Origin of the sequence: Alkalimonas sp. (assembly GCF_020831925.1) — a bacterium.
In the GTDB taxonomy this organism is placed as follows: domain Bacteria; phylum Pseudomonadota; class Gammaproteobacteria; order Enterobacterales; family Alteromonadaceae; genus Alkalimonas.
Genome location: NZ_JAFIFQ010000027.1, coordinates 1 through 52109, shown reverse-complemented (window position 1 = coordinate 52109; position 52109 = coordinate 1). Strand labels below are relative to the sequence as shown.

46 protein-coding genes are annotated in these 52109 nt (G+C 51.2%); 26 read left to right on the top strand and 20 right to left on the bottom strand.

Translation table 11 applies throughout. From position 1 onward, the window contains the following. Positions 1 to 220 precede the first annotated feature (220 nt). Both JJU14_RS10115 and JJU14_RS10110 read right to left on the bottom strand, forming a co-directional pair. A complete protein-coding gene (locus JJU14_RS10115) occupies positions 221 to 1177 on the bottom strand; it encodes a prolyl oligopeptidase family serine peptidase (protein ID WP_228613139.1) in 957 nt (318 codons plus the stop codon). Between the two features lie 169 nt (positions 1178 to 1346). After that, complete coding sequence (locus JJU14_RS10110; RefSeq protein WP_228613137.1) at positions 1347 to 2234, bottom strand: NAD(P)-dependent oxidoreductase; 888 nt, start codon at positions 2232 to 2234, stop codon at positions 1347 to 1349. A 91-nt stretch (positions 2235 to 2325) separates the two neighbouring features. Here JJU14_RS10110 and JJU14_RS10105 point away from each other — a divergent pair, with 91 nt between their 5' ends. Further along, entirely contained in the window at positions 2326 to 2811 is a 486-nt protein-coding gene (locus JJU14_RS10105; RefSeq protein WP_228613136.1) for a glutathione peroxidase, read from the top strand. A gap of 76 nt (positions 2812 to 2887) precedes the next feature. Continuing rightward, positions 2888 to 3874, top strand: coding sequence for a 2-hydroxyacid dehydrogenase (locus JJU14_RS10100; RefSeq protein WP_228613134.1), 987 nt, complete (start codon positions 2888 to 2890; stop codon positions 3872 to 3874). A 78-nt stretch (positions 3875 to 3952) separates the two neighbouring features. Here the strand turns inward: JJU14_RS10100 and fadR are convergent, their stop codons facing one another. Next, positions 3953 to 4669: a fatty acid metabolism transcriptional regulator FadR gene (fadR, locus tag JJU14_RS10095; RefSeq protein ID WP_091342110.1), complete on the bottom strand. Its 717-nt coding sequence runs from the start codon at positions 4667 to 4669 to the stop codon at positions 3953 to 3955. Between the two features lie 176 nt (positions 4670 to 4845). On the opposite strand from fadR, the gene dsbB reads away from it, so the two are divergent. After that, positions 4846 to 5382: a disulfide bond formation protein DsbB gene (gene dsbB / locus JJU14_RS10090; protein WP_228613132.1), complete on the top strand. Its 537-nt coding sequence runs from the start codon at positions 4846 to 4848 to the stop codon at positions 5380 to 5382. 48 nt (positions 5383 to 5430) lie between these two features. On the opposite strand, the gene JJU14_RS10085 is transcribed toward dsbB, so the two are convergent. From JJU14_RS10085 to JJU14_RS10075, 3 genes are all read right to left on the bottom strand, one after another. Continuing rightward, positions 5431 to 6051, bottom strand: coding sequence for an FKBP-type peptidyl-prolyl cis-trans isomerase (locus tag JJU14_RS10085; RefSeq protein WP_228613130.1), 621 nt, complete (start codon positions 6049 to 6051; stop codon positions 5431 to 5433). Between the two features lie 71 nt (positions 6052 to 6122). Then, complete coding sequence (locus JJU14_RS10080; protein ID WP_228613144.1) at positions 6123 to 6401, bottom strand: YfcL family protein; 279 nt, start codon at positions 6399 to 6401, stop codon at positions 6123 to 6125. Beyond that, positions 6401 to 7525, bottom strand: coding sequence for an ATP-NAD kinase family protein (locus JJU14_RS10075; protein ID WP_228613141.1), 1125 nt, complete (start codon positions 7523 to 7525; stop codon positions 6401 to 6403). Before JJU14_RS10075 ends, JJU14_RS10080 begins: the two co-directional genes overlap by 1 nt. Before the next feature lie 134 nt (positions 7526 to 7659). Here JJU14_RS10075 and JJU14_RS10070 point away from each other — a divergent pair, with 134 nt between their 5' ends. From JJU14_RS10070 to JJU14_RS10060, 3 genes are all read left to right on the top strand, one after another. Then, the gene (locus JJU14_RS10070) at positions 7660 to 9090 is read left to right on the top strand and encodes an aldehyde dehydrogenase family protein (RefSeq protein ID WP_228613128.1); all 1431 of its coding nucleotides are present in this window, start codon (positions 7660 to 7662) and stop codon (positions 9088 to 9090) included. Positions 9091 to 9193: 103 nt separating this feature from the next. Then, complete coding sequence (locus tag JJU14_RS10065) at positions 9194 to 11311, top strand: methyl-accepting chemotaxis protein (protein WP_228613126.1); 2118 nt, start codon at positions 9194 to 9196, stop codon at positions 11309 to 11311. 19 nt (positions 11312 to 11330) lie between these two features. Beyond that, positions 11331 to 12017 (top strand): TorF family putative porin, encoded by a 687-nt coding sequence (locus JJU14_RS10060; RefSeq protein WP_228613124.1) that lies wholly within the window; start codon positions 11331 to 11333, stop codon positions 12015 to 12017. Here the strand turns inward: JJU14_RS10060 and JJU14_RS10055 are convergent. The 3 genes from JJU14_RS10055 to prmB are packed head-to-tail and all read right to left on the bottom strand — an operon-like array spanning position 11997 to position 15268. After that, positions 11997 to 13184 (bottom strand): MFS transporter, encoded by a 1188-nt coding sequence (locus tag JJU14_RS10055; RefSeq protein ID WP_228613122.1) that lies wholly within the window; start codon positions 13182 to 13184, stop codon positions 11997 to 11999. The two genes, JJU14_RS10060 and JJU14_RS10055, sit on opposite strands and share 21 nt — an antisense overlap. Beyond that, positions 13181 to 14284: a chorismate synthase gene (aroC, locus tag JJU14_RS10050; protein ID WP_228613119.1), complete on the bottom strand. Its 1104-nt coding sequence runs from the start codon at positions 14282 to 14284 to the stop codon at positions 13181 to 13183. The genes JJU14_RS10055 and aroC overlap by 4 nt, the downstream gene beginning before the upstream one ends. Next, on the bottom strand, positions 14285 to 15268 hold the full coding sequence (prmB, locus tag JJU14_RS10045; protein WP_228613117.1) for a 50S ribosomal protein L3 N(5)-glutamine methyltransferase: 984 nt from the start codon (positions 15266 to 15268) through the stop codon (positions 14285 to 14287). A 41-nt stretch (positions 15269 to 15309) separates the two neighbouring features. Between prmB and smrB the strand changes: the two genes are divergently transcribed. Continuing rightward, entirely contained in the window at positions 15310 to 15906 is a 597-nt protein-coding gene (gene smrB / locus JJU14_RS10040; protein ID WP_228613115.1) for an endonuclease SmrB, read from the top strand. A gap of 11 nt (positions 15907 to 15917) precedes the next feature. Here smrB and sixA read toward each other — a convergent pair whose 3' ends face one another. Next, positions 15918 to 16406 (bottom strand): phosphohistidine phosphatase SixA, encoded by a 489-nt coding sequence (sixA, locus tag JJU14_RS10035; RefSeq protein ID WP_228613113.1) that lies wholly within the window; start codon positions 16404 to 16406, stop codon positions 15918 to 15920. 257 nt (positions 16407 to 16663) lie between these two features. On the opposite strand from sixA, the gene JJU14_RS10030 reads away from it, so the two are divergent. Then, positions 16664 to 19351 (top strand): insulinase family protein, encoded by a 2688-nt coding sequence (locus JJU14_RS10030; protein WP_228613111.1) that lies wholly within the window; start codon positions 16664 to 16666, stop codon positions 19349 to 19351. A 238-nt stretch (positions 19352 to 19589) separates the two neighbouring features. After that, positions 19590 to 21677 carry a GGDEF domain-containing phosphodiesterase gene (locus tag JJU14_RS10025; RefSeq protein ID WP_228613109.1) on the top strand — a complete coding sequence of 696 codons (2088 nt, stop codon included), beginning with the start codon at positions 19590 to 19592 and terminating at the stop codon, positions 21675 to 21677. 71 nt (positions 21678 to 21748) lie between these two features. Here the strand turns inward: JJU14_RS10025 and JJU14_RS10020 are convergent, their stop codons facing one another. Next, positions 21749 to 22096 carry a DUF413 domain-containing protein gene (locus JJU14_RS10020; RefSeq protein WP_091342130.1) on the bottom strand — a complete coding sequence of 116 codons (348 nt, stop codon included), beginning with the start codon at positions 22094 to 22096 and terminating at the stop codon, positions 21749 to 21751. Positions 22097 to 22279: 183 nt separating this feature from the next. Here JJU14_RS10020 and JJU14_RS10015 point away from each other — a divergent pair, with 183 nt between their 5' ends. Further along, on the top strand, positions 22280 to 23128 hold the full coding sequence (locus tag JJU14_RS10015) for a LysR family transcriptional regulator (RefSeq protein ID WP_228613107.1): 849 nt from the start codon (positions 22280 to 22282) through the stop codon (positions 23126 to 23128). Between the two features lie 282 nt (positions 23129 to 23410). Here the strand turns inward: JJU14_RS10015 and JJU14_RS10010 are convergent, their stop codons facing one another. The 5 genes from JJU14_RS10010 to fadI all read right to left on the bottom strand — a co-directional run bounded on the left by JJU14_RS10010 (position 23411) and on the right by fadI (position 31505). Further along, entirely contained in the window at positions 23411 to 23860 is a 450-nt protein-coding gene (locus JJU14_RS10010) for a gamma-glutamylcyclotransferase family protein (protein ID WP_228613105.1), read from the bottom strand. A gap of 78 nt (positions 23861 to 23938) precedes the next feature. Then, positions 23939 to 27061, bottom strand: a complete 3123-nt coding sequence (locus tag JJU14_RS10005) for a S8 family serine peptidase (RefSeq protein WP_228613103.1) — start codon at positions 27059 to 27061, stop codon at positions 23939 to 23941. 270 nt (positions 27062 to 27331) lie between these two features. Next, positions 27332 to 27823, bottom strand: coding sequence for a PEP-CTERM sorting domain-containing protein (locus JJU14_RS10000; protein WP_228613101.1), 492 nt, complete (start codon positions 27821 to 27823; stop codon positions 27332 to 27334). A 239-nt stretch (positions 27824 to 28062) separates the two neighbouring features. Continuing rightward, complete coding sequence (gene fadJ, locus JJU14_RS09995; RefSeq protein ID WP_228613099.1) at positions 28063 to 30195, bottom strand: fatty acid oxidation complex subunit alpha FadJ; 2133 nt, start codon at positions 30193 to 30195, stop codon at positions 28063 to 28065. Next, positions 30195 to 31505: an acetyl-CoA C-acyltransferase FadI gene (gene fadI, locus JJU14_RS09990; RefSeq protein WP_228613097.1), complete on the bottom strand. Its 1311-nt coding sequence runs from the start codon at positions 31503 to 31505 to the stop codon at positions 30195 to 30197. The genes fadJ and fadI overlap by 1 nt, the downstream gene beginning before the upstream one ends. Positions 31506 to 31700: 195 nt before the next feature. Here fadI and JJU14_RS09985 point away from each other — a divergent pair, with 195 nt between their 5' ends. The 8 genes from JJU14_RS09985 (at position 31701) to JJU14_RS09950 (ending at position 41557) form a co-directional block, all read left to right on the top strand. Further along, a complete protein-coding gene (locus JJU14_RS09985) occupies positions 31701 to 32654 on the top strand; it encodes a MoxR family ATPase (RefSeq protein ID WP_228613095.1) in 954 nt (317 codons plus the stop codon). Between the two features lie 2 nt (positions 32655 to 32656). After that, positions 32657 to 33598, top strand: coding sequence for a DUF58 domain-containing protein (locus tag JJU14_RS09980; RefSeq protein WP_228613093.1), 942 nt, complete (start codon positions 32657 to 32659; stop codon positions 33596 to 33598). Then, positions 33591 to 34085 (top strand): DUF4381 family protein, encoded by a 495-nt coding sequence (locus JJU14_RS09975; protein ID WP_228613091.1) that lies wholly within the window; start codon positions 33591 to 33593, stop codon positions 34083 to 34085. The genes JJU14_RS09980 and JJU14_RS09975 overlap by 8 nt, the downstream gene beginning before the upstream one ends. After that, entirely contained in the window at positions 34078 to 35067 is a 990-nt protein-coding gene (locus tag JJU14_RS09970) for a VWA domain-containing protein (RefSeq protein WP_228613090.1), read from the top strand. The genes JJU14_RS09975 and JJU14_RS09970 overlap by 8 nt, the downstream gene beginning before the upstream one ends. Next, positions 35054 to 36886: a VWA domain-containing protein gene (locus JJU14_RS09965; protein WP_228613088.1), complete on the top strand. Its 1833-nt coding sequence runs from the start codon at positions 35054 to 35056 to the stop codon at positions 36884 to 36886. The genes JJU14_RS09970 and JJU14_RS09965 overlap by 14 nt, the downstream gene beginning before the upstream one ends. After that, complete coding sequence (locus JJU14_RS09960) at positions 36880 to 38511, top strand: BatD family protein (protein WP_228613086.1); 1632 nt, start codon at positions 36880 to 36882, stop codon at positions 38509 to 38511. Before JJU14_RS09965 ends, JJU14_RS09960 begins: the two co-directional genes overlap by 7 nt. A 158-nt stretch (positions 38512 to 38669) precedes the next feature. Continuing rightward, positions 38670 to 40205, top strand: a complete 1536-nt coding sequence (gene putP / locus JJU14_RS09955) for a sodium/proline symporter PutP (RefSeq protein ID WP_228613084.1) — start codon at positions 38670 to 38672, stop codon at positions 40203 to 40205. A 131-nt stretch (positions 40206 to 40336) separates the two neighbouring features. Further along, the gene (locus JJU14_RS09950; protein WP_228613082.1) at positions 40337 to 41557 is read left to right on the top strand and encodes an HDOD domain-containing protein; all 1221 of its coding nucleotides are present in this window, start codon (positions 40337 to 40339) and stop codon (positions 41555 to 41557) included. A gap of 37 nt (positions 41558 to 41594) precedes the next feature. Here JJU14_RS09950 and JJU14_RS09945 read toward each other — a convergent pair whose 3' ends face one another. Further along, positions 41595 to 41912 (bottom strand): helix-hairpin-helix domain-containing protein, encoded by a 318-nt coding sequence (locus JJU14_RS09945; protein ID WP_228613080.1) that lies wholly within the window; start codon positions 41910 to 41912, stop codon positions 41595 to 41597. Positions 41913 to 42161: 249 nt separating this feature from the next. Here JJU14_RS09945 and JJU14_RS09940 point away from each other — a divergent pair, with 249 nt between their 5' ends. Genes JJU14_RS09940 through JJU14_RS09920 form a run of 5 tightly spaced genes read left to right on the top strand, consistent with a single transcriptional unit; the run spans position 42162 to position 45420 of the window. Next, positions 42162 to 42674, top strand: coding sequence for a glycine zipper 2TM domain-containing protein (locus JJU14_RS09940; protein ID WP_228613078.1), 513 nt, complete (start codon positions 42162 to 42164; stop codon positions 42672 to 42674). 59 nt (positions 42675 to 42733) lie between these two features. Next, complete coding sequence (locus JJU14_RS09935) at positions 42734 to 42988, top strand: PepSY domain-containing protein (protein ID WP_228613076.1); 255 nt, start codon at positions 42734 to 42736, stop codon at positions 42986 to 42988. After that, positions 42988 to 43665, top strand: a complete 678-nt coding sequence (locus tag JJU14_RS09930) for a response regulator transcription factor (RefSeq protein WP_091342158.1) — start codon at positions 42988 to 42990, stop codon at positions 43663 to 43665. The genes JJU14_RS09935 and JJU14_RS09930 overlap by 1 nt, the downstream gene beginning before the upstream one ends. Before the next feature lie 17 nt (positions 43666 to 43682). Further along, a complete protein-coding gene (locus JJU14_RS09925; RefSeq protein WP_228613074.1) occupies positions 43683 to 44996 on the top strand; it encodes an ATP-binding protein in 1314 nt (437 codons plus the stop codon). 25 nt (positions 44997 to 45021) lie between these two features. Beyond that, positions 45022 to 45420 carry a lysozyme inhibitor LprI family protein gene (locus JJU14_RS09920; RefSeq protein ID WP_228613072.1) on the top strand — a complete coding sequence of 133 codons (399 nt, stop codon included), beginning with the start codon at positions 45022 to 45024 and terminating at the stop codon, positions 45418 to 45420. Here the strand turns inward: JJU14_RS09920 and JJU14_RS09915 are convergent. Next, complete coding sequence (locus JJU14_RS09915) at positions 45417 to 46481, bottom strand: AI-2E family transporter (RefSeq protein ID WP_228613070.1); 1065 nt, start codon at positions 46479 to 46481, stop codon at positions 45417 to 45419. The two genes, JJU14_RS09920 and JJU14_RS09915, sit on opposite strands and share 4 nt — an antisense overlap. Before the next feature lie 74 nt (positions 46482 to 46555). Here JJU14_RS09915 and folX point away from each other — a divergent pair, with 74 nt between their 5' ends. Beyond that, positions 46556 to 46924: a dihydroneopterin triphosphate 2'-epimerase gene (gene folX, locus JJU14_RS09910; protein ID WP_228613068.1), complete on the top strand. Its 369-nt coding sequence runs from the start codon at positions 46556 to 46558 to the stop codon at positions 46922 to 46924. 58 nt (positions 46925 to 46982) lie between these two features. Then, positions 46983 to 47876, top strand: coding sequence for a TIGR01777 family oxidoreductase (locus JJU14_RS09905; RefSeq protein ID WP_228613066.1), 894 nt, complete (start codon positions 46983 to 46985; stop codon positions 47874 to 47876). 41 nt (positions 47877 to 47917) lie between these two features. Here JJU14_RS09905 and JJU14_RS09900 read toward each other — a convergent pair whose 3' ends face one another. Together JJU14_RS09900 and JJU14_RS09895 are read right to left on the bottom strand one after the other, a co-directional pair. Further along, positions 47918 to 50398 (bottom strand): FtsX-like permease family protein, encoded by a 2481-nt coding sequence (locus tag JJU14_RS09900; RefSeq protein WP_228613064.1) that lies wholly within the window; start codon positions 50396 to 50398, stop codon positions 47918 to 47920. Next, on the bottom strand, positions 50388 to 51107 hold the full coding sequence (locus JJU14_RS09895; RefSeq protein WP_228613062.1) for an ATP-binding cassette domain-containing protein: 720 nt from the start codon (positions 51105 to 51107) through the stop codon (positions 50388 to 50390). The genes JJU14_RS09900 and JJU14_RS09895 overlap by 11 nt, the downstream gene beginning before the upstream one ends. Here JJU14_RS09895 and JJU14_RS09890 point away from each other — a divergent pair. Continuing rightward, complete coding sequence (locus tag JJU14_RS09890; protein WP_228613060.1) at positions 51106 to 51723, top strand: arylesterase; 618 nt, start codon at positions 51106 to 51108, stop codon at positions 51721 to 51723. The two genes, JJU14_RS09895 and JJU14_RS09890, sit on opposite strands and share 2 nt — an antisense overlap. The last annotated feature ends 386 nt before the right edge of the window (positions 51724 to 52109 follow it).

The window sequence follows — 52109 nt, the reverse complement described above, 5'->3', positions numbered from 1 at the left end:
CCTACAAGCCTCACCCATGGAAGGTTATTGGGATGAAAGAAAGAGTTGTGAATGACTACGCTATTGCTCTGCAAAACTCCCGCTCACGAAGGGTTCTTAGGTGAACTCATTTCGGAAAGATCGTATTCAGCTTTCATCGTACACCACCTTGATAATGCTTACGCTCATTGCCTGTTGCGAAGCTCATTGTCTTACCCTAAAAAACAAGCTCCAAAATAGCTTACTGCAATTGTTGTTGCAGCCAGGTTTTCATATCCTCGAAAGATTCATTGAAAACATTGTGGCCGGCATCCGGATAGATGTGCAGCTGATGCGGCTGCTCCCGTTGCTGCAGCAACTTCGCAAAGCGTGTGGCATTGCTGACATGCACCCGCTCATCTTGCTCGCCATGCAAAATCAGGATCGGCAGCTCGGCAGGAATTTCATCCAACCAGTGCACGACTGAGCGCTCAGCCAATGCTTGCTCTTTACGGTTGGCATAATCAGGGATCCTGGCCTGATACACATTTTCCATTTCAGCACGAAACTCGAGCTCTTTCTCTAAATCGATCACACCTACCGAGAACACCAACGCCTTAACCTCTGGCATATTGCGCACCGCCATCAGGCTTTGCATACCTCCCCGACTGACGCCCCACATGGCAATCTTGCTTTGATCGGCCATTGGCATCTGCTGAATAATCGGCAATAAGGCTTCAACATCAGCCACATCGGCACCACCAAATTCATCCTGCTCACGGTAATTGCTGGCAATGACAATATAGCCCTGCTCTGCCCAGGTAATTAAATGCTGGTAGATAAATGGAAACCGTAGAGCACCAAAACCGGCATTGCCACCACGGTTATAAATCAAAACCGGCAAGGGCCGCTCTGCTTTATCCGGGTGAACCGGCGCCAGAACCACGCCACGAACTTCGACATCGTCTACCAAATACATAAAGTCACGGCAGTAAACAGTGTTCACCCGCTGCTCAAACTGCGGTTGCGTAAACACACGATTCACTCGCTCCTGCTGCTCGGCAGGCATTTGCTCTAAACGTTGTGCCAAAGTGACAGAGCTCTCAAATGGGCCGCGAAAACAATTGGCCGTCGTCTGAATAGACTCATGCCCGCTAAAAGGCTCTGCCTGTGCAACAGACACCGACAGCAACAAAGCCATTCCTAGCAACCATTTCATCGTATTTCCTTTCTCATTATTTTCAGCATCGAAAAAACTAACACAAGCAAGTATTTGCAACAACCCATAAATAGATTGTTATCATCACAGGCAGAAGGTGAGTGAACTGCGAAAGGAAATTGGCTTTAGGGACGCAATCAAGCGCCCTTCAAGCCTATCTACGGATTTACTAAGATTTGTGTAACCGAGCCAGTAGGCTGGAGGTATCCCAGCGGTTGCCGCCCATGCGCTGCACTTCGCTGTAGAATTGATCCACCAAAGCAGTCACTGGCAGGTGGCTGCCGTTCTTACGGGCTTCGTTCAGCGCTATGCTGAGATCTTTGCGCATCCAGTCGACGGCAAAGCCAAAGTCGTATTCGCCTTTGAGCATGGTTTGATAACGGTTTTGCATCTGCCAGGACTGAGCGGCGCCTTGGGAAATCACCTCCACCACAGCGGCCGCATCCAGGCCGGCGTTTTGAGCAAAATGCAGCCCTTCGGCAAGCCCCTGCACCACACCGGCAATGCAGATTTGATTGACCATCTTCGCCAATTGGCCGGCACCGGCCGGGCCCAGCAACTTGCAGCAACGGGCATAGGCCTGCATCACCGGTTCTGCTTTGGCGTAGGCATCGCTATCACCGCCGACCATGATGGTCAACACGCCGTTCTCGGCACCAGCCTGGCCACCGGATACCGGCGCATCCAAAAAACCAATACTCTGCTCAGCACAGGCCGCTGCCAGTTCACGAGCCAGCTCTGACGAAGCCGTGGTGTGATCAATCAGGACGGAGCCAGGCTGCATGCTGGCTAACACGCCATGTTCGCCATAGAAAACCGAGCGCACATCATCGTCGTTACCGACACACAGAAACACCAGCTCAGCATCTTTAGCCGCTTCAGCCGGAGTGCTGCCATGCTGACCACCGTATTGCTCAGCCCATTGCTGAGCTTTACTGGTGGTGCGGTTGTACACGCAGGTAGCATGGCCGTTTTTCTGTAAAAAGCCCGCCATCGGATAACCCATGACACCCAACCCAATAAAGGCGACTTTTTTGCTGTTTGCGGAATTTGTCATACCAGTGTCTTACTTCTGTCGTAAACTAGGGAATGGCGCTAAGCGTACAAAGATGGCCGACAAAAAGCAAAAACCTTTTGGGGGAGAACGGATGAACAACCTGCATCACTTTTCGGTGAACGATGCACAGGGCAATAGTGTCGATTTATCGCAGTACAAAGGCAAAACGGTGCTGGTGGTGAACACCGCCAGTCAATGCGGCTTTACGCCGCAATACCAGGAGCTGGAAGCGCTCTATCAAACCTATAAAGATCGCAACTTTGTGATTCTGGCCTTTCCCTGCAATCAGTTTGGGGGTCAGGAACCTGGCTCGGATCAGGATATCCAGCAGTTTTGTCAGCTGAACTATGGGGTTAGTTTTCCGGTAATGGCAAAAGTCCAGGTTAACGGTCCTGAAGCCGAACCCCTGTTTGAATTCTTAAAGAATCAAGCCCGTGGCTTGCTGAAAACCCGTGCCATTAAATGGAACTTCACTAAGTTTTTGGTGAATGCCAAAGGCGAAGTCGTAAAGCGCTATGCACCGCGTACCAAGCCGTTGGCGCTTCGGCAAAGCATCGACGAATTGCTCAACCAATAAAGCTTGGCTTGATCGAACGCAACAATAATTGCACTGCTTTTGCTACACTGTGTACAAACTTAACAAGGGACATCCGATGAAAGTTACCGTATACAGTGCCAAAAAGTACGATCAACAGGCCTTTAGCCGTTGGGCCGATGCCAGCCTGGAGTTTCATTATCTGGAGCTGAAATTGAGTGCGGACACCGTGGCACTAGCCGCTGGTAGCACCGCCATCTGCGCCTTTGTCAACGACGACTTGTCGGCGCCTGTCCTAACAGCCTTGCATGCTGAGGGTGTGCGGATGATTGCCTTGCGCTGTGCTGGTTTTAACAACGTTGATTTGGATAGCGCCAAGCAGCTGGGTATTCAGGTAGCGCGGGTGCCTGCCTACTCACCGGAGGCCGTAGCAGAGCATACTGTCGGCATGATGCTGACACTGAATCGTAAGCTGCATAAAGCCTACAACCGGGTACGGGATGATAATTTCTCCCTGGATGGCTTGCTCGGTTTTAATATGCATGGCAAAACGGTGGGCCTGATAGGTACCGGCCGTATTGGCAAAGCCACTGCTAAAATTTTGCTTGGTTTTGGCTGTACGCTGGTCTGCCACGATCTGTACGAAGATGCCGAACTGAAGCAGCTGGGTGCGCACTATGTACCGCTACCCGAGTTATACAGAGCAGCCGATATCATCAGTTTACACTGCCCGCTTACGCCAGAAACCCGTTACCTCGTCAATAAAGATAGCCTGGAGCTGATGAAGCACAATGTGATGCTGATCAACACCAGTCGTGGTGGCTTGATCGATACCAAAGCGGTCATTCAGGCGCTTAAAAGCCGCAAAATTGGTTATCTGGGGCTGGATGTGTACGAGCAGGAAGCGGATCTGTTTTTTGAGAATCTGTCAGAAATGGTGATTGATGACGATGTCTTTAAGCGTCTGCTGACCTTCCCGAATGTGCTGATTACCGGCCACCAGGCTTTTTTTACTGAAGAAGCAATGCAACAAATCAGCCAGATCACCAGTGAGAACCTGGTTGCTTTCTCCAAAGGAGCAGCCAGTGGTAACGAGCTTTGCTAATACAGGGACAAGCGCTCCAAATAGCCCATAAAAAAACCGCTCAAGCGGTTTTTTTATGCTGGAAAATATAGCAGGCAGTTACTCAATCAAGTCTTTTGGGATACTGGCACGCAGCCCTGACCAAATTTTACCACTTTCCCAACCATATTTACGGACCACAGCTATCACTTCATCGTGACGGCCTGCCTCAGCATAAGCACGCAATTCTTTGTAATAGCTGCGGGCCAGCTCTCGGGCTTCTGGTTGGGAAAAGTAAAAACGGGCAATTTTATTGTACAGACCACGAAAGCCATTGAGGATCAGCACGTAAATCCGGTTGGATGAGTGCAATGCCAGTTCATGATTTAAATTGTAATCAAAATCTGCAAAAGCTTCCGCCGTATCCGGTAACTCATCGGCACCTGCAAAAGAGGCCATGGCTTCTTCACGATGGGTTTTGATGGCACCACGAATGTAGATCGCGCTGATATTGGTACGGGCTGATAACAGCTCGTTCACCAGATCCGGCATCTGATCCTGATCTAATCGCGCCAGCGTTTCCAGAATATTCAAGCCTGAAGTTTCCCAGAAATTATTCACTTTGGTTGGCTTACCATGCTGGATGGTCAACCAGCCATCACGTGCTAGTCGCTGCAGTACTTCACGGAGGGTGGTTCGGGTGACGCCAATCAGCTCAGACAACTCACGCTCAGCGGGCAAGATAGAGCCTGGGGCAAACTTGCCATTCCAGATTGAGTCAACGATGTATTCTTCTGCAAAACCGGCCGGGCTTTGTGCTTTGATAAGATTGGTCATCCAGGAAGGTCCACTTTTGCTGTGATTATTTTAAATATCGACTGATTGTACCAGAGAACCGCCAGTGCACAAGGGGTGCCACCATTTTGGCTGGCTTTTGGTGCCATAGTTGTAACCTGGTTCACAATGACATAGAGTAAGTGCCTCAAAACTAGACTTTTCCCGGAGCCTGACTGATGTTTGAGTGGCTGAAGAAATTCTCGAAGCAGCGGCTAAGCTGGCTGTTGTTATTTTTGACCGCATTAGGGCTGGAACTGGCTGCTCTGTACTTTCAATACGGGATGGGCCTGGAGCCTTGCATTCAGTGCGTTTACATCCGGGCAGCCGTAGCCGGTATTCTATTGGCAGCCTTACTTGGCCTGATGGCTCCTGGCAGTGGGCCGATACGGGTACTGGCCTGTATGGGCTGGCTGGCAGCGGCTATCTATGGTTGGATGGAAGCGCGTAAGCTCAGTGAGATTGAGCAGTTGATTGCCGATGGAGGATTTTACAGCTGTGCTTTATTTGCGGATTTCCCGGATTGGCTGCCGCTGCATCAGTGGCTACCCGCTATCTTCGATCCAACCGGGCCTTGTGGCGCCATTGACTGGCAATTTGCCGGTGCTTCGATGGCAGACTGGATGCAGTGGATCTTTGTAGCTTATGCGCTGATGGCTGTGCTGGTACTATTATGTCAAGGCGTACGGCTGACTACGAACCCTTATAAGGGTTAATTGGTTCCGCAGAATCAGACGCATAAGCACCTGATTCTGCAAAACAAATTACTCAACGATTGCCAGCAACTCAACATCAAATACCAAGGCGCTGAATGGCGGAATGGCGTGGCCTGCACCGCGCTCACCGTAGGCCAGTTCGTGCGGAATATACAGACGATACTTCGCGCCCACCGGCATCATTTGCAGTGCTTCGGTCCAGCCCGCAATCACACCAGATACCGGGAATTCAGCCGGCTCACCACGTTGGTAAGAGCTATCAAATACAGTGCCATCAATCAGAGTGCCGTGGTAGTGGGTACGAACGGTCGACTCACGTCCAGGCTTATCGCCAGCACCGGCATTCAGTACTTCGTACTGCAAACCAGATGCGGTCACTGACACTTCAGCGCGTTTAGCATTTTCTGCCAGGAAGTCTTCACCCACTTTAGCCGCTTGTTCTGCCTTCTCAGCCTGAGCTGCTTGCATGCGCTGGCTGATTTCAGTGAAAGCTGCACGAATCAAGTCTTCAGATACGGCCGGGGCTTCGCCCTGAAAGGCAGCTTGCAAACCAGCTGCCACGGCATGGATATCCAGGCCATCAAAAGGATTATCAGCCAGTTGCTGACCCATTTGCAAACCGATGCCATAACTGGCGTGCTGTTCTAACGATGTGTATTGTTCAGACATAAAACTCACTTTGTGATTGACGCTGTAGCTACAGCAAAGAAAGCCTATAGTACCGCAAACCAGGCCTGCTGTCAGGCCGCTAGGTGCTGAACCTGCTGCCAAAGGCCAGTAACCAGCTGTTGATCGTCCGGGTTGAGCTCCCCATTGGCAATGGCTTGCGTCAGGCTTCGATCCACTTGCGCCAGCAGATCTTGCTGGCTAAAAGGCTCTGCAGCCACTTCCAGAGTGCCAACCGCCAGGTCAAAATGCCCCCGCAGATAACCGGCAGCAAACAGCTCGTCGTCGCTGGCTGTTGGGATCATTTGATCAAAATAGTCGGCCACAGCCGAGATAAAGCGCGTGCTGTCCATCAATCTGCCTCTCCTAATCGATACATCACATAATCGTTGTAACCGGTCAGCACCGGGATCAACCCCTGCAACTGCTGATCCAGCACAGCATCGCCGGTATCGGCCAATAGGGGTCTGCCGGATAGTTGCTGCAATTTGGTCTTGGTCGCAATCAGCCAGATATTATCGCGACCAATGGCCCGGATCACATCCGGCGAGAGCTGTTGATTGCCACGACCAAACACATGGCCCTGACCACCAATCAGCGTGATGACCAGCTTGCTCGGCCGGTCTTTGACCAGCGCTAACAACTGGCTGGCGGTGACATCCCTGGCAATCAGCTGGCCATTTTCTACCACATCAACGCCCAACAAGGTGTTGTCCAGGCCAAGCTGCTGCATCACTGCTGCAACGGTCGAACCTGACCCCATCACATAGCGCACGTCTTCATCCATCTGGCTGACTACCCAGGCAGCTAAATCATCAAGTACCAGCTCTTCCGATTCACGCCCGCCCATTTTCACACTTTGCACATACTGCAAAGCTGCAGGAATAGACAGCTCACCAAAGCGCCGGGCTTTGACCACGCCCTGACGAAAGGCCTGCTCGTCAATGTCCATCACATCCGCCTGACGCATGGAAACCAGTTCGCCCCGCACCAGGCTGGCGACCAACTTGCCAGCAGCCGTCGGGCTAATGGCATAGACACCGGAGTGTATTTTGCAGCCAGCTGGAATACCAAGAGCTGTCACCTGCTCTGGCAACACGGCACAGATATTGCGGGCGGTGCCATCACCACCGGCGAACAACAGCAAGTCAATGCCATCAGCGGCCAAAGCCCGGGCAGCGGCTTCGGTATCTTCAGCCGTGGTCGGCTCAGTGATAGCTTGGTAACAGACTTTGCAGTGAAAACCGAGTTGCTCTGCCAACTGCTGCCCCATAGTACCCGCCACCGTTTTAATCAGCAGTCGATCTTTTAGCGCCATCAACTCACTCAGCGCAGTTTGGCTGCGCTTACCCGCCAAAGGCTCAGCACCTAGCGCCAGCGCCTGCTCGGCCACGCCATCGCTACCCTTTAAGCTAACGCTGCCACCCAAGCCGGCCAGCGGATTGATAATCAAGCCTAAACGAAACACCGACGACATAGCTCTCCCCTGCCCCTTAGCTGCAATGGCGCGCATTGTACCCGCTCGCCCCACTTTTTCCCAGTAGCAGTACTTGAGTTGCTGCATGAACTACCCTAGAGTTGTGGCACGAATTGACTGCCTGAAAGCCCACTATGTCCAAGCATGCTGACACTTTGGATCTAACCGCCGTTTTTGCCAGCCAACAAAAAGCGGCCCGCGCTCTGCCTTATCCGGACTATGCATGCCGCCTGGGCTGGCTCAAACAATTAGAGCAGCAGCTAAAACAGCAGTTGGCTGCACTTACCAAAGCGCTGGCAGAGGATTTCGGCCATCGCAGTGCCGAAGAAAGCTTGCGCATTGAACTACTACCTACGCTGCAAGGCCTGGCTTATCTGCAACGGCAACTGAAGCGTTGGATGAAACCGGAAAAACGCCATACCAGTTGGTTGTTCCAGCCAGCCCGGAATTACATTCAGTACCAGCCCAAAGGGGTGGTCGGCATTATGGTGCCCTGGAATTACCCGGTGTTTTTAACGCTAGGGCCGCTGATGGCAGCGCTGGCTGCCGGCAACAGAGTGATGCTTAAACTATCGGAAGATACCCCTGCCACCAATCACTGTTTGCAGCAACTGCTGGCCACGGTATTCCCCACCGAACAAGTCGCAGTTTTTAGTGGCGATGCCGGGCAGGCGGCCGCTTTTGCGGCTTTGCCCTTTGATCATCTGCTTTTTACCGGGTCAACGACAGTAGGTCGAAAAGTGATGCAAGCAGCAGCTGCCAACCTCACCCCTGTCACGCTGGAGCTGGGTGGAAAATCACCGGCCATCGTTGCCGCCGATGCTAACCTGGCGGTCAGTGCCGAGCGACTGGTGTTTGGCAAATGTGCCAATGCCGGCCAAACCTGTGTTGCCCCCGATTATCTGTGGGTTGATGCGCAGATTCAGCCAGCTCTTATCAATGCACTTAAAAACGCTTTTAACCGTCTGTATCCTGCCAACCGGCTGCAACAGGATTACAGCTGGCTATGCACCGAGCGTCAGCGTCAGCGCATGCTGACTTTATTGCAACAAGCCGAGCAAGCCGGTGCTACCATCATCAGTTGCGCTGAACACCACTGGCAGCATTACCTGCAAGATGGCAGCGGCCTATTACCGCTGCAGCTGGTGCTGAACCTGCCAGCAGAGCATGCCCTGTGGCAGGAAGAGATTTTTGGCCCGATCTTGCCTATTCAAAGCTATAGCGCCATCGAGCATGTTTTTACACAGCTTAGTACTCAAGCCCGACCTCTGGCCTTGTACCTGTTCAGCAATAATAAAGCATTGCAACAACAATTTCTGAAGCACAGCCACTCCGGTGGAGTATGCCTGAATGACTGCCTGATGCAGGTGGCCCAGGATGACCTGCCCTTTGGTGGAATTGGTGCATCCGGTATGGGTGCTTATCACGGCAAAGAAGGTTTTATCACCTTTAGCCATGCCAAAGCAGTGCACTCTAAAGGTTGGTGGCACCCCGGTAAACTAATCTACCCGCCTTACAACAAAAGCTCGCTAAACACTGCACTGCGCTGGTTACTGCGTAGCTGAATTGCTATTTGTGAAGCAAAACAGCAGACTGCATTGCATTTAAGGTTACTCTGAACTTAACTTGAAAGGTCAGATTGTTGTAGACCTTGCCGAGGATATCATCATGCAGTTTCAGTCCCTCCGCTTTCAGCTAAGCCTTGGTGTTGCCTTGTTGTTACTGATCAGCACCGCCAGCATGGCGCTGATTGGCTGGCAGTCAACCCGCAGCAGTAATCAAAATGCCATTGAGCGGTTGGATCGCTCCATGCGGGCTACTGCAGAAACCATCTTGACCGACGCAGCCAGAGTGAACGCTCTGGACACCGCCAGAGTGATGAACCGAAATTACGACGTCGCCAAAAACCTGGCCAGCCTGATGAGTAATACAGCGGTGGGCTCTGGCAATACACCCTATAGCCGTGACCAAGTACAATTGTTCGCCCGCCATCTGCTGCAAGCCAACCCTTCGGTGTCCTCCATTTATACCCAGTACGAAGCCAACGGTTACGATGGCCGTGACCAGGACTATCGCAACACTGGTATTGAACACAGCTCAGATCAAGGTACGCTCGAAGTGTACTGGGTAGCATCCGAGAGTGGCCTTGAGTTTATCCGTACCGCGGACGCTGCTGATAAATACCTAAGCAATTTGAACGAGTTTGGTATCCGTGAAGCCGAGTGGTACCTGTGTAGCCATGACCAGCGACGGCCTTGCCTGATGGAGCCCTACCAGTACGAGATCCGCCCGGGTTACGAAGTACTACTAACCTCTTTAGTGTACCCGGTGCTGGTCAATGGTGCCTTTCGGGGCGTTGCCGGTGTTGATATTAACCTGCCGGTGTTGCAGGAATCCCTGCTTCGTCAGGCGGCCAGCCTTTACGACGGTCAGGCTGATCTCTACCTGCTCAGCGAGCAACAGTTAGTAGTAGCATCCAACCGTTTTGCCAACCAATTGGGTCAGTCACTGCAGCAGTTGGATCCAGAGCTGGCATCCGCTTTGCGGCAACAACGAACTGGCCTTTTTTCCTATCAGGACCAGTTGGTTTTGGCTTACCCGATCCCCATCGAAGCCTCTGGCAGCATTTGGTATACCCTGGTTGCAGTACCGGAACAGGTGGCACTGGCAACCGCCTATGAACTTTCGCAGCAACTGCAGGAGGATGCCAACGCCACCACCGCTCGTATGCTGCTGTCCGGTTTCGGCTTGTTGCTGCTCTTCGTTGCGTTGATGTCAGTCTGGTTAAGGCGTGCGACCAAGCCCATTGTCAAAATGAGCCTGCTGATGCAGGAGCTTGCAGGTGCTGAAGGCGATCTAACCCGTACCCTCGATAGCAGTCGTCATCAGGAACTGCAGGATATGGCAGCTGGCTTTAATGCCTTTACTGCTAAGCTGGCTCTGATGATCAAAGCCTTGCAGCAGTTTTCCGCCCAACTGCAACAACAAACCCACACCCTGGTGGATACCAGTCAACAAACCAATCAGGCCACCCAGCTGCAGGCCGCTGAAATCCAGAATGTGGTATCCGCGATGCACGAGATGACAGCCACTGCCAATGAGGTCGCTCAACTGGCAGGCAGTACAGCGGAAGGGGCACAAAATGCCATTTTGGCATTGAATGAAGCCAATGGATTATTCCAGAGCACACTGGATGAGTTTCGTCAGGTGGCTGTGGATGTGGAACATAGCAAAGTTCAGATTGAAGAAGTAGCGGGAAGCAGCCAGGAAATTAATCAGATCATCGAAGTTATTCAGTCCATTGCAGAGCAAACCAATCTGCTGGCACTTAATGCTGCTATCGAAGCAGCCCGAGCCGGTGAGCAAGGCAGAGGCTTTGCCGTTGTAGCCGACGAAGTTCGTACTCTGGCCGCCCGCACTCACAGCTCCACCGATCAGATCAAACAACTAATTGCCAATTTACAGCATCAGGTCGGCGGCGCGGTGCAACAAATCAGCAAGAATACCGCCGGCATTGAGCAAACACTGAGTGAAGCTGTGGTCGCCTACGACAAACTATCCGCTGCGACCACCGACATCTCAGCCATCGCCGATAACTCCTTTCAGGTGGCTACTGCAGCGGAAGAGCAGAACCAGGTCAGCGATGAAATTAACCGCAATATTTCGGCTATTGGCGATGCGACCAGGGAGCTTGAGCAACTGGCACAGCGCAATAATGAGGTGAGCGATACCATCGATCAAATCACCGGCCAAATGGATGAGCGATTAAACCAGCTCAAATGTTGAGCAGTTCACAGGAGTTTCTATGAAAGCATCATCAATGGCAACAACCTTGCTTAGCAGCACCCTTCTCTGTGCAGTTATCGTACCTGCTCAGGCCAACTGGACCCTGGAGCTCGCGGTGACCAACAACTATCTGTTCAATGGTGTCAGTCAAACCGATAAAAAGCCAGCCTTTCAGCCAGGATTAAACTGGGAGGCCGGCAATGGATTCTATGCCGGTTTCTGGGGCTCGAATGTCGACTTTGGCGAAGGCACCAAGGTCGAGATCGATGGTTACCTTGGCTATTACCATCAATTTCGTGACTTCGGCCTGGATATTGGTCTGGCCCAATATACCTACCACGGCCGCGGCCACAGCTCAGAACTAAACTTCCGGGAGCTTTATCTGACGCTGCACCGTAATGATTACGAGCTTTCTTTCTGGTACAGCAATGACTATTTTGGTTTTGGCGGTGGGCATCTGGTGGTGAAACTGGCGCGCAGTTTTACTTTAAGCCCGGGCTGGACTTTGCAAGCAGGGCTGGATCGTTCTCACTCCTTTGATAAAGCCAGTTATGACTGGGAAGGTAAAGCAGGTTTTTTCCATGCTGAGTTGGTACTCAGCACCGATCTGGCCGGTTTTATCGTAAGCGCAGGGCTACACACCACCACCTTAAAAGAGCGCTGGGGTGATGATGCGCTGGTGTTATCAGTTAGCCGTTCGTTCTGAAGCGGCTGCATGCACCTGAGCTGGCAGACATAAAGCAAATAACATAGCAACCCCGGCCGTGGCCGCTGCTATCACAAAAGTCTGGGTAGAACCCACACCATCTTGCCACAAAATACCAGCGGCATAAGCACCGACCGCACCACCGCCACCGAAAATCAAGCCGGCATAGAGTGCCTGACCACGGCTGCGCAATGCTTTGGGGAAATAGTGTTGTACAAAGTGCATGGCGCAGCTATGAGCAATGGCAAAACTGCCGGCATGCATCAGCATACTGACCGCCAGCCAAAGCGGCGAATGAGCCAGATAAGCCAGCATCAACCAACGCAGCATGGTCAGGCCATAACAACAACTCAGCACCAACCGGTAACTGCGCTGCTTTAACAAGGCGCCCATCCAGAAAAAAGCGACAATCTCAGCCAACACCGCCAGGCTGATAAAAAGTCCAGTCGCTACCCCGCTGTAGCCAAGGTCCCTGGCATAGAGGGTGAAAAAGCCATAAAAAGGCGCGAAGCTCATCTGCAAAATAAAAGCCGCGCCCATGAAACAGAGAAACACCGGCTGGCTGAGCAAGCGGCCAAAGCCCTTTCGAGCTGAGCTGCTCTCCGTGGGGGGCGTCAGCTCCGGCAATAAGAATAAACTGCCAATCAGCAGCAGCATCAGGATGGCAGCGCCATAAGGCAGTGATTCGGTACCCAGGCTTTGCAGCAATACCCCCCCTATCAGCACCAGCACAATGTAGCCGACGCTACCGCTGCTACGGATCCGGCTATAACGGCTGGTATTGTCGTTTAGAAAGTGAAAGGTGGTGACTTCCAGTTGCGGCAGGATGGCGGTCCAGAAAAAACTGAAGATGCTAAAACCAAGTAGCAACAACCAAAAACCCTGGTCGAAGAAACTGCTGAGCCAACCGAGCAAAGCCAGTACAGCGCCAAGCCGCATAATGAGGAGAGGCCGTCCTTGCCGCTCTGCCACGGCAGCCCAAAGACTTGGGCCAACAATGCGGGTGGCGGTGACCAACGCCAACAACACGCCAATATCGTACGAGCTTAAACCACGGCCATCGAGAAAAAGCCCAAGGTAGGGAATAAAAATGCCAAGCACACCGTAGTAAGCAAAGTAAGCCAGCACCAAAGCTGGCACGGCATGCTGTGTTGGCAGTCCACTCATTCGTCTTGCAGGCGGGCAATATCCGGTGTGTTGCAGACCACATCCAGGTTCTGCGCACGATGGCGAAGCAGGTGGTCCATCAACACAATTGCCAGCATGGCTTCGGCAATCGGCACCGCTCGGATGCCTACACAAGGATCGTGCCTGCCTTTGGTCAGCATATCCACCGGCTCGCCGTCCAGGTTGATGCTCTTACCTGGAATACTAATGCTGGAAGTGGGTTTAAGCGCAATACTAACCCGAATGTCCTGACCACTGCTGATACCTCCCAGCACGCCACCAGCATGATTGGCGCTAAAGCCTTGCGGCGTTAATTCATCACGGTGGGTCGAGCCTTTTTGCTCCACCACAGCAAAGCCATCGCCGATTTCTACAGCTTTCACGGCATTGATGCTCATCATGGCATGGGCAATATCGGCATCAAGGCGATCAAACACCGGCTCCCCCAAACCTACCGGCACCTTAGAAGCCACAACATTCACCCGGGCACCGACGGAGTCCCCCTCTTTTTTTAAATCACGCATATAAGCATCAAGCGCGTCCAGCTTGGTTGGGTCCGGGCAAAAAAACGGGTTGTTGTTCACTTCATCCCAATGCACTTTGTCCATCGCAACCGGGCCCAGCTGGGCGAGGTAACCGCGAATTTCCATGCCGAACTTTTCTTTCAGGTATTTTTTTGCAATGGCACCGGCGGCAACCCGAATAGCCGTTTCACGGGCCGAGGAGCGGCCACCACCACGGTAATCGCGAATGCCAAACTTATGCCAGTAGGTGTAATCGGCATGGCCCGGGCGAAACACATCTTTGATTTTGGAGTAATCCTGCGAGCGCTGATCGGTATTTTCAATCAATAAACCAATGGAGCAACCGGTACTGATGCCTTCAAACACACCGGATAAGATTTTCACTTCATCGGCTTCGCGCCGGGCCGTAGTGTAACGTGAAGTACCCGGTTTACGCCGGTCCAGATCCTGCTGCAACTCTTCAGCAGTAATATGCAGCCCCGGCGGACAACCATCGACGATGCCGCCGATGGCTGGGCCATGGCTTTCCCCAAAGGTAGTCACCCGAAACAACTGACCGATACTATTGCCTGCCATTTAAAACTCCTCCAGCTGTTGCCGGCAGCGCAGCAGCTCTGCCTTATTAATGGAAAATACCCCGGTACCGCCCTGCTCAAACTCAATCCACTGCAGCCCGACATCTGGCAATAAGGCCTGAAGTGCCACCATGCTGTTACCCACCTCACACACCAGCACGCCCTGCTCGGTCAGGTGCTGTGCTGCTTGCCGTAAAATTTGCCTGGTCAGCGCCAGGCCATCGGCTCCAGACGCCAGGCCAAGCTCAGGCTCGTGCAAAAACTCGGCCGGTAAATCAGCCATATCCTCAGCGTCTACATAGGGCGGATTGGTAACAATAAGGTCGTACTGTTGTCCGGCCAAGCCATCAAATACATCTGATAACAAGGGAAATACCCGATGTTCAAGTTGATGCTCGGAAATATTGTACTCTGCCACCGCCAACGCATCAGGACTAATATCGGCTGCATCAACTTCAGCCTCAGGAAACTGGTATGCGCAGGCAATAGCAATACAGCCAGAGCCGGTACACAGATCCAGGATCCGCTCTGGTTGGAATCCTGCCAACTGCTCGCTAAACCCTTGTTGGATCAGCTCAGCAATGGGTGAACGTGGCACAAGAACCCGCTCATCGACATAAAAGGGCAAGCCGGCAAAATAAGCCTGCTTTGTCAGATAAGCAGCAGGGATGCGCTGCTCTATCCGTTGTTGAAGCAGTGCAATAAAATCACGTCGCTCTTGCATAATCAGCCGGGCTTTAAACAACTGCTCGTCGGTGATCGGCGGCAAGGACAACACAGCAGCCATTAAATTGGCCGCTTCATCCCAAGGGTTGTCGGTGCCATGGCCCAAATAAACCTGGCCCTGATGCATTTTACTAACCGCAAAGCGCAACCAATCCTGCACACTGCTAAGCTGCGTGAGAGCATCTTCAATCAAAGAAGGACTAAATAAAGAGGTTGCCTCGGTTTGCGCTGTGCCTGTGATCGTTGAGCCTGTGGTCATAGTATTCCAAGTTTATTCATACGGCTGGACGGAAGTGGTTTGTGTTGCCCGGCTGGTTTGATTACACTTGCACCATGCCAGATAAAACCAAACTAAGCCCGGAAGAAAGTCAGTTATTCCGTGACCTTGTCGCGGACGCCTCACCGTTGGTGCAGGATAAAAAGTGGCATCATTCTACTCCGGTTACATCAAAAACTAAAGCAAAAGCCCGGGTGCCCGCCGAGGAGCAAGCGCTGTTTTATTTTTCCGACCAATATGAAGGCTATGTGGGAGGTGACGGCGCACAAAGTTATGTTGCCCCGGGGGAGGACCAGCTGTTAGCCAGAGCCTTAAAGCGTGGCCAAATTCAGCCTCAGGTTACCCTGGACTTGCATGGCATGACGCAGCAACAAGCCAAACTGGAACTGGCGGCTTTGCTGCACTGGTGTCAGCAGCAACATCTGCATTGCGCCTGTATCGTCCATGGTAAAGGATTGGGGATTCTAGCGCGAAAAGTACCCAACTGGCTTATCCAACACCCCAATGTAAGGGCTTTTCATACCGCACCACGCAGTTGGGGCCGCGATGGGGCTTTGCTGCTACTGCTGGCGCTTCCGCAAGGTGCCATGAGCGATAAAGACAGTGACAATCTAACCTGATGGATCTTTGGTTACACCGGAAGTAAGCTCAACTCCTGAGGAGAAATAGCTTCCAGCAATTGCCCGTTTCGGCCTGGTTCATACTGCAAACAGGCCAGGCCTGCCGTAGCAAATACCGGACATTGACCAGCACTGCTGAAGGTCTGCACTAAAAAGCTTACCAGCGGCATATGGGATACCAATAAGATACGCTGCTCTGGTTCAGATGACCAAAGTGCATCCAGATACAGCTGTACCTGCATCGGATCACCTTCCGGCACCAGATCCGACAGCAACGCTAATTCACAACCGGCCGGCTGCTTTTGCAACATTAGTTCAGCCGACTGGCGCGCCCTGCTGTACGGGCTACAAATGATCTTATCAAAAGCAGGATAATGCTGACGCAGCCAAGACGCCATCCGGCAAGCTTCTGCTTTGCCTTTTGTGGTAAGTTGCCGTTTTGCATCCGTGCTTTGCAGCGCTTCAGCCTCACCATGACGCATAATCACTAAGTTGACCATCAACTGTCACCTACTACCGAAATGTCACGCCCCGGGTACACCAGGCTAAAAATTGTGCGCTATGATAATGAAAGATTCGCCAATGAGTAACTGTTATTAAGGCATAAACTTAGGCTATGCTATTCCTTAAAGGCATGAAAAGCCATAACTGAGCCGGTTGCCCCTAAAACCCAGCAGGCAGACTATTGAAAAAAAACGTGATAAAGCAAAGTCCTAACGACCAAAAGCAGTATAAACACCTGGTTCTGGCCAACGGCTTGGCTGTACTTTTGGTACAGCAGAGTGATGCAGAAAAAAGTGCTGCCGCGCTTTGCATCCGTGCCGGGCACTTTGATGATCCACCTGAACGACAAGGACTGGCACACTTTACCGAACATATGCTTTTTTTGGGAAGCAAGCACTATCCGATTGCTGGTAGCTTTCAACAATTTGTCAGCCATCATGGTGGCAGCAGCAATGCATGGACCGGCACAGAGCATAGCACTTACTTTTTTGACAGTGATGCAGAGCATTTTGCCGAAGGCTTACAGCGTTTTGCCGATATGTTTATCCACCCATTGTTTGCAGAGAGCTACATAGAGAAAGAGCGTCAGGCTATTGAAGCCGAATTCACCCTTAAACTTAAAGATGATGGCCGCCGGATTTATCAGGTACACAAGGAAACGGTTAACCCAGCGCACCCTTTTGCTAAATTCTCGGTAGGTAACCTGCAAACCCTGGTCGACTTACCAGAGCAAAGCCTGCGTGACAGCCTGCTGGCTTTTTATCAGCGTTACTACCTTGCCAGCCAGATGACGCTGGTTCTGGTAGCACCGGAACCACTCAGCACTCAGCAAGCCTGGGTTGAACAACATTTTACCGCGATGCCTCAGGGGGAATGCCAACGCGATTGGTTGGAGGAACCCCTCTACTTGCCTGAACAACTGGGTATCGAACTGAAGGTAGAACCGCATAAAGAGATGCACAAGCTGGTACTGAGCTTTGCCCTGCCTGGCATCCAACGTTGGTACCCTTACAAGCTGGTCAGCTTTATTGCGCATTTACTGGGTGATGAAGGACCGGGTTCTTTGTATGCTGAGTTGAAAGCGGCTGGCTGGATCAACCAACTTAGCGCCGGTGGTGGTGTCGATGGCAGCAACTTCAAAGACTTCAGTATTTCCTGCGAACTGACACAAGCTGGTATGGCCTCTACCGAGAAAATCACTCATGCCATCTTTCAATATCTGGCCATGCTAAAACAATCACCCTTCCCACAGCCGTTGTACCGTGAACGACAGCAACTGCTGGAATGGTCATTTAGCTATCAGGAGCCAAGCACTTCCGAGCAAACCGCCACTGAGCTGGCTGTGAATATGCATCATTATCCGGTCGAGGATATAGTCTTTGGTGACTATCGGATGGAAACCCCACCAGAGTCCCTGTATCGTCAGGTGCTGAATTATTTTCAACCCACCAATGTGCGACTCATGGTGATTGCACCTGGCCTTGAAACCAACCAGAGCGCACGCTGGTACCTCACCCCTTATCGGGTAGAACCGCTGCCAGCCAGGTTGCTGCAATCGCTGGCAAACTTATCGCCATCGCCAAAGTTTCAGTTGCCACAACCAAACCCCTACTTCGTCGATGAGCTTCGGCTGTTGCCTCAGAGTGCAACACAAGAAAGACCAAACTGCATTCATCGGGATAATGCACTCACCCTTTGGTTCAAGCCAGATGCCGATTTTCATACCCCAAAAGGTCACATCTATCTGCAGTTGAGCCTGCCATTTAGCATAAAGAGTTGCTGGCACCTGGCTGCAACCAGACTATGGGTAGAGTTGCTAAATGATGAAATCCAACAAGCATTGTACCCTGCCAGCACGGCGGGTCTTGGCTACAGACTTCACGTACAAAAGCAAGGCATCAGTATTCACAGCTTTGGCTTAAGCAATAATCAAATTCAGTTGCTGCTCGATGTGCTGGAGCATCTAAGTCAATTTCAGGTCCAGGCTGGCCGCTTTCACGAAATCAAACAGCAGCTGATGCGTCACTGGCGTGACAGCCATAAAAATAAACCAGTCGCCAGTCTGTTTAGTCAGCTTTCAGCGGTGTTGCATCCACTCAATCCAGCCATCGACAGACTGCTGTTGGAACTGGAAAGCATGCAGCTTGATGCCTTTGCCAGCTTTCATCAGCAGTTGTTGCAGCAATTGCATATCGAGGCTTTTATGGTTGGCAACTGGCAACCACAAGACGCCATCGAATTGCAACAGCGCTTGGGTAGCTGGTTGTCTGATCGCGAGCATTGCGCTCCTTTGTCTGTGCCAGAGCGCTCAATGCAAAACCATGGCCCTGTTTGGCTCAATATAGACGTGGATCACCATGATCATGCGCTGGTCATCTACTTACCAGCACAGGATAAATCACCCGAACAGATCGGCCGCTTTATGCTGGCCAACCACTTGCTGGCACCACGCTATTTTCATCAACTGCGCACCGAGCAACAACTAGGGTATCTGGTAGGTACCGGTTATGTCCCTGTGAATACTCTGCCAGGCTTGGCTTTTTACATTCAATCACCCAATACGGATTGTCAGCTGTTGTATCAGGCTACCGTGCAGTTTTATCGTACTTTCCTGGCTGAGTTGGAGCAATTGAGTGAGCTTGAGTTTCAGGAGCTAAAGCAAGGGTTGCTAAACCAACTGCAAGATAAAGACACCAGTTTAAGTAGTCGCGCGAAGAGGCTCTGGCTGGCAATCGGGCAGGATGACTTGCAGTTTAACCTAACTGAGCGCATCAGCAGTGCGACAAAGCAGCTGACTCTGACGCAATTTGTTCACTTTTTTTACCAACTTCTCTCGCCAGATTACGATGCTATTTTCCTTGCGACCGACAGCAAGCCAAGCCATAGCCACCTGCGTTTTTTGGATGCATCAGAGCTGATTTCCGAGCTGGAAAATGATTAAAACGATTTGCTTTTGACAGCATCAGGCAATTTCTATATGTTAACGGTACCTAGACTGCATCCAAGATGATTTAATGCGCGCTGGCACCAGAACAACAATAATATTGAGCTGCCTGACTACTTTACTGCCAAACACAGCCTTCGCTATGGACTGGCAGGCTGTGCAACCTTATGTCCTCAGTGTTGTGTTGTTGCTTTCATTTGGTGCCCTATTGTTAGCTCATCTTAGTATTGTCAAGATGCGCCGATATCAGAGCCGACTGGAGCACAGTGAAGAAAGGCTTCGCCTTTCGCTCTGGGGTAGCGGTGATGAGCTTTGGGACTGGAACATTGAGCAAGGTACATTGTATCGCTCCAGCTCGTGGCAAAGCCCGGTTGAGCTAGACCCTGAGACTCAGGATATTCCTCCCAATCGCCAACAAATTCACCCACAAGACCTGGATCGAGTCAGCGAAGCGCTAAGCAATCATCTAAATCAACAAAGCCCCTATTTTGAAGCCACCTACCGCATTCGCTCTAGTGATCAACAGTGGATTTGGGTGCTTGATCGCGGCAAAGTCGTCAGTTACAACCAGCAAAATCAAGCCAGCCGTATGACCGGTACGCTGAAAAACATTCATCATATCAAACTGGCAGAAGAGCGCTTGCAGCTGTTCGCACAGTGCCTGGAAAATATTTCCGATGCGGTTGTTATTTGTGATACCTCTTTTCGCATTCTGGAAGTTAACCCGGCTTTTAGCCGCATTACAGGCAAAGATCGCGAACAGGTTATTCAACAACAGTTCGAATTATCGCTTTACCCAAGCCGCTTTCTACGTGATATCAAACAAGCCTTGGTGAAAACCAGCTCCTGGGTTGGCGAGGTGCAGGAACAACGCAGCGATGGTCAAACCTATCATGCCGAGTTGAACTTCAATGTGGTGCGGGATGAGCAAGGCCTAATCCAGCAATATGTCGCAGTATTTTCTGATATCACCGAACGCAAGACCCGTGAAGAACAGCTCAGTAAGCTAGCCAACAGTGATACTCTGACCGGCTTACCAAACAGGGCTTTATTTCTCAGCCAGTTGGGTGAGCTGGTAGAGCAACAAAAACGCCATTCACTTTTAATGTTCGACCTGGATAACTTCAAAAAAATCAATGATTCACTTGGTCATCAACTCGGTGATGGCCTGCTATGCAAGCTGACGGAGCGCCTTAAGTTATTTCCCCGCAACAAAGGACAGTTGTACCGGCTTGGTGGCGATGAGTTTGCTATTTTGCTGGAAAACACCAACGATATTCACACCATTACCTCACTGGCCAAGGAGCTTATCAAACAAATTAATCTGCCATTTTTTATCAATCAACACGAACTTGCGATCAGTTGCAGTATTGGCATAGTGCTATACCCAGAGGATGGTCAGGATCCGCAGAGTCTTCTTCGTAACGCGGATACGGCCATGTACCATGCCAAAAATGAAGGCGGCAACCGTTACCTTTTTTTCAACGACAGCATGAACAAACAAGCGGTAAAACGCTTGCAGATTGAAAACCTGATTCGCCATGGCTTAAAAGAAGACTTTTTTTCCGTCTATTATCAACCAAAAATGGATATCCACAGCGGTAAGCTGCTTGGAATGGAAGCATTGGTTCGTTTCATAACCCCAAAGCGCGGCATTATCAGCCCTGCCACCTTTATTCCTGTCGCTGAAGAAACAGGACAAATTGTTGAAATCGGGGCTGTGGTGCTCCGTAAAGCCTGTCAACAAGTGAAAGCATGGATTGATCAGGAACTGTTTCATGGTCGGGTGGCAGTGAACCTTTCAGCCAAGCAGTTTATGTTGCCCTATTTATGTGAACAAATTGACGATGTACTGCAACAGACCGAGCTGCCGTCTTATCATCTGGAACTTGAAATCACCGAAGGCACCGTCATGCAATCACCCACCATGGCAATTGATACCATGAAAAAGTTACGGGCTCGTGGTATTCACCTGGCTATGGATGACTTTGGAACTGGCTATTCGTCACTGGCATATTTGAAGCAGTTTCCGCTGAATACGCTGAAAATCGACAAAGCCTTCATTGATGATATGGACACGGCCCGAGGTCGCAATATGGTAGATACCATAGTGACGATTGCTCATAACTTAAGCCTGACGGTAGTGGCGGAAGGCGTGGAGGAAAAGCAGCAGCTGGACTTGCTTAAACAACTACGATGCGAAGTGATACAAGGTTATTACTACAGCAAGCCCTTGTCATCAGAGGACTTTACCAGGTTCTTGCAACAACAGCAGGCACCGAAGACGACTCAAGTCGCACGGACAGCTGCCACACTGGGTTAGCTTCCGTGCTCAACTGAGTTACCTTAGACACATCAACCGGGTTTTAACCCGGTAGGCGCGACTACAGAGGCTTAATCGCTGTCAACTTCAACGTAACTGAAATCGTCGCTGCTGTCAGCAATACGCTTCTTACCAAACACGGTATGGAATTTACGTTTTTCCTGCACGCGTTGTTTGTATTTCAGCCAGGTTTTCTCCACAGCGCTGGCCGCTTCGGCCTCTCCGCGGCAAACCAGTACAAAACGTTGCTCTTCATCAGTTTGTGGAGCACGACTACCCTGCTCCAGCTCCTGCAAAGCAACACCATGCTTTTCCAGCAGGTTACCTTCTGCCAGCGTAAAGCGTCCTGACCGGGTAAACCCTTTTGGGAAATTACGGTCATCGAAAAAGCGACGTGGAGCGACAAAACTTTGCTGCATCACTTTTTTCCTCTGTTGCTCATCATTACAATGCATTATTAGGGTTGCATGTTGTACAAAGCAAGTGGCAATTGGGATCACAATCCACTTGCTCTGCTCAACTGTGCGGAGTATGGTGAACAAAATTGCCCTCGTAAAACAAAAGTTTTTTATCGTGACGATAAAAATTCCTGAGGAAAGCACTTGGATACAGAGTTACTTAAAACTTTTCTAGAAGTTCACCGCACCCGTCATTTCGGTAAAGCTGCCGCCAACCTGTTTTTGACTCAATCGGCTGTCAGTTCACGCATTCGCCAACTGGAACAGCACCTTGGCGTCACCCTGTTCAGTCGTTACCGTAACAACATCCAGCTGACCACCGCTGGTGAGCGGCTACTGCCGCATGCCGAGACCATGTTAGTCACCCTTCAGCGGGCGCGACAGGATGTAGCGATTACAGCCGATCAACAACAGCAACTGGTCATCGCCTCAACCGCAACACTATGGGATTGTTACCTACTAGCGCGCTTTAGCGTGATGCAGCAACAACTTCCGGCCATCAGTTGGCGGGCTGAAAGTCTGGAGCGAGAGTCCATGATCCGTGGTTTGTTAGAGCGTCAACTGGATTTAGCTTTACTGTTTGACCCACCAAAAACTGATGACCTGCAAGTCGAGCATCATACGGAATTAAAACTGCTGCCGGTAATCCACTCTGATTTTGAGCCGACAAAAGCGGCCATGCAGGCCAATTATGTGTTAATGGATTGGGGGACGGCTTTTCAAATAAAGCATGCCGATATCTTGCATGAAGAGATCCGGGTCACGGTTCGAACCAATCATGCCGGCATCGCCCTGACATCTGTATTGCAACAAAAAGGCGCAGCTTACCTGCCAGAGACCATGGTGGCACAACAGCTGCAACAGGGGGTGCTGCAGCAAGTTGAAGATGCCCCGGTAATATGCCGTAATTTGTACGCTGCTTACCTGAAAGCAGCAGACAGGTGTGATAGCCTGCAAAACGTCCTGATACAACTGAAAGATACTAAGGTCTGAACAAACGGCTGTTGCGCCCTCTGGCCCTTAAGATCACCAGGCGTTTATGGCTGGTAAAAAGCGGCAACAATAAAGGTCCGAGCGCCAGCGCAGCAATGCCCCAACGCCAAGCAGACATACCAGCACGCAATGCAGCAATGTAGATTGAAATAGCGGTGCAGACTAAAACAGCAGGAAGCAACAACAAAGCGATCTCTCCCAATTAAAACAAAACAATGGAATAGCGCAGCAATGCGTATTTTATCAGATTCAAAGTGCGGATGTTGTTAAAACATGGCCAATTTACTGCTGCTGTTGTTCACAACCCTCACCATTTAGCCGTTGATACACCCAAGCTTGCTCACCACTGGTTAAAAAGACCTGAAAACGGCAATAGCGCAGCCCCAAGCGCTCGTACCGGTCCAGCCGCTGCATTTGCCGCTTGCTGACCTGCATTCGAACCCCTGCAGTGACTGCAGCTTCGTTTGCTACAATATTCAACCCCTGACGCTCAAACCCGGCCAACTCATCAACGGTTACTTTTACATCCCTTCCGGTGACCAACTTTCGTACCAATCGATTGCGGAGCGTTCCATAGGCAAATAATTGATAAGACTGCTGCTGATACTCCACACGTTCATCTGGCATGAAGAAAAATGGCGCTGGCCACCATAACCAAAGTAGCCACAACGTGAAACAAACCATCAGAACGATAGCAGTAATAAAACCAGCGACTTGTCGACGTATATGCATCTTACTAGTCTACCCCCAAACGAAAGACAAAAAAAAGCCCATCCGAAGATGGGCTTTATTCATTTATTTCTGATGTGCTTAGTTGGCACGAATTTCAATCAAGGTTGAAGCCTGCTCATTACCGGTTTCATCTGCAAATGAAATCACGCCCATATACGGCAATGGAGATGACTGCAAATCGCGTGTCATTAGAGTCACATTATTAAAGCGACCATCAATGGCACGAACAGGTGCAGCCAAGCGCGATGTGGCATTGTTGTGCTGGTCAACAATCCAGAATGGCATGGTGTAAGTGACTTCAGCTGCGCCTTGCAAATTGCGCGGGTGAACCCAGACGATATAAACATTGCCCGCTGCTTGATTGGCGGCAGGCTCCGGGTCACGCAGCACGATGTCTTCAAACCCACTATTGCTGGTTGAAGACGTGACAAATGAGCAGCTCCATCCCTGACAACGATAGACATACAAGTCCAAAATTGCGCCCGGCACTGTAGCCAGACCTTCGTTCAACATGAAACGAGCAACTCGGGTGCCTGCGGGGATTTCCAGAATGTGAGTCCCTAAGCTTGGTTCATTGAACTGGAAGGTACCATCTGGATCCTGCGGAATGGTTCTGGAGCTACCAAAAGGCGCAGACAAACCAACCATAGAAGCTGACGTACGGCCGCTGTAGTTCATCAGCACAGGGAAACTCACCCGGCCAGAGCTAGCTGCAACCTGCGCAGAAATCACCTCAGGTGCTTCGATCAGTGTTGGTGGAATGGCTTTTATGGCGATAGGGCTACGCACATCAAACTGACCATTGCTCAACGTCACAGAACCAAACTTCCAGGTTTCGTAATCGGTTGAAGGTGTAGTTTCAAATTTAATGGCGTAGGCAGCCTGACCATTGGCAGGAACGTCCAGTTGAGACGATGGTGCCCACTCGCCTGATGCATTCAGCGTTAATGCAGTAGCCTGAATACCGGCGGGCGCATCAATCTGAATGGTATAACTAGAGCTAAAACCTGATACGTCAGTGACTTCGCGATAAACAACGCGACTTACATCCAATTCAGCAATACCAATGGATGGCATATTCAATTGGCTAGCCTCGAACTCGTATCCCATGTTGGCAAAAGCATCGCAGCTAAAACCTGAGGCATTTGATACGAAGCTTTGCGCACCTAAACCACACAGGAATGCAAAGTAATGCGTGGTATCAACGTTATACACCAAACCAGGATTAGCAGCACTGGCAGGAACAGCATGGCCAGCACCAAAATCAAATGGATCAGCCGCAGTTACACCATTTTGTTTCACCACATTTTGACGTGCTGTCGTCATCAGTGCGGATTTGATCATTGCTGGTGACCAATTCGGGTTTGACTCTTTAAGTAAAGCAGCCATACCAGCAATATGCGGGCTGGACATTGAAGTACCCTGCAAGTAAACAAAAGGTACGTCATTGGCACCTAACATCCGCTCTTCGGAGCCTGCTGCAAGGATGCGAACACCCGGAGCGGTAATATCAGGTTTGATGATATCGAACGAAGCCATGTTTGGTCCACGCGATGAAAACCCTGCCATAATATTGCCAACCTCAGTTTGTGGTACCAACGCACCCGCCACAAACCGAACAGCAATATCTTCGCCGGCTTCAATAGCATCAAGTAACGCCAAACCATGAGCACGGCTAATCATAAAGCCAGGGATTGAGAAGCTACCATTGCCACCCATCACAAAAGGCGCGGTGTTATCACTGTTAAGCACAATAGCTCCAACAGCACCTGCTGCCTGTGCAGCTGCCAACTTGTTATCAAAAGGACAAGCACCGCGTTGCATTAAAACGATTTTGCCTTCAAGCTCTGCCGCATTATCCACACCATCACATGCCAGAATTGGGCTTGCCACGGCCAGATCAGCAGCTACTTCACCTATCTGAAAAAGCGGCGTCGTTGTAGCAGCTTCCACCGCTGGATAACTGCCCGCTACAGAGCCACCGGTTACATCAATGGCAGCGCCACCAACCACAACGCTGGTGCCATCATAGGTCGAAGCCGCTACACTCATAACCCAAGGTGCTGGCGTACCTACTGTGCCTGCTCCAGGGCCACTATTGCCTGCTGAAACGGATACAAAAACACCAGCTTGGGTAGCACGCAACTTCGCAGCCGCAGCCAAGGTGGTTAAATCAGTTAAACTTCCACCAATGGAGTAGTTGATGACATCCACGCCATCAGCAACTGCCGCATCAATCGCAGCCATGGTATCACCAAAGAAACAGCCACGCTCTGCGTTACCTTCAGGGCTTACGTAGCTGCTGTTCCAGCAAGCCTTGTAAGTAGCAATACGTGCTCTTGGTGCCACGCCAGTAACAAAGCCAGCAGGTTGGCCATTGATCGTTGCCATAACCCCTTCATTACCAGCTGCAGTCGAAGCTACATGGGTGCCGTGGTTGTCTGGATCGCGGGGCGAGACAAACTCACCTGGTTGCAAGTTATAAACGGAGGTAAAAGCACTATTAAAGTAGCGAGCACCCACCATTTTTCCATTACAGAAGAAGGTATCATCTTCACCGGTATCACAGACGCCGTTCCAGTTATCCAGCGGCCCATATGAGCCATCATCAGCAAAGCTTTCACTTTCAGGCCAAATGCCGGTATCCACGATACCGATCACCACATTCTCGCCTTTAACGCCCAAAGTATGCTGCCCATTGGCGCCGTTTAGGCCCAGAAACTCTGGTGTATTCGAAGTATCAAGTTGCATCGGCTCGTCTTGCCAAACACCAACAACATCCGGATGTTGACGAAGACGCTGCACTTCATCTGCAGTCAAGGTTGCTGAAAAACCATTGAAGGTATGGGTATAGGAGTACAGTACATTTGAAATGCCCATCTGAGCAGCAAGGTTCTGATGGAAGTTTGTGACTTGCTGCTTGTGGGCTTGCATGGCTGCAGAACGGGAATTATAACGATTCATGCCGGCAGTCAACTGTTCGTTAGGTCGCAGCTCACCTAAACGCGCTGCTTTTTCGATACCAGACTCGCCACGCACCTGAACGATATAAGGTGCGTAAGCAGCTGCGGCACCATCTAATTGCAGCAAAGAAGTATCAACGGATACTTCGTATGGATTTGCATGCACTACAGCCATAGTGCAAGCAGCCATAATGGCAGACGCCAAGATGGTTTTATTACCTTTGGTTTGTATCTTCATAATTTTCACTTTTAGTTATATTTATACTGAACAAGGAAGTTGCCAGCTATTCCTTAACTCAAGCAGTCAACCCCTGACATTTGCATAAATATGCAAACATCAGCACAGGAAACGCCATCGTAAAAAAAACCGACATAACTCATACAAAAAATTACACTCTAAGCTAAAAAAGGGCTTTTCTGGCAGCTTGAATTACAGAAATTGTTTGTTATTTAAACAAATAGCAGTAAGGCATGCAAAAAAAGCGGACACTTATTTTTTATCAAAAAATTAAGCACGACGGCGTAGCATCAGACCAAACAACGCCAGCAGTAGTAATCCTAAAGTAGCTGGTGTGGGTACAGTCACATTGCCAAGTGTCATGTCAAAAAAGTCGCCATTTGCATCGATGAAGTAACCAAAACCAGTATCAAAGAAACCTTCAAAGAAGTCGCCAGTGTTAATATCCTCTATCTGAAAGGATAAAAACTGAAAGCCTTCGAATAAGTTCTGAGGGTTAAAATTTGCAAGGAAAAAATCAAAATCTAAATCTTGAATAAGCTGAATGCCCATAAGTTCGAATGCAAACCAGCTGGTACTGATATTAAAGTCGTTGTTATTTACGCTTTCAGACACTTTGACACTGATAGAGCCTATGGTTTGGAAGATGCCATTATTGTCGATCAGCAGATCCTGCGAAAGAATGGGGGTTGCTTGGGTAGATGGGGCTGTAAACAGGGCGACAAAGCCCAAAACTAGTACGGCAAGTAAAAGCTTTTTCATTAATTTAACTCCTGGATGGATTGATTTTAATTAGCATGCATGGCTTTTGAATAACCATGCTAACCAATCAAAAGCAGAATGCATGCCAGAATCGCAATTTTTGCTCACACCAGATTATGTAAGACAATGCAAATACATTTAAAATGAAACGAAATCTTTACAGCTGTGTTCAAAGCGAACTGAAAGAAAAAAAGCCCCCTGGTACAGTTACACCAGGGGGCTTATCCGCAGGTCAAAAATCAATAGAAAGTTTTGCGGTCCGCTGCCATTGTGACAAGAAGATCAGAGGGCGCAAAACGCGCACCGAACTTGGCTTCATAGCCTTTGAGTGTTGCTACCAGCTTATCAGCACCCAGACTATCCATGTAACGGAAAGGACCACCCAAAAATGGCGGGAAGCCAATCCCAAAGATAGCGCCAATGTCACCATCCCGGGCCGATGCAATAACGCCCTCTTCCAGGCAGCGAGCCGCTTCATTCAGCATTTGCACTGTGGTCCGTTGCACCAGCTCCTCGCTGCTAAGCTTTGGATTAGGACTGATGCCTAGCAGAGGGTAAACACTGGCATCGACCGGCTTCTTGCCTTTGGCCTTGCCGCTGTATAGATAAAACCCTTTTGAGGACTTCTTGCCCTTACGGCCATCAGCCAACAGTTTATCAAAAGCCGTCGGTGCAGCGAAACGTTCGCCCAGCTCACCCTGTAAAATCGGGCCGATTTTAGCGCCAACATCGATGCCGACTTCATCCAGCAAGGTAATAGGCCCAACCGGGAAACCAAACTTGACCAGGGCTTTATCCAGCTTCTCAATCGGCTCGCCTTCCAGCAGAATTTGCGCCGCTTCGTTCATATACAGCGCCAAAATGCGATTGACGTAAAAGCCGGCGCCATCTTTCACTACGATAGGCGTTTTGCCTTGCTTACGGGCAAAAGCGACCGTGGTAGCAATGGTCTCTGGCGAGGTACCTTGATGCGCAATAACTTCCACCAGAGGCATTTTGTCGACCGGCGAAAAATAATGCAGGCCAATCACATTCTCCGGCCGCTTGGCTTTGGCAGCAATCTGAGCAATCGGCAAGGAGCTGGTGTTGCTGGCAAAGATGGTGTCTTCTTTGCAGTGCTGCTCAATATCCGCCACCATGTTTTGTTTCAGCTCAAGGTCTTCGAACACAGCTTCCACCACCAGATCAACGTCTTTAAAGCCACTGTAATCGGTGGTGCCAGTCATCAATGCCATTTGCTGTTGCAGCTCGGTCCTGCGTAGAAAACCGCGTTTGGCTTTTTTATCCAACAGCTGAAAACCATACGCCAGGGCATTGGCAATGCCTTGCTGCTGAATGTCTTTGATGCGAACCGGCAACCCCGCTTTGGTTGCTGTGACACTGGCAATGCCACCGCCCATCAGACCACCACCTAACACCGCCACTTTACGCAGCATACGTGGCTTGGCATCGCCAGCGCCACTTTCCTTTTTCATTTCGGTGGTAGCGAAAAACAAGGAACGCAGTGCCTTGGACTCTGGCGTCATGCACAGTTCACCGAAGGCTTTGGCTTCAGCCGCCAGGCCCTGCTGCATGCCCTTATCGATGCCAGTGCGGATCACCTGCAAAATTTTAAGCGGTGCCGGGTAATTACCATGAGTTTTCGCCAGCGTTTGTTTGCGCGCCTGGTCAAATACGATGCCACGACCGGGGCCGGTTTTTTCCAGCAACTTGCCAACCAGATTGAGTTTCGGCTCGTGCACAGGCTTTTTACCAGACAGCGCCAATTGCACAGCCGCCTCCAGTAAAATGCTGTTTGGTACCATCGCATCGGCCAAACCGGCTTTGAGCGCTTGTTTTGCCCGTAACTGCTTGCCAGTCAGCATCATATCCAATGCTTTTTGCAGGCCGACCAGCTTAGGCAGACGCTGGGTACCACCACTACCAGGCAGCAGGCCTAACTGCACTTCCGGTAAACCCAGTACAGTTTTACCATCGTCACTAACCACCCGCTGATGGCAGGCCATCGCCAACTCCAGACCACCACCCAGGCAAGGGCCATGAATGGCGGCAATCACTGGTACCTTCAATTGTTCGATGTCGGCAAACACTTGTTGGCCCAAACTGGCAATGGCTTCGGCTTCTTCGGCACTGTTGCAGCCATCAAGCATGCTGATATCGGCACCGGCTATAAAAGAATCCGGCTTGCCACTGATAATCACCACGCCTTTGATGCTGCTGTTTTGCTTGAGCTCAGCCAGCAAGGTTTTAATTTCATCGGCAAAGGTGGCTTTAAGCACATTCATGCGCTCGCCCGGCACATCCATGGTGATCACCGCGACGCCATCGTCACGCAGTTGCAAGGCAAAGCTGCTGGTGTTTTGCTCAGTCATTATTCGGTCTCCACAATCATAGCAGCGCCCAGGCCACCGGCAGCACAGGCCGTGGTAAGGCCTACCCCACCCCCGCGGCGTTTTAGTTCATTCAAGGTTTGCACCAGCAAACGGGTACCGGTTGCGGCAAAGGGGTGGCCATAAGCCAGCGAGCCGCCATTGACATTAAACTTGTCCATATCAATATCACCAATGGCTTTGTCCAGCCCTAACTTTTCTTTGGCGAACTTAGTGCTGCCAAACATCTTCATATTGGCCAGCGCCTGAGCGGCAAAGGCTTCGTGCATTTCAATCAGGGTTAAGTCGGCCAGTGTCATGCCAGCGCGCTGCAGCGCTATTGGCGTAGCGTACGAGGGGCCCATCAGCATATCTTCCCAGACATCAATAGCAGCAAAGGCATAACTGCGAATGTAGCCAAGCGGCTCATAACCCAACGCTTTAGCACGGCTCTCGGTCATCATTAGTACCGCCGAGGCGCCATCGGTTAACGGCGTGCTGTTGGCCGCTGTTACGGTGCCATATTTGCGATCAAATACCGGTTTTAAACGGGCATAGGAGGCCAGCTCAGAGTCCATCCGCACATTGTTGTCTTGCTCGAAAAAGGTTTTATGCGGCGGCACATGTGCCACCATGACTTCATCGGCCATCAGGCCGGATTGCCAGGCTTTAGCCGCCAGGCTGTGCGAGCGATGCGCCATTTCATCCTGGGCTTCCCGGCTAATACCATGAGTTTTCGCCATTTGCTCGGCGGTCTGGCCCATCGAGAGACCGGTGCTGTATTCGGCCACAGCTGGCGGCACCGGCAATAAGTCTTTTAAACCCAGTCGCTTTAAAATGCTCAGCTTCTGGCCCAGGGTTCTGGCTTTATTCATATCCACCAATGCCCGGCCCAGCTTCTTACTAACCCCAATTGGCAACACTGAGCTTGAATCCGCCCCGCCGGCAATACCGACCTGCACCATACCAGCCAGCATGCTTTCGGCCACATTGGCCACCGCCTGAAAACTGGTGGCACAAGCGCGGGTCACGCTGTAGGCATCGGTGTGTACATTCATGCCGGTACCGAGCACAATTTCCCGGGCAATGTTTGGCGCCTCTGGCATCTGCACCACCTGACCATAAACAACTTGTTCCACCAGGGCAGGATCAATTTCAGAGCGGATCAGTAGCTCATTCACCACCATCTGGCCCATATCCAGTGCCGACACACCATGAAATGCAGTCGCCTGCTTGGCAAAAGGAGTGCGTAGGCCACGAACGATGGCGATGCGATCCCCCTGACGGTTTTTTAATTCTAATGGCTTGGTCATAAGTATCCTCATGGTATCGGTGACAGGTCAGACCTGATTCGTCGTTCGATTGTAACCACAGTCGCTGGAAATTAAAACACCTGTTTTAAAATGAACGCATTGCAACCCGCTCTTGTCTTTTGCAGAATGAACCTTATATAAATGCGTACGTCATAGCATAGCTGCTTTTACTCCCTGCAAAGGTTAAACATCATTATGGTACAAGCTTTTACCGAATTGAAACGCTATCTCGACAGCCAGGTCCTGGGCCAACCAGCGCTGACTGAAGGCATTCTGATCGCCCTGCTTGCTAATGGCCACCTGCTGGTGGAAGGTCCGCCTGGTCTGGCGAAAACCCGCGCCGTTAACGCGCTGGCTCAGAGTGTGGAAGGTGATTTTCACCGCATTCAGTTTACCCCCGACTTACTACCCGCTGATCTGACCGGCACCGACATTTACCGACCGGAAACCGGCCAGTTTGAGTTTCAAAGCGGCCCCTTGTTTCACCATATTATTCTGGCCGACGAGATCAACCGGGCACCGGCCAAGGTGCAATCAGCGCTGCTGGAAGCCATGGCCGAGAAACAAATTACCGTTGGTCGCACCACCTACCCGCTGCCCGAGCTATTTTTAGTAATGGCCACGCAAAATCCGCTGGAGCAAGAAGGTACCTACCCATTGCCTGAAGCCCAGTTGGATCGCTTTTTACTGCATTTGAATGTCGATTACCCGGATGCGGACACCGAGCTGGCGATTTTGCAACTGACCCGGGGCGAAGCGCTACAACAAGCCACCGCCAAAGCACCGCAAATGACTCAGGCCGATATTTTTGCCGCCCGTAAAACCATTTTGCAGCTGCATTTAGCCCCGGCACTGGAGCAATATATCGTGGCTTTGGTGCTGGCCAGTCGCCAGCCAGCCAATTACGATCAACAACTCAGCCAATGGCTGGCTTACGGTGCCAGCCCGCGCGCTACCATCGCACTGGAACGATGCGCCCGGGCGAAAGCCTGGTTGGATGGCCGCGACTTTGTCACCCCGGACGACATTCAGGCGGTGTTTCACAATGTGCTGCGTCATCGCATTATTCTGACCTATGCGGCCGAAGCCGAAGGCATTAAAACCGATGCAGTGCTCACCAAAATCCTTGAGCTGGTGCCTGTCCCCTAACCATGAGTGATGTCAACCCACAGCAATGGCTGCAGCAGCTGGCCGCAACCGGGGTGAGTCTGAGCCTGAATGAGCTGCTTTGGTACCAGCGTTACACCAAACTGCTGGATCTCAGGCCACAGCAGCACATTCAAAGCAAGCTGGCTGGCAGCTACCTGGCACGCAGCAAAGGCCGCGGCATGGAGTTTGATGAAGTGCGTCATTACCAGCCAGGCGATGATGTCCGTACTATTGACTGGCGGGTGACTGCCCGCACAGGTAAAGCTCATACCAAGCTGTTTCGTGAGGAAAAGGAGCGGCCGGTCTTTATCCTGACCGATCTGTCCGACAGCATGCATTTTGGCAGTAGCCTGCTTTACAAATCCGTGCAGGCCGCCCATTTAGCGGCCCTGATTGCCTGGCACAGCAAAGCCGCTGGTGACAAGCTCGGCGGTCTGGTGTTCAGCGAGCGCCATCATCTGGAACTAAAACCCCGTAGCCGCTCGACTGGTGTGCTGCATTATCTGCATGCATTGCAAGCCGTGTTTGCTGAGCAACAGGGGCGTTATGGCCTGCAGCTACCGCAGGCACTCGGCCAGGTGCGACGGCTGGTACGGCCCGGCAGTTTGCTCTTCGTATTATCTGATTTTCAACAGCTGGACAGCGAAGCGCTGCGCCACTTAAGTGCGATACGCCAGCATAACGAAGTGGTCTGCGCATCCTTATTCGACCCGCTGGAGATGGCGCTGCCTGTCGGCACCAGTGGCAGCGCTCTAGTGACCGATGGTGAGCAATCGGCCTGGCTGGATCTTGGCAGCCACAGTACCCGGCAACGTTATCAAACACAGCAACAGCAGTTTTCTACGCAGCTGCAACACAGCCTGAAGCAACTTGGCTGTCGCTGTTTGCCAATAAGCGCAGCCGAACCGCTGGTCACTCAATTACTTCGGAGCTGGCATGACTGAATCGCATCCTCTGCTAGCTGAGCTGGCGGATATCATCGAAACCGACGCAGCACCCGCGATGGGCATAGCGCCAGGCTGGTGGCTGGTGCTATTGTTTGCCCTGCTGGCGGCCGCAGCCGTGGTCTGGCTGGCGAAGCAGCGCAGGCAGCAGCTACAACAGCAGCAAGGTTTGCTGGCTGCACGGCTAGAAATGCAGCAATTGCTTGCGAGTAAAACAATCGATCCTGCTGCCATCAATCAATTGCTAAAGCGGCTTATCCGCCACTATGCACCGAATAGCCCTCTGCTTAGTTGCAGCACCGAGGACTGGCAGCAGTTTTTGCAGGCACAGGATACAACGCTCGCCTGGCCCGATCTCAACCGCCTGCTGTATCAGCCCACGCCAGACTCTGCCGATGCCAAACACTTTGCCGAGTGCGCCAAAAAATGGCTGGATCAGCAAAGTCTTCAGCAGTTGCAACAAGGAGCCGGAGGTGCAGATGTTTGAACTAAGCTGGCCCTGGTTGCTGCTGTTACTGCCGCTACCACTGCTGTTAAAAGGCAGTACGGCAGCGGCTGGCCGGGCGCTGAAACTCAAACCATTAATGCAGGTTGCCGGACAAAGCCAGCGCAATCAAAGCAAGTTGAAACGACCCAGCACCTGGCTAGCTGGATTAATCTGGCTGGCCTTGCTGTTGGCAGCGGCTGAACCGCGCTGGTATGGTGAACCAGTCGAAATCCCACAACAAGCCCGCGATATTATGTTGGTGTTGGACCTATCTGGCTCGATGGAAATTGAAGACATGCAATGGCAGGGACGAGCCATTAACCGGATTAAAGCGGTGCAAATTCTGACCCGCGACTTTTTAGAGCGCCGTCAGGGCGATCGCATTGGTTTGATCCTGTTTGCCGATGCGGCTTACCAACTCACCCCGTTGACGCTGGATTTAACCACAGTACAAACCATGCTGGATGAGATCGTGGTTGGCATGGCGGGCCGGCGTACCGCCATTGGTGAAGGCATTGGTCTGGCGGTGAAACGTTTTAATGAACTGGAAAGCTCCAACAAAGTCATCGTATTTTTAAGCGATGGCGCCAGCAACACCGGCAATATCAGCCCGGAAGAATCACTGCAACTGGCCAAGGCTGCCGGTGTTCGTATCCATACCGTCGGCATAGGGGCAGAAGAAATGGTGCAACAGGGCTTGTTTGGACCGCGGGTGGTAAACCCCTCGCACGATTTGGACGAACCCTTGTTGATCCGTATGGCTGAAGAAACCGGCGGCGCTTATTTTCGCGCCCGTAACATGCAGGAGTTTGAACGCATGTACCAGTTGCTGGACGAACTGGAGCCAATTGAACGTGAAACCTTGAGTTACCGGCCGCAGCGCAGCTTGGTACACTGGCCACTGGCTGTGGCCTTGCTGCTCTCGCTCTGGCTGGCAGCATTACAAATTCGTTGGCAGGAGTTGCTGTATGCCAATCGCTGATCTTTACTGGCTCAGGCCATTTTGGCTGCTAAGCCTGATTCCATTACTGCTGATGCTGGTGCTGCTCTGGCGTTACCGCCAGCAGCAGAGCCCCTGGCAAAAGTTAATTGCACCGCATTTGCAACAGCACCTGCTGGGTAAAAGTACCGAGCCTGTCGTCCGCTGGTCTCTTCCCGCACTGGCACTTTGCTGGCTATTGGCGGCCATTGCGCTGGCTGGCCCCAGCTGGCAACGCATTGAACAACCGGCCATCAGTGTCAATAAAGCCACAGTACTGATTATCGATATGTCAATGTCGATGTATGCTACCGATATGGCCCCCAACCGGCTCAATCAAGCCCGCTTTAAGGCACTGGATTTTATTGAAGCGTTGCAAGAAGGCGAGCTGGCCCTGGTCGCTTTTGCCGGCGAAGCTTTTGTGGTGAGCCCGCTGACACCGGATCACAACAATGTTCGCCTGCTGCTGCCGAACTTACGACCTGACATTATGCCAAGCCAGGGATCCAACCTGCTGGCAGCCTTGAAAGAAGCGGATCGCCTGCTGCAACAGGCGGGCTACCCGCAAGGCGATATCGTTGCTCTGGTGGATGGCTTTGAGCGCCATAGCGAGCTTGAATTGTTTGATCAAGTATCTCGTATGCGGCACCGGCTATCCATTATCAGCTTCGGCAGTGAAGACGCGGCTCCGGTACAACTGCCGGATGGCAGCTTGCTGCGCGATCGCAACAATCAACTGGTGCTGCCCAGTGTGCCCATCAGCCAGCTGCGCCAACTGGCCCAGCGAGGTGGCGGTATCTTTGCACAAGCGCAATTGGCCGACAGCGATATCCAAGCGGTGCTGAACCAGCCTGAACGCCAGCAAGGACGCTCTGAACAACAGCTGCAAACAACTGGCGATGCCTGGCGAGATAAAGCGGTCTATCTGGTCTGGTTGTTATTGCCACTGGCCCTGTGGCTTGGCAAGCGCGGACAGTTGCTGGTGGTTTGCCTGTTATTGTTGCCACCAGGCGTGATGGCAGAGGATAACCGCAGCCTGTTTCAAACCGATCAGCAACGCGCGATGCAAGCCTATCAGCAAGGTGATTACCAAAGTGCTGCTCAGTTGTTTAGTGATCCTTACTGGCGTGGTCAGGCAGCGTACCGTGCTGGCGATTACCTGGCCGCAGAACAAGCCTGGGCGGCACTGAGCGATACAAAACCAGCCGCCAGTCACAGCTACAACCTGGGCAATGCCTTAGCCAGGCAGGGACGTTTTGAAGAAGCCTTAAACGCCTACCAGGCAGCTTTACAGCAAGATCCTGCACTGGAACAAGCCAGGCACAATGCTGAGCTAATACAGCGCTTGCTGGATGAACAGCAAGAGCAGCAACAAGACGGCGATGACAACGGTCAAAGTGATGATCAACAAGAAGCATCCCAACAGGGCTCAGACAGCAACCAGTCTCAGGAAGAAAGCTCCAGTTCTTCAGATCCTTCCGCAGCGGATGAAAGCGCGGATAGCTCTGCGCCAACGGACAGCTCTGAGCAAGGAGATAGCCCTGAGCAAACAGACAGCACCGAGCAAGAAGACAGCAACGAAGAACAACAAAGCGAGCAGCAGGACCAAGCAGATAGTGAGCAAACAGTAACTGAACAGCAACAACGGCAGGTGGTGGAATCACCCTGGCCCGATGCCGATCCTGAACAACAACAAGAGCTGAACAACCTGCTGCGCAAGGTACAGGATGATCCGGCTTTGCTGCTGCGCAACCGGATGCATATTGAACATCAACGCCGCAGGCAGCAACAACTGCCGACAGGAGCCCGAGAAGAATGGTAAGAACCCTTTGTCTGTGTTTGTTGATTTTTAGCAGCAGCCCCTTGTGGGCGGCCAGCCAACTCAGCGCCAGTGTCGATAAAAATCCGGCTATGGTAGGCGAAGCTATTGTGCTGGAAGTAACTGCAGATGCCCGCTTAAGCGCTGATCAACTGAACTTTCGCATGCTGGAGCAAGACTTTCGCATCACGGTGCCTTCGGTCAGCCAAAGTACCCGCGTTATCAATGGCGAAGCCAGTCACAGCACCAGCTGGCGTTTATCGCTGTTCGCCCGGGAGCCAGGCCGTTACACCATACCGGCTTTTGAAGTAGGTCAGGCACGAAGTCACCCTATTGAGCTGGAAGTCATTGCCGCCACTGATGCTGCTGATGGCAAACCTGATGTATTTTTAACCGCCAGCCTGGAGCAAAGCCGGCTCTATGTGCAGCAAACCGGCTACTACACCCTGACCATCCATTTTCGCGGCGACTTGCAGCGCGGCAGTCTGACTGAGCCTAGTATGGAAGGTGCAACCGTACAACAGATAGGCCGGGATGAAGAAGGCAGCACCCTAGTCGATGGCGTACGCTATCGCACCATTAGCCGCCGCTTTGCCATTACGCCTCAGCGAAGCGGACAATTTAGTATCACCGCTCCTGAGTTTACCGGCGAATTACTCGACAGAGACAGCAACCGTAGCAACTTTTTTGCCCGCACTCGTACCGTTCTGCAGCATGCTGAACCGATCGAGGTTGAGGTCTTATCCATACCAGCCAACTTTCCCGGCGATTGGCTGGTCGCAGGCCTGCTCACTCTGCACGAAGAATGGTCTGGTGATCTTACTCAGCTACGGCAGGGCGAGCCAATTACCCGCACCATTACTCTGTCTGGGGTGGATGTAGCCGCCAATCAATTGCCAGATATCGACTTTGCGGTACCAGCAGGAATGCGGCTCTACCCACAGCAACCGGAACGCCAGGGTGCCCAACGCAACGGTCGTTTGGTGGCGCAAAAGACCTTTACCCTGGCAATGATCCCTACCGAAGCAGGCGAGATGCAGCTGCCTGAGCTACGCCTACCCTGGTGGAATAGTCAGCGTCAAATGCTGGATTATGCCACTCTGCCGGCTCGTACCATCCAGGTATTGCCTGCGGCAAGCGCTCAGTCTGATGCAACAACAGCCCAACGACTACCCAGTAGCGAAGCCATTACTCCCGAGCAAATCCCAGCCTCACCCTGGCATTGGAACCATCTTAGCAGTTTGCTGCTGGCAGCCTGGTTGATTAGCACAACCCTGTTACTCTGGTTCTGGCGCCGGCCAAAAGCCAGCCAAGTATCCGTCGCCGCCCCAAGCTTTAATTCAGCAGCGCTGAAAAAAGCCTGCCGACACCACCAGCCACAAGTGGCACGTGACTGTTTGTTGTACTGGGCACAATTGCAACTAGATGCACAGATCCGAACGCTCAGTGCCTTATCTGCAACTGTCGGCGAGCCTCTGCGCAGTGAACTACTTTTGCTGAATAAAGCCCTCTATCACCCTGAAGCCGAAACCTGGCAGGGCGATAGTTTGTGGCAGGCCTGGCAAAAATTTCAACCTGACAGTACCCAAAAACCTGTGCGCAACGAACTGAAACCGCTCTATTCGTAACGGGCTTCCATCCTGAAGCACTGTTTCCGGATGACCATTCACGACAACAGCCCCGCAGTTCACACAGCGGGGCTGGCACTTGTAGCCATAGCTTGTTAGCATGAGTGCTTGCGACAAAACAACAACAACAGCGTTTGAGCAATCAACAGGAGTGTATTTTGGAAACTGGCACCTTTATCTCCCTCGCCATTTATTTTCTTGCCATGCTTGGCATAGGCCTTTACGCCTACCGTACCTCTACCAGCGATGTCTCCGGCTATATGCTGGGTGGCCGCAAATTGGGCCCCGGCGTCACCGCCCTATCGGCCGGTGCTTCCGACATGAGCGGCTGGATTCTGATGGGCTTACCTGGCGCTTTTTTTGTGGCGGGATTTTCCGAGGTCTGGATCGCCATCGGCCTGACAGTAGGCGCCTATTTAAACTACCTGATCGTGGCACCGCGTCTGCGGACCTACACCCATGTTGCCAAAGACTCCATCACCCTGCCCGATTACTTTGAAAACCGCTTTAACGATCAAACCCGAGCACTGCGACTGGTATCGGCAGTGGTGATTATCGTCTTTTTTACCCTTTACACGGCAGCCGGTGTTTATGCCGGTGGCACCTTGTTCCAAAATGCCTTTGGTCTGAACTATGAGATTGGCTTGTTACTCACCGCTGGTGTGGTGGTAGCCTACACCCTGTTTGGTGGCTTTTTAGCCGTCAGCATGACCGACTTTGTGCAAGGCTGCATCATGTTTATAGCGTTGATTTTGGTGCCGGTGGCTGCCTTTCTTATCTTAGGTGGTACTGAACCCGTGATGCAGGAAATTGCCCGTATGGAGCAGCCAATGCTCAATCCTCTGCATGGCGCAACGGTGCTAGGGGTGATCTCATTACTAGCCTGGGGTTTGGGGTATTTTGGTCAGCCACATATTATCGTGCGCTTTATGGCTATTCGCTCGATTAAAGATTTTAAAGTAGCACGCCGTATTGGCATGAGCTGGATGATTGTTGCTCTGATCGGTGCCATGCTGACCGGCATTATCGGTGCTGTCTATATGGCTACCCAAACCGGTTCGCTCGGTCCGGCCGCTTATCTGGATGCCGAGGGCCAATTGGCCGATCCGGAAACCATCTTTATTGTGTTGTCGCAAATTCTGTTCCACCCGTTGGTGGGAGGCTTCCTGCTTGCTGCCATTCTGGCCGCTATCATGAGTACCATTTCATCCCAGCTGCTGGTGACCTCCAGCTCACTGACCAAAGACTTTTATCTGGCGTTTATGCGCCGCAATGCGTCCGATCGTGAACAGGTCATGGTAGGCAGGATCTCGGTTGTGATCGTTGCACTGGCCGCCATTGGCTTATCACTGAATCCCAGCCAAAACCTGCTGTCTCAGGTAGGCAATGCCTGGGCCGGTTTTGGTGCCGCTTTCGGCCCGCTGATTATCTTCAGCCTGTATTGGAAACGCATGACCTATGCAGGTGCCTTAAGCGGCATGCTGATTGGCGCTGGCACAGTACTGTTCTGGATCTATGCTCCGCTAACCATTGCTGGTGAAACCCTGAGCAGCTATGTGTATGAAATTGTGCCAGGGGCATTATTCAGTGCTATCGCTATCGTTGTGGTGAGTAAACTCACTGCAGAGCCTGCCGTCAGTATCCAGCAAGACTTTGAACGCATGGAGCGACGACTGGAAAGTGACATGGAATAAAAAAACAGCCCTCAGTAAAACACTGGGGGCTTTTTTTGCTTGTGTCCTTACGCGCAAGCAGCTATAAAATAAAGGATAGTCCCTGGTAGCAACCTAGCTACCCCTGCACAACCCCGAGGACCATAGTTTCTATGTATTTCTATGCGGCACGCCAACCGATCCTGGATCGAAATAAAGAGCTCTACGCCTATGAGTTGTTGTTTCGGGATAGCCTGGACAATGTCTTCCCAGATATCGACGGAGATGAAGCCACCTCAAAAATGATAGAAGGCAGCCAGTTCTCTTTTAGTCTGGAAGATTTCCTCGGCGATAAGCCTGGATTTATTAACTTTACGCTGGATACCCTGCAAAAAAAATACCCAAGGATGCTGCCCAAAGAGCAGATTGTGGTAGAGGTGTTAGAAACTATCCAACCAGGCAAACGCCTGCTGGCCGAATGTCAGGATTTAAAAAATAAAGGCTACGTCTTGGCACTTGATGATTATGAACATCAGAGCGTCTGGCGCCACTTCTACCCATTTATTGATATCATCAAAATTGATGTGTTATCCACCAACATCGACACCATCCACCAAATCAAGCAAGCCATTGCCGATTTTCCACACATTAAGTTGCTGGCAGAGAAGGTGGAAACCAATCAACAATTTGAAACGGCAATGGAACTGGGTTTTGACTATTTCCAGGGTTTTTTCTTTTCCAAGCCAGAAATGATGCAAACCAAATCACTGTCACCAGCACAAATGACCTTGGCTGAATTATTGTATGAAACATCCAAGTCTGAAATGGATTTGACCACTATCACTGCAGTTTTCCAACGTGATATCAGCCTATCCTACAAGTTACTGCGTTACAGCAACTCAGCTATATTTAAACGTCGCACCGAAATTGCTACCATCAAACAGGCTCTCGTGGTACTTGGTCAGGCAGAGTTAAAACGCTTTCTGTCACTGCTGTTTACCGCTCAAATCAGTAGCGATAAGCCGGCCGAACTGATGCGCTTATCGATGACCCGGGCCAAGTTTGCTGAAGGTCTGGCCGAGCTCCATGGTTCCGACAGTTCCAAAGCTTATCTTACCGGCATGATGTCACTAATGGATGCGCTGCTGGATGAACCTATAGAGTCTGTAATGCAAAAATTACCCTTGGCTAAAGATATTAAAGAAGCCCTGGTTGAAGGCTCAGGTGTTCTGGCCGACTACCTAAAACTAATGCAATGGTACGAACATGCGGATTGGCAACAGGCAAGCGCCCTGATAGAACAGCTGCGACTACCAGCTAATAGAGTGCCAGATGCATATCATGAAGCTATCAACTGGGCCAATGAACAAATGAAAGTGATGGGAGACAGCTAACTCCCATTCACATCTTCAACACTAACTTCAGATGCTATCAGTGGTCAAACTGGACGTACTGCGCAACCTTCTCTGCCAGCCGTGGACCAATACCACGAACCTCCGTCAGCTGTTGCTCACTTCGAATAGCACCATGCTCAGCGATGTACTTCTGGATGGCCTCGGCTTTTTGTTGCCCAATCCCTGGGATCAAGGCCAGTTGCTCTGTGCTCGCAGTATTGAGGTTGATTTTCGTCACTGCGGCAGTATTTTGGGCCTGATTAATAGTCTGCTGTGGCTTAGCCTCCCAGGCAAACAATTGATTGGATACCAGGGCAACACAGGTCATCGCAAAAGCAAATACAACTGTTTTCATTGTTTTAAACTCCATCTAAGGTCACTGCATAACCTAAAATGCAAGCAATCAACTCTTCTTGCCACCTGGCTTGCAAGAATGATCACTTGGCAGCAACCAAAAAGTCAACCAGGTTAAAATTAATATAACCAAAAAAATAAATAGATCAAATTAAATTCACAATAAAAGTGTGATTTTTGCGGTATGGTTCAGCCGAAATTAAGCCTGAAGCTCCTATGCTGATAAGGTAAATCACGCGAGGTACTAATTATGAAAATGCTCCCTGTTTTTGCGGCCTTATCAAGCTTGGTGGCAGGCTCAGCTTTTGCGCATGCCAACCATGTCGAATACGCAAGAGTTACCAAAGTGGAACCTGTCTATCGTACTATTGCTCGCCATAGCCCACAGCAAGTGTGTCATACCGAAGCAGTACATTACCGAGGCAGTCAGCGCTCAGATGCCACCCCGGTGGTACTTGGCGCTATTGCCGGCGGCGCTCTGGGCCATGCCATGGGACGTAACAAGAGCAACAAACGGGTTGGGATGGCTGCCGGAGCAGTCTTAGGTGGTGCCGTTGTCAGCGATATCCAGCGCCAGAATAATCAGCCAGCGACTGTCCATCAACAGCGTTGCCGGGTCGTCAATAGTTCGGTACAGTACCACAATGTATTCGATGGTTATCAGGTCAGCTACACTTTGCGTGGCCGCCATTACACCACCATGCTAGATTACGATCCCGGACCACGTTTACCGGTTCAGGTTAGTGTTCGGCCTGGTTACTAACCGCACAGGACAACAGATACAATGCAAGACAATCAACAAACAATTTTGTGGAGCTAACCATGTTACGTAGTACAGCAATCCTGTTATTGGTTGTCTTGCTCAGTGTGTTGCCAATCGCAGCCAGTGCAAACAACAGCCCTACAGTCAATAAAGAACAAGCTGCAGAACTGGCATTACAGCGCTTCCCTGGCAGGGTGCTTAATGTGAAAACTGAACAGCAAAACTACCGCATCCGTGTATTACAGCGGGATGGACGGGTTGTGACAGTTATAGTGGATGGCCGGACCGGCCGGGTAACAAGGGATGATCGCTAATGCGCATTTTAGTGGTAGAAGACGAGCAATTACTAGCCAATCAGATCCGAAATCATCTAACCGACCAGCAGTTCAGCGTGGATATGGCATTTGATGGCCGAGATGGCGATTTCAAGCTCAGTGAATATCCTTACGATCTGGCCATTATCGATTTAGGCTTACCTCATATGGACGGCCTTAGCTTAATCCGTAAGGCCCGTAAAAAAGACATCAAAACCCCTATTATTATTCTGACTGCCCGCGGCAGCTGGCAAGAGAAAGTGGAAGGCCTGGATGCCGGCGCGGATGACTACCTGACCAAGCCCTTCCATATGGAAGAGCTTTTAGCCCGCTGCAATGCATTAATCCGACGCGCCGCTGGCCAACCAGACCCGACCTTATCTGCGGGACCAGTGGCACTCAATAGCCGCACTCAGCAAGTTTGGCTGCATGAACAGGAGATCAGCCTGACGGCTTATGAATACAAAGTTCTCGAGTACTTTATGATGAACCCAAATAAAGTCATTTCGAAAACGGAGCTGACCGAGCATATCTATGATCAGGATTTTGATCTGGATAGCAATGTGATTGAAGTTTTTGTGCTACGTTTGCGGAAAAAACTGGATCCTGAAGCAGAGCTGAAACCAATAGAGACATTGCGAGGCCGGGGCTATCGCTTTACCTTGGCAGTGAATTGAACACTCAGATGCCATCTATGAGTTTATCGTTAAAACTGCGGCAGGGCTTGATCAGCCTGCTGCTGTTCGCTTTTTTACTGCCCGGTTCTTTTATCGCGATTGAACGCGCTTTTTACACCCAACTGGTGACCAATACTGAACAAAAGCTGGAAGTGCACCTGTATGCGATATTATCGGAAATCCAGGTCTCTGCCGACAAAGTACAGCTAAGCAATGTGGCACTAGCCCCCGACTTCTCCCGACCAAACTCTGGACTTAGTGCTTTTATCACCAACGAATCGGATGTGCTCTGGCAATCCGACTCTTCCATTACCCAACAATTTGAGCCAGAGCTGCTGCAACTATTACCGGGTAAAAGTGACTTCAGAGCCGACATGCAATACGGCCAGAAATACTGGGTCCTTTCTATTGCATTGTTGTTTGATCAAGGCGATAGCACCATCCCTCTGACTGTTCATGTGGTGCAATCGGATCACTTACTCAATACACCACATCAGAGCTTCTTACGCACCCTAATCCGCTGGTATCTGGGGATTGCTTTGGTGTTGTTGCTGGTGATGCTGTTGGCTTATCGTTGGACCACTCGGCCACTTTCCATGCTGGATCATGAAATTCGCCGGGTAGAAAGCGGCAAGCAAGAGCAGCTTACCGGTAAATACCCTACGGAGCTAATGGCTTTAAAAGAAGACTTAAACCTGCTGCTGGCTAGTCAAAACCGCCAGAAGCAACGCTACCGCCATCATTTAAGTGATTTGGCGCATGCACTGAAAACACCTCTAGCCGTCCTCAATACCTCGCCGCTGAGCGAACAGCCGGAACTTAAAGAGCAGCTGGATCGGATCAGTGCCATGATTGATCACCAACTAAAACGCGCCAGCAGTTCAGGCCAGGATGTCTGGAAGAAGCAAATTCCATTGCAACCTCTGCTGGATAAGATGATCAATGCACTGGGTAAGATTTACCAACACAAAGGCTGCCACATTGTGGTTGACTGTCCAGAGGACACCGCATTCAAGGGCGATGAAACCGACATGATGGAAATCCTTGGTAATTTACTTGATAACGCCTGCAAAGCTTGTCAGCAGCAGGTACGGTTACAAGTCAGCCCGCAGCCCTTTACCCTGGTAGTAGAGGACGATGGCCCAGGCATTCCAAGTGCCCGTCGACAGCAATTGTTCCAGCGCGGTACCCGGCTGGATACCTACAAAGAAGGGCATGGCGTCGGCTTGTCCATTGTGGCAGAGCTGGTCAGCTCCTATAATGGTGATTTAGAAGTCGGTGACAGTGAACTGGGCGGAGCCCGCTTCCAGGTTCGCTTTCCAGACCTATGAACCCCTTACCCTACGAGGTCGGCCTATGATGTTCAGCCTTACCCTGCTTGCAGTGAGTCTGCATACAGCTGCTATTGAAGAGCTTTGCCCTTGGCCTGAAAGTGGCAGCCAGCAACAGCGCTATCACCAGCAGCTCAGCTGTTACGATCAGGAGCTGGTAAAAGCCAGGCGGGCCTTGGCGCAATGGGAACAACATCATACCTTTGTGCTGCAACAACACAGCCAACGCACTGGGCGACCAGCAGCGTACAACAGTTTCAAGGCCGCTCAAGAGACATTTAAGCAGCTGAAAGAGCAGCACTGCCGTTGGCAGTACCAGCTGCAACTCCCGGAAGTGCAACAGGGAGCAGCTTACTACAAACGTTGTCAGCTGCAACTGATTAAGCAGCGTACCGAACAACTGGAGTCATTGGCTGCTCGCTAAGCTAACGGCTCATCCAAATCATCCCGCAACTGAGTTTGCTCTTCCGAATCCAAAAGGACGGCTATCCAACGACCATTGGGGCTATTCTCCAGCCCAATTTTAACAATCATGGTCAACGGGATACTAAGCAACATCCCAACGGTACCGAGCATCCAACCCCAAAAAATCAGCGATAAAAACACCACCAGGGTAGAAAGGCCCAGCCCCCGCCCCATAAGTCGCGGTTCCAGCACATTACCAATCAGAAGGTTGACGGCGATAAACACCAGGGTGGTCCCCAGAGCCAGGCTCAAACCACCATCAACCAGTGCGACCAGCACAGCCGGAACCGCCGCGATGATGGAGCCAATATTCGGGATATAATTCAGTAAAAATGCCAGCATCCCCCACAGTAAAGGATAACTGACGCCGAGCAACCAAAGCATCAGCCCCACCACCAAGCCAGTCAAGGCACTCATCATGGTTTTAATGGCAATGTAGCGATTCACCGACTCAAGAAACTGCTGTACCTGCTGCAACTTCTTTTCCGGAGTCTTCATACCTAACTTAATTTTGGCAGGAATACTGTGAGCCTCCAGCAACATAAAAACCACAATCAACAAAATCAGGAATGTGTTGGTGAGCATAGTGCCAAGCCCAGCCAGCAGGTTGGTGGCAAGTGTCATGGCGGAGCCCGGGTTAATCTGACTGAGCAGTTGCCTTGGTTCAAGCACCAGATGGTACTCGGCCAACCAATTCAGCAGCTGCAACACCACCAAATTAATTCGCCCTTGGTATTCAGGCATATTGCGGGTCAAATCAGTCAAGGACTGACCGACAATGGTCGCAAAAAAGGTGCCCAGCACGACTATCAGCAGGATAACCAGACCAATGGCTGCCAGCTTGGGCACGTGCCAACGATGCAGCAGTTGGATCAGAGGACTGCAAATGATGGCAATAAATAGTGCCAGAAGGAAGGGTACGACGATGGTGGCAGCAGCTTTGATACCTGCGAGGATAATCACCAGGGCCGCGCAGGCCACCAAAATACGGGTCGCGTTTGAGTCAGTCACCGTTGTCATAAAGGTCCTTGCATTCTTTGATCGGGAAAGGCTTAATAAACGTATCGAATAAAAATACCGAGGAACAACGAATTATGGAATTAAACCCGGCGATTATTCGCATCAAAAATCTGCGGCTACGTACCTTCATTGGCATCAACGAGGACGAAATCAACAACAAACAGGATGTCGTAATTAATGCCAAAATTCAATACCTGGCTGATGCTGCTGCCGATAGCGATGATATGAGTAAAGCGCTCAATTATCGCACCATCACCAAACGCATTATTCAGTTTGTTGAAGAAAATCGCTTTTCATTGCTGGAAAAACTAACCGCGGATGTGCTTGCCATTGTCGCAGAGCACAGCTCAGTGCTGTATGCCGAAGTGGAAATCGATAAACCGCATGCCTTGCGTTTTGCGGATTCGGTCTCTCTGACACTCTCTGTCAGCAAAGCGCGTTAATGCAGCTATACTGGATGCAATCAGGATGGTTTAACTTTTTTTGACAAAGGGCATCACCATGAAGCTGTTTATCACCGGCGGCACCGGTTTGATTGGTCAGGCGGCGATTAAGCGCTGGTTACCTGACCATGAGATCATGGTTCTGAGTCGCTCGGCAGCGAAAGTAAAAGCATTGTTTGGTCATGATGTGGCCTGTTGCGAACAGCTGGATGGTGTTGATATAAGTCGCTTTGATGCGGTGATCAACCTGGCTGGTGAACCTATTGCCGATAAGCGCTGGAGCAAAGCACAAAAGCATCGTATTTGTCACAGTCGCTGGGATCTGACCGAACAGTTAAGCACTCTGATCCAACAAGCGCAAAAGCCACCTTCAGTCTTTATCAGCGGCTCTGCCATCGGCTTTTATGGGCGTCAGGATCAACACTGCATTGATGAAAGTCATCAGGACTTTTATCCAGAGTTCAGCCACGATATTTGTGCTCGCTGGGAGAATCTTGCCCAGCGCGCAGCCAGCGAAAGCACCCGCGTTTGCCTGGTTCGCACAGGTATCGTGCTGGCAGAAAACGGCGGCGCTTTAAAGAAAATGCTACCGCCCTTCCGTTTAGGACTGGGAGGAAAAATTGGCGATGGTACTCAGTACATGTCCTGGATCCATGTAGACGACATGGTCGCCTTGCTCGATTTCTTATTGTGCCACAGCGAACTAGCAGGCCCTATCAATGCGACCGCGCCGAAAGCTGTGCCTAATGCCCGCTTTACCGAATTGCTGGCCAAGCGTTTGAAGCGCCCTGCTTTGCTCCCGATGCCAGCTTTTATGGTGCGCCTATTGTTCGGTGAAATGGGCGACCTATTGCTGTTCGGCCAAAATGTCTACCCGAAAAAGTTACTGGATGCTGGCTTTCAATTTAGCTACCCGGATTTACGCGAGGCCTTGCAACAACTGAACCTTTAATAGGGCGCATTGCTGCGCCCTTTGCTTGCCAATAAACCGCTTTACGAATAAATGGCCCTGCGCATTAACACCGAACTTTGAATGGCCAGCAATTGCCGCAGTTGCCACCAACCAAGCAAAGTAACCACCACCACACCAAAACCCGGGCCAATCCACCACAGATTCCAGTGCAACTGAAATGGCAGCTCAAACAAGCGGAACTGCAATACGCCAAGCACAGCCTCCGCCAGTACGGTAGCAAGGATACCGGCCAGCGCTCCGAGCGCAGCGAACTCCAACAGCATGGCATTGCGTAAGAAGGCGTAGCGAGCCCCCAAAGTGCGTAAGATAGCCAGTTCCTGCTCTCGTTGCTCCATAGTAGCCTGCACCTGGGCCACCAACACCAGCACAGCGGCTGCAAACACCAGCAGCAAAATGCTGCTAAGAGCCACAGTCACCTGAGCAATAATATCCTGTACCTGCTGGATAATGGCATCAACATTGAGCACGATCACAGTTGGGAATTCACGATTGAGCTGGTTTAGTACTTGCGCCCGCTCCGCATCCAGATAAAAAGCACTGAGGTAACTAGCCGGGAAATCGGCCAGTAAATCCGCACTTAAAATCATGTAGAAATTAGGTTGCAAGGTATTCCAATCAACTAAGCGAATGCTGCTGACGGTGGCAGAAACCGTTCGACCACCGATGGAAAACTCCAGCTGATCACCCAGCAAAATACCCAGCCGTTCTGCCAATTCCGACTCTACCGAAACCTCACCCAGAGTTTGCTCGCTAAACCAACGACCATGCAGCACACTGTTATTTGCAGGTAATTCGCTGGTCCAGGTCAGGTTTAGCTCACGGCCAACACCAACCCGCTCGGTATCTTCTTCCTTGGAAGCACGCTGGCGCAGTTGCTGCTCATTGGTCGCGGTCAAACGTCCCCGCACTATCGGGTAGAAAGTATCCAGCTCCAGCTGATGCTGAGCTGCAAAGGCTTCAATACCTGGCCGCTCAGCCGCTGAGATATTTACCAAAAACTGATTGGGTGCCCCGGCCGGAATTTGTGCTTGCCACTGGTCCAGTAGCTCTACCCGCAAAAAATACAACAACAAGGTTAAAAACAATGCCATGCTAAAGGTCAACAACTGAAAGCTGTTTTGCCACAAACGTCGACGCAAATTGGCCAGCGCCAGCTTCAGTGCCGAGCTTTGACCTGCGGCCATTGGTTTGGCCACTTTCACCAGTAAAGCCGCCAACCCCATCAATACCAACGCAAAGGTAACGCAGGCAGCAAACAGAATAAGACTGAGCATAAACTCTTTGCTAAACAACCACATTAGTAACCAGACAGCCAGCGCCCCTGTTGCAAGATGCCAGACATCAAAACGCCAGGCTGGCAATTGCCGGAGTACCGCTATCGCTGGCACCGCTGCCAACTGCCACACTGGTCGTGCTGCAAACAGGCCGGCACAAATCGCGGCAGTTAACAATCCCATCCACAGCGGCCGACTGCTAAACGCCGGTTGGTAATCGTCCATCCACAACTGAATGCCTTGCTGAATAAAAACCACCAGCACAATGCCGGCTATAATTGCCAGCACAGAACTAAATACACTCACCAACAGCAGATGGCTGCAATAAATCTTTCGGGCTGTGGTGGTGGTCGCCCCCAGCGCTTTAATCACAGCCACAGCCTCTGCATGGCGCTGACGGTAACGATTAGCCGCTACCGCCGAGGCGCTGGCAGCCAGCACAATTCCAAGCAAGCCAGCCAGCAGCAGGAAGCTCTCGGCTCGCTGTATGGCTGCACCAATGGCCGTTTCCGGATCCAACTCTTGCCATTGCTCATGCACAGACAACTGAGGATCAAGTTGCTGACGCAACTCAGCCAGCTGTGGCGTACTGCCTGCAAACAAATAGCGATAACCAATTCGACTGCCCGGCTGAACCACTTCAGTAGCGGCCACATCGTCCAGATGCATCAGCACCCGTGGATTACCACCAAATACATTGAGCGGCGCATCTGGCTCGGCTTCAATCACACCGGCAACTTGCAGCGATGCCATGCCAAGCTCCAGACGATCACCAGGACTTACCGCCAGCAAGCTTAACAAACGCGGCTCCAGCCAGATTTCACCAGCACTGAAACTAGCCAGTTCGCCCTGCCCTGGCTGATGGCTGCGTCGCAGCACCAGCTCACCGCGTAGTGGAAACTCACTGGAAACGGCTTTTACCGTAACCAGCTGCATTTCACTGTCAGAAAACAACATAGAATCGAACAACATCTGCTGTGCTTGTTGCAAGCCAACCGCATCGGCCGTTGCCATCAACTCTGGCTGAAAAGGCCGGCTGGATCGCAGAACCAAATCAGCTGCTAAAAAGCTGGCACTACGCTGGTACAAGGCAGAGCGAACACTTTCGGTAATGCCGGTAAGCATCACCACAGAAAACACGGCTAAAAACAGCGCAAACGCAATCACCCAGAGTTCGCCGCGCTTTAACTCGCGCCAGAACAGGCGCCAGGCAATACTAGCCCACATGGCGCTGCTCCTGCAGCTCAGACGGCAGTTGCTGCTCCAGCTGACCATGGTGCATCAGGTACTGTTGTTGACAGCGCTCTGCCAGCTCAGCTTTATGGGTAACCAACACCAGGGTAGTGCCTTGTTGTTGGTTCAAATCAAACAACAGGTCTTCAACCAACAAGCCGGTTTTTTCATCCAGGTTAGCAGAGGGCTCGTCAGCAAACAGAATTTTGGGCTGAGTAATAAAAGCCCGGGCAATAGCAACCCGCTGCTGCTCACCCCCAGATAATTGGGTCGGATAAAAATCACGGCGCTCGGAAAGCCCCACCTGAGCCAAGAGCTCTAAACCGCGATCTTTGGCGTTACGGATCCCTGCCAGCTCGGCTGGCAAAGTGATATTTTCCAGTGCGGTTAACCCCGGTAGCAACAAAAAAGACTGGAAAACGAAACCGACATGACTGGCTCTGAGACCAGCTCTGGCATCCTCATCCAGCTGATGCAAAGGTTGGCCTGCCAGAAAGACTTCGCCTTCACTGGCTGTGTCCAGACCGGCCAGAATTCCCAATAAAGTGGACTTGCCAGAACCGGACGCACCAACAATAGCAACCGACTCACCACGCTTGATTGTCAAATGCAAATCATTCAGGATAGTCAGTGATCCTTCCGTTAGTTTTACCCGTTTGGTTAAACGGGTCGCTTTTATATCTATATCAGGTGATAACGTCATGCGTGCATTCTTAATTCTGTTGTTTGTTGTTTACAGTACCACGACTTATGCGCAGCCGAAAAGGTTGTTGCTGCTCGGTGACAGCCTGAGTGCGGCCTATAACATGCAGGAGCAACAAGGCTGGGTGTATTTAACGCAGCAGTGGTTGGATACGCAACAGTTACCGCTTACGATCATCAATGCCAGCATCAGTGGTGAAACCTCAGCCGGAGGCCTGGCCCGTTTGCCTGCTTTGCTGGAGCAACACCAGCCGCATTATGTGTTGATTGAATTGGGTGGCAATGATGGCTTACGGGGCTTTGCAGTTGCCCAGCTGGAACAGAATTTAACGCAATTGATTGAGCTTAGCCAGGCCACTGGCGCTGAAGTGCTGCTGATGCAAATTCGGATCCCCCCCAATCTTGGCCCGCGCTATACCCGTCAGTTTGAAAGCCTCTATCCGGCGCTGGCTGAACGTTATCAGTTGCCGCTGTGGCCATTTTTCATGGAGCAGATTGCCCTGAACGAAGACTTGATGCTACCAGATGGCATCCATCCAAACCGTCAGGCTCAACCACTGATTAAGCAACAGATGAAAAGCTGGTTTGCGCAGTTGGTTTGTGATGGCGAGTGTTGAATGTTGGATGTTGGATGTTGGATGTTGGATGTTGAATTCTCAATGCTCTTAATTCAACATTCATAATTCAACATTAAAAAAGGAAATGGCGTCCCCTAGGGGATTCGAACCCCTTTACCGCCGTGCCAGATGGCTTTGCGCGGTGTCCTGACACCGCCTCACGGCGATAGACAACACAGAAATTAACATAAGATGATTCGTAGAGCGAAGTGGCGTCCCCTAGGGGATTCGAACCCCTGTTACCGCCGTGCCAGATGGCTTTGCGCGGTGTCCTGACACCGCCTCACGGCGATAGACAACACAGAAATTAACATAAGATGATTCGTAGAGCGAAGTGGCGTCCCCTAGGGGATTCGAACCCCTGTTACCGCCGTGAAAGGGCGGTG

Coding starts and splice junctions, on each gene's coding strand:
- JJU14_RS10115 (WP_228613139.1), bottom strand. CDS start 1,177: ATGAAATGGTTGCTAGGAATGGCTTTGTTGCTGTCGGTGTCTGTTGCA.
- JJU14_RS10110 (WP_228613137.1), bottom strand. CDS start 2,234: ATGACAAATTCCGCAAACAGCAAAAAAGTCGCCTTTATTGGGTTGGGT.
- JJU14_RS10105 (WP_228613136.1), top strand. CDS start 2,326: ATGAACAACCTGCATCACTTTTCGGTGAACGATGCACAGGGCAATAGT.
- JJU14_RS10100 (WP_228613134.1), top strand. CDS start 2,888: ATGAAAGTTACCGTATACAGTGCCAAAAAGTACGATCAACAGGCCTTT.
- fadR (WP_091342110.1), bottom strand. CDS start 4,669: ATGACCAATCTTATCAAAGCACAAAGCCCGGCCGGTTTTGCAGAAGAA.
- dsbB (WP_228613132.1), top strand. CDS start 4,846: ATGTTTGAGTGGCTGAAGAAATTCTCGAAGCAGCGGCTAAGCTGGCTG.
- JJU14_RS10085 (WP_228613130.1), bottom strand. CDS start 6,051: ATGTCTGAACAATACACATCGTTAGAACAGCACGCCAGTTATGGCATC.
- JJU14_RS10080 (WP_228613144.1), bottom strand. CDS start 6,401: ATGGACAGCACGCGCTTTATCTCGGCTGTGGCCGACTATTTTGATCAA.
- JJU14_RS10075 (WP_228613141.1), bottom strand. CDS start 7,525: ATGTCGTCGGTGTTTCGTTTAGGCTTGATTATCAATCCGCTGGCCGGC.
- JJU14_RS10070 (WP_228613128.1), top strand. CDS start 7,660: ATGTCCAAGCATGCTGACACTTTGGATCTAACCGCCGTTTTTGCCAGC.
- JJU14_RS10065 (WP_228613126.1), top strand. CDS start 9,194: ATGCAGTTTCAGTCCCTCCGCTTTCAGCTAAGCCTTGGTGTTGCCTTG.
- JJU14_RS10060 (WP_228613124.1), top strand. CDS start 11,331: ATGAAAGCATCATCAATGGCAACAACCTTGCTTAGCAGCACCCTTCTC.
- JJU14_RS10055 (WP_228613122.1), bottom strand. CDS start 13,184: ATGAGTGGACTGCCAACACAGCATGCCGTGCCAGCTTTGGTGCTGGCT.
- aroC (WP_228613119.1), bottom strand. CDS start 14,284: ATGGCAGGCAATAGTATCGGTCAGTTGTTTCGGGTGACTACCTTTGGG.
- prmB (WP_228613117.1), bottom strand. CDS start 15,268: ATGACCACAGGCTCAACGATCACAGGCACAGCGCAAACCGAGGCAACC.
- sixA (WP_228613113.1), bottom strand. CDS start 16,406: ATGGTCAACTTAGTGATTATGCGTCATGGTGAGGCTGAAGCGCTGCAA.
- JJU14_RS10025 (WP_228613109.1), top strand. CDS start 19,590: ATGCGCCGATATCAGAGCCGACTGGAGCACAGTGAAGAAAGGCTTCGC.
- JJU14_RS10020 (WP_091342130.1), bottom strand. CDS start 22,096: ATGCAGCAAAGTTTTGTCGCTCCACGTCGCTTTTTCGATGACCGTAAT.
- JJU14_RS10010 (WP_228613105.1), bottom strand. CDS start 23,860: ATGCATATACGTCGACAAGTCGCTGGTTTTATTACTGCTATCGTTCTG.
- JJU14_RS10005 (WP_228613103.1), bottom strand. CDS start 27,061: ATGAAGATACAAACCAAAGGTAATAAAACCATCTTGGCGTCTGCCATT.
- JJU14_RS10000 (WP_228613101.1), bottom strand. CDS start 27,823: ATGAAAAAGCTTTTACTTGCCGTACTAGTTTTGGGCTTTGTCGCCCTG.
- fadJ (WP_228613099.1), bottom strand. CDS start 30,195: ATGACTGAGCAAAACACCAGCAGCTTTGCCTTGCAACTGCGTGACGAT.
- fadI (WP_228613097.1), bottom strand. CDS start 31,505: ATGACCAAGCCATTAGAATTAAAAAACCGTCAGGGGGATCGCATCGCC.
- JJU14_RS09985 (WP_228613095.1), top strand. CDS start 31,701: ATGGTACAAGCTTTTACCGAATTGAAACGCTATCTCGACAGCCAGGTC.
- JJU14_RS09980 (WP_228613093.1), top strand. CDS start 32,657: ATGAGTGATGTCAACCCACAGCAATGGCTGCAGCAGCTGGCCGCAACC.
- JJU14_RS09975 (WP_228613091.1), top strand. CDS start 33,591: ATGACTGAATCGCATCCTCTGCTAGCTGAGCTGGCGGATATCATCGAA.
- JJU14_RS09970 (WP_228613090.1), top strand. CDS start 34,078: ATGTTTGAACTAAGCTGGCCCTGGTTGCTGCTGTTACTGCCGCTACCA.
- JJU14_RS09965 (WP_228613088.1), top strand. CDS start 35,054: ATGCCAATCGCTGATCTTTACTGGCTCAGGCCATTTTGGCTGCTAAGC.
- JJU14_RS09960 (WP_228613086.1), top strand. CDS start 36,880: ATGGTAAGAACCCTTTGTCTGTGTTTGTTGATTTTTAGCAGCAGCCCC.
- JJU14_RS09950 (WP_228613082.1), top strand. CDS start 40,337: ATGTATTTCTATGCGGCACGCCAACCGATCCTGGATCGAAATAAAGAG.
- JJU14_RS09945 (WP_228613080.1), bottom strand. CDS start 41,912: ATGAAAACAGTTGTATTTGCTTTTGCGATGACCTGTGTTGCCCTGGTA.
- JJU14_RS09940 (WP_228613078.1), top strand. CDS start 42,162: ATGAAAATGCTCCCTGTTTTTGCGGCCTTATCAAGCTTGGTGGCAGGC.
- JJU14_RS09935 (WP_228613076.1), top strand. CDS start 42,734: ATGTTACGTAGTACAGCAATCCTGTTATTGGTTGTCTTGCTCAGTGTG.
- JJU14_RS09930 (WP_091342158.1), top strand. CDS start 42,988: ATGCGCATTTTAGTGGTAGAAGACGAGCAATTACTAGCCAATCAGATC.
- JJU14_RS09925 (WP_228613074.1), top strand. CDS start 43,683: ATGAGTTTATCGTTAAAACTGCGGCAGGGCTTGATCAGCCTGCTGCTG.
- JJU14_RS09920 (WP_228613072.1), top strand. CDS start 45,022: ATGATGTTCAGCCTTACCCTGCTTGCAGTGAGTCTGCATACAGCTGCT.
- JJU14_RS09915 (WP_228613070.1), bottom strand. CDS start 46,481: ATGACAACGGTGACTGACTCAAACGCGACCCGTATTTTGGTGGCCTGC.
- folX (WP_228613068.1), top strand. CDS start 46,556: ATGGAATTAAACCCGGCGATTATTCGCATCAAAAATCTGCGGCTACGT.
- JJU14_RS09905 (WP_228613066.1), top strand. CDS start 46,983: ATGAAGCTGTTTATCACCGGCGGCACCGGTTTGATTGGTCAGGCGGCG.
- JJU14_RS09900 (WP_228613064.1), bottom strand. CDS start 50,398: ATGTGGGCTAGTATTGCCTGGCGCCTGTTCTGGCGCGAGTTAAAGCGC.
- JJU14_RS09890 (WP_228613060.1), top strand. CDS start 51,106: ATGCGTGCATTCTTAATTCTGTTGTTTGTTGTTTACAGTACCACGACT.
- JJU14_RS09895 (WP_228613062.1), bottom strand. CDS start 51,107: ATGACGTTATCACCTGATATAGATATAAAAGCGACCCGTTTAACCAAA.